Source organism: Yoonia sp., from assembly GCF_046292185.1.
In the GTDB taxonomy this organism is placed as follows: Bacteria; Pseudomonadota; Alphaproteobacteria; order Rhodobacterales; family Rhodobacteraceae; genus Yoonia.
This window is the reverse complement of record NZ_JBKBQY010000003.1, coordinates 1-56,236: the sequence shown is the minus strand read 5'-3', so window position 1 is coordinate 56,236 and position 56,236 is coordinate 1. Positions and strand designations below refer to the sequence as shown.

Sequence of the window (56,236 nt, the reverse complement as noted above, 5' to 3'; positions counted from 1 at the left end):
AAAGCAGACAGTGTCCGTGACAGTATAGTTCGACATCACGTCGGAACGCTCGCTTTGCCCAACGCAGGCTTACCATATGGAGCGTGGACGCCCAAGCAAGTGCTCTAGCTGAACCCCCTTGAAGAGCTGGCGTTCGCGTAGTCTGGTGATCGTAGCAATCCACAACCGGAAGCGAACTTTCGCCGCAGCACCAAAAAGGCTCTACAACTGGCTGAAAACTGCCTTGCGGCAGCGCACAGGTCAAGGCCCGGGTCAGACTGCCGCCTGTTGCACCCGGCCCAAACCGAACTCTCGCCCTCTGGTCCAATGCTGCATCGCAGCGTCGTTGAACAGCCATTGGTGCAGCGTGCAGATTTCATTGCTATGCCGGATCATAGTTTGTGCAGCCAATCGCACTTGTCGACATCCAGACCCTGGAGGCCTTGGCTTTGCAAAAGATGTCGTGGTCTTCATGAGCCCGCCGGTATTCCGAGCATGGCCACCACCAGACCTGTCCAGCTGCGTTACTCACCCGCGCCAGATCGCCTCATAATAGTCCATGATCTCAGTTAATCTCTCCAGGCCAAAAAACGGATCATGCCCACCGTGAACGAGCGTCAGATCAAGCCCGCGCAGTTTGGCGAAGGTGTCCAGATAATCCGGTACCGACATGCCCGGCCCGTCATAGATCAGCGGGCCATCATAGATCGCATCGCCTGCAAAAAGGACGCCCGTCGCGCGTTCATATAATCCGATGCCGCCCGGCGAATGGCCGGGCAGGTGGATGATCTCATACAGATGGTCGCCCAGATCGACGGTGTCACCTTCCGCGAGCAGCCCTGTCGCAGGCGCGCCGCGCAAGACGTAGGAACGCGGGTCATACCCCGCATAGGGCAGCGCATCGATCAGCACCTCGTCCAAAGGCGGGTAGCCTGCATCAAGGAACGTCTGGATCAGTCGCGCGGGCATGTCGTCGCGGTAAAGCGATTTGAGGCCGGAGGGGGCGGCCATTTCCTCTGCCTCGGTGGGATGGACCAGACGAAGGTCAAACTCATGCACCCCGCCGATATGGTCGATATGGGTGTGTGACGACACGCAGATGAGTTCCTTCCCCGGATCGGTGCGGAGCGTGTCAAGGAATGGGCGCAAAGGCACGATCCCCATGCCGGTATCAAGGATCATGTCGCGGTCGCGCCCTTGGACCAGAAACATATTGGCCTGTTCCAGCACATGGACATGCGGTTCGAGGATCAGGGTCACATCGGGGCCAACCTGTTTTGCGGTGAACCAGTTATCGGCAACGGGAAGCTGCATGTCAGCGGACTTTCATCAGGGGGCGGGATTCAGTGCCGCCGGTAAACAGGGGCGCGTGCCAGACGAAACTGTCGTTCGCACGGTCCAGAACGGGTTTGCCCATGGCAAAAGGGTCGGTGGCAAGTTCGGCAATGCCCTGCACACCATCCCACGTGCCAAGCGCATAAAAGCTGATGAAGGTATCCCGCACATGCCGGTCGATTGGCGCGAGTCCGATGCCCAGCAGGAAACGATCATCGCTTTCCACCAGCACGCCGGTCATATCGCCCCATGCGATGCGATGCCCGCGCAAGGGGGCGGTAGGAGGTTCGGCCAGCCAAGCCTCGCGATAGTCGGCATGCACGCCATCCTCGATCAGTACGTCACCATCGAACCACATCGCCCCCACATCGGGGCGGGCCACGGCACCTTGCCAGTTGATCGCACGGTGCCATGTGCATTGGCCCCGCGCGACGGTGATCTCGCCCGCGAAACCCTCAGCCCGCAGCAAGGATTGCAGCGTCGCTGCGTCCAGATCGGCAAGACAGCCCTCTTGCAGGGCAGGCAGATCCGCAGGCACCCGCAGATCGGCGAAGAGCGCACCCGCCTGCAACCAATGCACGCGGGTTGTCGTATCCTCGAAATCCGGCGCCCTGATCCAGTCGCGCCGCCAATGGCCTTGCAGATCGGCGGTGGTGATCACGCAGCGGCCACCTGCAACCGGCCCAGTTCAGCGGCGATCTGGTCGGCGGTCACGACAGCGCCAGTCTGCAGATATTCCATCGCGTTCAGCGACGCCTCATGCGCATCCGTCGACGACCCGCCGACGCAATCTCCGACCACGCGGCAATAGTAGTCGCCTTGGTGCCCGTCCGCGAAAGTGTAATGCACGCAGACATCCGTCAGCCCGCCGATCAGGATCAGCGTCTGCGCCTTCAGCCCTTTCAGCAGGATCTCCAGCTCGGTCCCGTAAAACGCGGAATACCGGCGTTTGTGGATGAAGTAGTCACCGGGCTGGCGGCCCATTTCTTCGAAGGCGACGGGCGTGCCGGGTTCGCCGTCCATGCAATGTACATCTTCGGTACCGTCCAGTTCGCGGCCATAATCCACCATATCGCGGCGGTGGATTTCCTGAATGAAAACGACCGGTATACCCGCATCATGGGCGGCATCCACGACGCGGCGCGCGCGGTCCATATTGGCGCGATAGCGGGGCATGACGGGGATGCCCGCCTTGTGGTCCATGAACGCGGATTTCTGGATATCGACGACGATCAGCACAGGCTGGCCGACAAGCATGGGTTGGCGTGGCATTGTGAAACCTCCTTTAATTGCGGGATTGATCCGCGCCCATCAGACGCGGCAGATCGCCCCAACGGGCGACGGCGGAAAAGACGGCGATGGATACGGTGATGAACAGCACGGCCGCCACCGCCATCGTGGGGGTGTAGCCATTGCGCAGCGAATTGAAGATCTGCAGCGTCACGGTTGCATAGGCCGAGGCCGAGACGAAGAACATCACGATGAATTCGTTGAAGCTGAGGACCAGCGCAAAAAAGAACCCCGAGATCGAATAGGGCAAGGTCTGCGGCAAGATCACGGTGCGGAATGTCATCGCCTCGGTCGCGCCCATGGTGGCGGCGGCGTCCAGATGCGCGCGGTCGATCGACTGCAGCCCGATCGAGATGGTCACCAAGGGCAGCGCCAGAAACAGCGTCGCATGGCTGATGATGCCCACCCAGATGGCCCCCAGACTGCCGACAAACGCCCACATGAACCCAAGCCCCACGCCTAATACGATGGGCGGTAGCGCGAAAGGCAGCGACCCGAGTCCCGCCAGCACCTTGGACGCCTTGCTGCCCTTGGCCCAGAGCAGATAGGCCAGCGGCCATGCCAGCAACACCGCCAGCGTCGCGGACCCGAAGGCCACGATCAGCGAATTGCGCAAGGCGCGGACCCAGATAGTTTCGGTTATGAAAAATTCGACGAAGCGCGCGAAATTGGGGTCCTCGGGCGGGAACAGCATGGTGCGCCCGCCGTTCAGCGACGCACCCGCCACCACGATGATCGGCAGGGCCAGCACCAGTCCCGACAGCGCCATGAAGATATGACCGAATGTGCGGCGCATCAGCGGGCCTCCGATTTTTTGGTAAGGAATTGTGCCAGCACCAGAAACAGCGCCGCCGTAACCAGCAGGACCACGGCCTGCGCCGCCCCGAATGGCGCGTCCAGCGTCGCGCCCCGCACGCTTTCATAAACGGCGACTGCGGTCGTCTGCTTGGCGGGTTCGGCGAAAACGACGACGGTGACGTAGCTGCCCAGCAGGAAGACGAACAGCAGTAGCGTCGATCCGATCAGCGGCAATTTCACCGTGGGCAGGATCACCGATGTAATCACTTTTGTCGGCCCTGCACCCATCGTGCGCGCGGCCTCTGTCAGGCTGGGGTCTAGGCGCGACAGCGCGGGATAGAGCAGGATCACCGCATAGGGCCAGACCAGATAGGACATGGTCAGGATCGTCGCGAATTCCGATGTCTTGAATTTCACGTTGCGCGGATTGGCGAGCCCCCATTCGCGCAGCACATCGAACCAGCCTGTGCGCTTGAGCCAGTCGGTCGCGCCCGACACCTCGAACAGCATGGGCAGGCCGGACCGGTTGGACAAAAGCACATCCCAGCCCATGACGATGAACACTTCGGACAAGGACAGGCTGGCAAGGATGAACACCAGCCAGCAGCTTTGCGCGCGCCGTGATTGGCGGGTCAGAAGATAGGTGAACGGAAACGCCGTGGCCACCGCCAGCACCGATGCGATGACGGCATAGTAAAGCGCGTAATGCAGCCGTTGCAGGTGCAGGAACGTCACCTCGTCGGGCCAAAGGGCGCCCACAAAAAACCGCTGGTAATTGGCAAGGGTGAAATCCCATTCCCAGCCCGCGCCTTCGATCTTTTGGCCAAAGGAAATGACGATCACCAGAATGAACGGCGTCACAGCCAGAAACAGGACCAGCGCGCCCAGCGCCCACGTCCCCCATGGCCTGCGCATCTGCGGCACCGGAGCGGTCATCTCCGCCTTGGTGCTGTCGACGGCAGTCATGCGGCGACCTGTTCCGCGATACGCGGAAAGACATGGATCGCTTCTGCAGGCAGGGCGACGGCCACGGCATCACCGATGCGCAAAGGCTGGCCGTTGTCGCTGTCGGTCACGATCATCGGACCGATGGGCGTGTCCAGATGGATGTCGCGCACCGGACCCACGTCACGCACGAACGTCACCTTGGCCGCCAGGCGGTTCGCCTCGCCCGCCAGTACCGCCTTTTCGGGGCGGATCGCGATGCGCACAGGTGATGCGTCGATGAAATTCGCGTGTGGGGTGATCTGCAGCAGATGCGCGCCCAGCCGGACATTGCCGCCTTCGGTCACGCCGTCAAAGAAATTCGCCTTGCCAATGAAATCAGCGACAAAGGCGTTTTCGGGCTGGTGATAGATCGCCTGCGGCGTCCCCACCTGTTCGACGCGGCCCTGCGACATGACGACGATCTGGTCGGCCATGGTCATCGCCTCGTGCTGGTCGTGGGTGACGACGATTGTGGTGATGCCCAAACGCTGCTGCAACTGGCGCAATTCCACCTGCATATCCTCGCGCAGTTTGGCATCCAGCGCGGACATCGGTTCGTCCAGCAAGAACACATCGGGTTCCTGCGCCAAAGCGCGCGCGATGGCGACACGCTGGCGCTGGCCGCCCGACAATTCTCCGATCCGGCGGTCGGCAAAGGCTGCCAATTGCACAAGGTCCAGCAATTCGCGCGCGCGTGCCGCTGCCTGCCCGCGCGGTGTTCCCGCAATGGTCAGTGCGTAGCTGACATTGTCGCTGACGTTCAGATGCGGGAAGAGCGCGAAGGACTGAAACACCATTCCGAATTTGCGTTTATGCGCAGGCAGGCGCGTGATGTCCTGCCCGCGCAAGGAAATCGACCCGGCCGATGGGTCCTCCAGCCCAGCGATCATCCTCAAGAGCGTGGTCTTGCCGCAGCCCGACGGCCCCAGAAGGGCCGTCAATGCGCCGTCGGTAAAATCAAGGCTGACGTTATCGACTGCCCTGACATCGCCATAGGCCTTGCGGATGTACTTGAGGCTGAGGCCGGCCATGTCCCTTAAGCCCCCGCAAGCATGCGGTCCCACGATTCCTTGATGAAGGTTTCCTTGTCGAGGTAAGCCTCATAGGCAGGCCGGATGACGGGGCTCCCAGACACGGAAGCAAACTCTTCCGCCGTCAGGTCCGTGATGGATGCGTCCACCAGCGGGGCCGTGCCGATCATCCGCGACATCAGTGCCTGCGTGGACGGCTGCGAGGTGAAGTTGATGAACTCTGCCGCTTCCGCGCCCTTGTCGGACAGCGACGATAGACACCACGATCCGTAATCTTGCGGGTTGCCTTCCTTGGGAAAGACCGACTGGATCGGGAAACCGTCAGCGGCCATCAGCTGGGCGACATCGTGATAATACTGCCCGCCGATCACATCGCCGTTCTTCATCGACTGTTCCATCTGGCTTTCCGCCGTCCACCACAGCGCGACATTGGGCTTCAGCTCGGCGGCCTTTTCGATCAATGCGACGATGCCGTCCTCGGTCGCGAAAGTGGCCTCGCCTTCAAAGAAGGTCGCGGCGATGATGTCGAGAAGCTGGGAATTGTAGTTTTTGGACAGGCCAAGGCTGGCCTCATAAAGCGAGCTGTCCCAGAAATCGGCCCAGCTTTCCGGCGCGCTGACTTCGTTTGGGTTGATGACCATCGCGCTGAACCACGACAACGCACCGACACCGATCGGGCCAGTGCCATCCTCGAAAATGAAATAGCCGTCCAGATTGGACGCATCCGGTATCGCCGCCATGTCGAGAGGCGAGATCAGCCCACCCAGACGGCTGGCCTTGATCATCGTGTCGCGCGCATAAAGCGAGAGGTCCGTCGGCACCGTGCCTGCAGCGGTCGCCTGTTGCATCGTGACCAGCCAGTCGGTGGAATTGGGCTGCGTGACGCTTTCGACTTCGATCCCAGTGGCGGCAGTAAAGGCGGGGAACACGTGTTCCTTGAAGCTGTTTTCAAAATAGCCGCCGTAAGATGCGACCTTGAGACTGCGGGTCTGCGCGACCAGCGGTGTACCGATGACGCTGCTGGCCAGCGCAAGGCCGCCCGCACTGGCACCGGATTTCAGCAAGCTACGACGGTTCATGGTGTGACGAGACATTGGCTTTCCCCTGATAATGTGACTGATCTAATGACGCCGGGCGCAACAAGCCGCCCCATGGCATCCAGCAGGCCAAAGTCGTGACGATCCTGTCAATGCCGCGCAGCAGCAAAGCCATGCCGCACCTTCATTGGCGCAAAATGCAGGCAGTCTTGACCAAAGGTTAACAAAAAACAGGCATGCCGCCTAAGGCTGGGTCGCAAAGGCGCAGCACTCTTGCCCGGTGCGGGCGGGATGCAGAACGGTAAGGACAACCGTTTTCAAAGGGAGTCGTTTCCATGTCCGATACCGACCAGCACGCCTTGACCATCGCCGAAGCCAACCTGCCCGTCATCGACCTTGGCGGTCTGACCTCGGGCGATCCCGCACAAAAAGCTGCGGTCGCCCGCGCGCTGGGGGATGCCGCGCGCACGTCGGGGTTCTTTTATATCCGCAATCACGGGATCGATCAGGCGCTGATCGACGCGGCCTTTGCCGCATCAAAACAGTTCCACGACCTGCCGCGCCGCAAAAAGATGAAATACTGGTCGGGCTTCACCACCCACCATCGCGGCTATGTCCCGCTGGAGGAAAACGGCGCGAGCTTTCCGAAGCAGATCAATTTCAACGAAGCATGGGACATGTCGTTCGAGGCCGCTGCCGACCATCCCGACTATCTGACGGGCTGGCGGATGACGGGGCCGAACATCTGGCCAGACCTGCCCGGCTGGAAAGAGACGGTCAGCACCTATTACAACGAGATCTTCGCGCTCGGTCTGCGCCTGCTGGATGCGCTGGCCTTGGAACTTGGCGTCGATCCGGCAGAGTTGTTGCAGCACATCACCTGCCCCACCTCGCAACTGCGGCTGCTGCGCTATGTCCCCAACGACATGCCTGCCAACAAGGATGTGGTCGGCATCGCGTCGCATTCGGATTTCGAATGTTTCACGATCCTGATGCAGGGTGGCCCCGGTCTGCAGGTGATGAACGCCGACGACGACTGGATCGAGGCGCCGCCGCTGCCCGGCTGTTTCGTCGTCAACATCGGCGATATCTTCGAGACATGGTCGGGTGGCCAATTCAAATCCACCCAGCACCGCGTCAACAATATAGGGCGCGAACGCTATTCGATGCCTTTGTTCTTCGGGCTGGATTACCACAGCATCGTCGAACCGCTGGCCCAGTTCCGCACACCAGAAACGGTTGCGAAATATCCGCCCATCAAGGCGGGCGAACATCTGATGCGGATGACCGTCAATGCCTTCCGCTATATGGCCGATGCGCGCGCCAAGGGTGAATTCAGCACCGATTACGAAGTCCCCGAGGAAAACCCCTTCAAACGCGAGGCGCGGGTGCTGGTCGCCGAATGACCCCGCATCCCGATTTTGCAGGGCTGGATGTGCCCGAGGTGCTGCCGCTTGGCCCCTATCTGCTGACCATGCTGACAGGGGCCGAGTTGGACGAGGATTTCGCAGCCGTCATGGGGTCTGTCACCGTGCTGCGCGGGTTCTTCGCACCCGGTTGGCCGGATGAGCTAACGTATGAGGATGACCTGACCGACCTGCACTGGCATCACCGCGAATTCACGACGCGGCGGTCCTTTGCATGGATCATCCGAGACGATTCGGGGGTCTATCTGGGCTGCGCCTATCTGTTCCCCGACATCGCGAACACAGGGCGCGGCGAGGTGGTGTTCTGGTTCACCGACACGCCGGACCGACCGTCCCATATCGCAGCCTTCGGCCCGCTGTACCACGCATGGTGGGCAGCGCGATTGCCACAGGGGTATGATCTGCGGCTGTCGCATAATGCCCGTCTGGGGCACTAAAACTTTTGGGCCTCCGGAGGGGATATTTGGACTCGAACGATGTCAGAGGCTTGCGGTATAGGCGCGCCAGCCGCCGAAATCGGTGATGTCCTTGGCGGTCTCGAGCGCCTGAGGTTCGCACAGGAAACCTGACACGGTACTGCCATCCGCCAGCGTCAGCTTGCCGATGCCCAAGGGGGCGGGGATGGCGGTGACGAAGCGGCCAAAGGCGGCATCCGGCAGCGCCCAGATTTCCACCTTGATCGCGGCGCCATCCGCCGCGCGGACCAGCCCCGGTTTGGGTGGCACGGTGCCGTCGAGCGCGTAGAGCCTGTAGGCTGGTTCTGTCGTCGTCTCGCGCAGGAACCGCCCGCCCGCATCGGTCAGCTGGTGATTGAGCGGCATCCCCGTCAGGTGCGCACCAACCACGGCGATCGGGATCATGCCTTTTGGGATGGCGGTTGTGTCGAGCGGAGGGACCTGCGCCTTGATATCGCGACCCATGCCGCAGGCGGCGGATTGGTGCAAGGCGGCGGCGAAAGGCGCAAGGCCGTCGTCGCTGAAGGCGGGGCCGATCAAGGTGACTCCACCGGGCAAACCAGCCGCCGCGATCCCCGCAGGCACGGCGATTGCGGCATAGCCCAGAAGGTTCGCGAAATTGGTATAACGCCCGAAGTGGCTGTTCTTGGTGACCGGATCGGCCAGCATGTCGGCGACGGTGTAGATCGTGGGCGATGTCGGCAGCAACAGAAGATCGACTGCATCCCAGACAGTGGCGACCTGCGCGCGCAGAGCCTCCAGCAGGTAGCGTCCGTTGAAAGCATCGACCGCACTATAGCGACCAGCGGCGCCAATGATCCCGCCCACGGTAGGGTCGAAATCGGCGGCATTGGTGGCGTAGAAGTCCTGCACCGCTGCCAGCCGTTCCGCGACCCAAGGGCCGTCGTAAAGCAGCGCCGCCGCTTCGCGGAATGGCGCGTAGTCGAAGGGCACAATGGTCGCGCCCAGCGCCTCGGCCAGTGCGATGGCGGCGTCGTAGAGCGCCTCAAACCCCGCATTACCATAGAATTCGCGCTCTGCCGCTGCCAGCACCCCGATGCGCGGTTTGGGCCGGATACCGACAGGCTGCGCGGCCCGCGTAAACCCGTCACCCGCATCGACGCCCTCCATCACGGCGCGCACGGCGATGCCATCGCCCACGCAACCGGCAAAGACCGTCACGACATCGACGCTGCGGCAGGCGGGCACGACGCCGGTGTTGGGTACAAGACCCGGTGTGGGTTTGATCCCCACAAGGTTGTTGAAGGCTGCAGGCACGCGGCCTGATCCGGCCGTATCGGTGCCCAGACCGAAGGTCGCGAGGCCCGATGCCACCGCCACAGCCGACCCCGAGGACGACCCGCCAGAGACGTAATCCGCGTTGAACACCGACCGCGGGGCACCGTGGGGCGAGCGTGTGCCGTTCAGCCCTGTAGCGAATTGGTCGAGGTTGGTCTTGCCCACCAGCAAGGCCCCTGCCGCGCGCAGCCGCGCGATCACGGTGGCATCAGCCTTGGGATCATAGGCATAGGCCGGGCAGCCCGCCGTGGTCGGCAAGCCCGCCACGTCGATATTGTCCTTGGCCACATAGGGGATACCCCACAGCGGCAGATCGCGCGGGCCTGCCATCAGATCGCGGGCTGCGGCGCACAAGGCGTCGTCCGTCACTGGCAGAATGAAGATTGCAGGGTCGCTGGCGGTATGACGGCGCCTGATGATCTCCTCTGCCAGATCAAGCGGGGTGGCGCCGTTGGCATAGGCGATGCGGACAGACTCTATCGTAAGGATTTCGGGGAACATCAGTCAGTCTCCAGTATTGCTATCACTTGGCCTGCGCGCAGGGTTTTGCCCGGGGCGGCGACGCATTCGCGCAAGATTCCCGCCGCAGGGGCCAGCACGCGGATTTCCATTTTCATCGATTCCACGATGGCCACCGTATCACCCGCCGCCACATGGTCACCGATGGCGGCGGCGTATTTCCACAGGTTGCCGGGGATGCTGCTTTCCACACCCACATGCCCTGCCGCGATGTCGGAGGCGACGGGTTCCGGCCCGCCATCCTCGCTGACGAAACTGTCAAGGCCAAGAGCCATCCAGCGGGCGCGTTCCGCTTCGAATGCAGCTTGCTGGCGGGTTTTGAAGGCGGTGATACTGCCCGCTGCGGCGGCCTGCCGCGCCTTGTGGTCGGCCCAGCGGAAGGTCGTCTCCTCAATCTTCACCTCATAACCGCCGTGGGGGAAGGCCGCGCGCGCCTCGGTCAGTTCCGTGTGCGAGACGGGGAAGAAGCGGATCTGGTCGAAGAAGCGGAGCAGCCACGGCTGGTCGGCAAAGGCCGCTGTGCGCCGCCAAGTGTTCCAAATCTGGATCGTGCGCCCGAAAAGCTGGTATCCGCCCGGCCCTTCCATCCCGTAGATGCACATATAGGCCCCGCCGATGCCCACGGCGTTTTCGGGCGTCCAAGTGCGGGCGGGGTTGTATTTGGTGGTCACCAGCCGGTGGCGCGGATCAATCGGCGTGGCGACAGGTGCGCCGAGGTAGACATCGCCCAGTCCCAGCACGAGGTAGCTCGCGTCATGGACGATTTTATGCACGGCATCCTCATCCGGCAGTCCGTTGATCCGGCGAATGAAGTCGATATTCGACGGACACCACGGCGCATCTGGGCGCACGAGGTCCTGATAGCGGGTCATCGCCAGTACGGCATCCGGATCGTTCCACGACAGCGGCAGATGCACGATGCGCGATGGCACTGAGACGTCATCTGCGGCGGGCAAGGCGCGTTCGATTTCGGCCAAGGCGTCCAGCAGTTTAGAGCGCTTCAGCTTGGTGCTGTCATAATGGATTTGCAGCGACCTGATACCCGGCGTCACGTCGATCAGCGGCAGGCCGGCGTCCTGTACCGCCTGCATCAGCAGATGCACACGCAGCCGCAGTTCAATGTCCAAGGTCATGTCGCCGTATTCGACCAGCAGGTTGTCGTCGCCCTGACGGCGATAAACCACGGGCACAGGTCCGTCAGGGTCACCCCCCAAAACCGGCGATCCGGCACCGATCACGGCAGGCCCCGCGACAGGATCAGCGGCGCGTGTGGCAGGGATGAACCGCACCCGATCGCCGGGGCGCAGCTGGCCCATTTTCCACAGATCGTCCTTAGCAATCACGGCAGGGCAGGCGAAACCGCCAAGGCTCGGCCCGTCGGGGCCAAGGATGATCGGCATATCTCCGGTGAAATCAATCGCGCCCACCGCATAGGCGTTGTCATGCAGGTTGGAGGGGTGCAACCCCGCCTCTCCCCCATCGGCGCGCGCCCATTTCGGGGCGGGGCCGGTCAGGCGGACACCTGTGCGGTCGGAATTGAAATGTACCTCATAGGCGGTGGCAAAGAGGGTGGCGATATCGCCATCCTGAAAGAAATCGGGCGCGCCATGCGGTCCATAGATCACCGCGATCTCCCAGTCCTGCGTCAGATCGGCAGGCTCGGGCAGTTGCGGCGCACCGACAGGCCCATGGGCCAGCCCCAGCACATCGCCGGTGCGCAGGGTGCCGGTGGCATGGCCGCCGAATTGCCCCAGCGCGAAACAGGCGCGCGACCCCAGAACCTCGGGCGCCGCAAACCCACCCGCGATAGCGAGATAGGCGCGCTGGCCTGCGCCGGTGACCGCGCCAATTGCCAGTACGCTGCCCGCAGGCACATCGACCACCGGACCGACAGGCACACCGTTCAGGTGCATCGCCATCTGCGCACCGGCCAGGGCCACGCGCGCGGCACTGGCAAAGCGCAGGGTCGGCCCGTTGACGGTGAATTCCAGAGCGGCGGTATCGGGATGATTGCCCAGCGCGCAGTTGGCATTGCGAAAGGACCGCGCATCCATCGGGCCGGAGGGCGGCACGCCGACATGCCAGAGGCCCAGACGGCCGGGCAGTTCCTGAAGGCTCGATTGTGCGCCGGGGGCCAACACCTCGATCACCTGCGGATCGAAGGTGAAGGTGTTGAGCGCGGTCGTGGTGACCAGCCCGGAAGCGAGCAAATCCGAGCCCGCAATCGCACGCAGATAGCGCAGGTTGGTTTCCACCCCGCCAATGCGCGTGGCGTCCAGGGCCTGTTGCAGCGCACTGATCGCGGCATCGCGGGTTTCGCCATGCACGATGATCTTGGCCAGCATCGGGTCATAGAACGGGGTGACATCGCTGCCCGTCTCGATCCAACTGTCGATACGGGCATTGGCGGGGAATGTGACCTCGGTCAGACGCCCTGCCGCAGGGCGGAAATTCGCATGGGGGATTTCGGCGTAAAGGCGGGCTTCTATCGCCGCCCCCTGTGGGGGTGGTGCCGTTTCCGGCAGTACCAGATCACCCGCCGCCTGCCGGACCATCCAGTCGACCAGATCGATGCCGCAGACAGCCTCGGTCACCGGATGTTCGACCTGCAGGCGCGTGTTCACCTCGAGGAAAAAGAAATCCTGCCGCATGGGGTCGTAGATGAATTCGACCGTTCCGGCAGAGGCGTAGGCCACAGAGGCACACAGATCGACCGCCGCCTTGTGGAGCGCGCTGCGCACGGCGTCGTTCAGACCGGGGGCTGGCGTTTCCTCGATGACTTTCTGGTTGCGGCGTTGCAGCGAGCAATCGCGTTCGCCCAAGGCCAGCACGCGGCCTTTGCCGTCGCCGAACACCTGCACCTCGACATGGCGGGCCTGTGCGATAAAACGTTCCAGAAAAACGCGCGCGTCTCCGAAACTGGCCGCGGCGGTGCGCTGCACGGCGGCAAAAGCATCGCGCAGGGCGTCCTCGTCCGCACAAAACTGCATCCCGATGCCGCCGCCGCCAGCAGTGCTTTTGAGCATGACCGGATAGCCGATATCGCCTGCCGCCAGCACGGCAGCATCCACATCCGGCAACAGATCGGTGCCAGGCAACAGCGGCACGCCTGCCTTGCGCGCCAGATCGCGGGCGGTATGTTTCGCGCCGAAATCGCGCAGATGCGCGGGGTCAGGCCCGATGAAGGTGATCCCTTCCGCCGCCAGCCGTTCGGCAAATCCTACGGTTTCGGACAAAAACCCATAGCCCGGATGCACCGCCTGCGCGCCGGTTTGCCGGCAAGCGGCGATCACCGCATCCACATCCAGATAGCTTTGCGCGGCAGCTGCAGGCCCGAGCCTGATCGCCTCATCCGCCAGACGCACATGACGCGCGAAACGGTCGGCATCGGACCAGACCGCAACACTCGCAATCCCGATCCGCCGCAGGGTCGCGATGACACGCACGGCAATTTCGCCGCGATTGGCGACCAGAACTTTGTCAAACATGGCTCAACCCCTGATGATGACGCGGCAGGGCGTCGGATCGAAACCGTTGCAGGGGTTGTTGATCTGCGGACAGTTGGAAATCACGCAAAGCACGTCCATTTCCGCGACCAGTTCCAGATGGTCGCCGGGCGCAGAGATGCCGTCATCCACCGTCATCGCCCCATTGGGGCTGATCGGCACGTTCATGAAAAAATTGAGGTTCGGGACGATGTCGCGCTTGGTCATGCCGTGGCGGGCCAGCTCGATGATGAAATTCTCGCGGCAGGCATGCTGGAACCGCGTGTTGTGACCGAACCGCACGGTGTTGCTTTCGCAGGAACAACAGCCGGCAGAGGTATCATGCCGTCCTGCGCTATCGGCGGTCACCCGCAGCATCACGCGGCCAAGGTTGGACATGATCGCCGTGCCGGTAGTGACATAGGCGGCCCCTTGGGCGCGCAACGTGTCTTGGCTGGAATAGCGCTCGGCATGGTCATGGGCGTTGTAGAACAGCGTGTCGATGGCCTGCTGGCCATAGGTATCCTCGATCCGCAGGGTCTGTCCCTTGCGGATGATGCCGGACCAAGGGGCGCGGGCGGGGATGTCGTGGACCGTTTCCATCACAGCGTTCCTTGCAGGCGGGCGTTGTTTTCAAAGCCGCGCCGCGCCTCGGCTGTAGCGGTGCGGCACAGGTCGTCGGCGGCGATGGGCTGCGCGGGCAGGCCAATCACTGACAAATCGGGCGGCACCTTTGCCGCTGCGGGGTCAAGCGGGTGGCGGCAATTCGACAAGGCGATGCACAGGTCCATTTCCGCGCGCAGATCGACCCAGTCGCCCGCCGCCAGCATCGCGGGCCGCCACGTGAACCGCCCTTCGGCATCGACACGGACGGGGGCGAAAAGGTTCAGCACGGCGGGAATATCGCGCCTATCCAGCCCTAGCTTGGCCGCCGCCAGCAGCATGTTGTCGCGCGTGTTGCGCGCGGCATCCCCTGTGTAATCCGCCACGCTTTCGGGGGTGGACCCGCCCGTCAGCACGTCATGCGCGCCACTGCTATCCTCAACCAAGGAGAGTATCACGCGGCCCATGTCCGAGAAAATGACGCGCCCCTTGGTCAGGTCGGTGGTCCATTGCAGTTTCACCGTATCAGGCAGGCAGAGCCGTTCGGTCGTATCGGGCAAGGCCCAAGCGGCGAGCGAAACAGTCGACGCTCCACCGGGGACAAGGCGCAGCACCTCGCCCGCTTTCAGATGCAGCGTGGTGTACCAGCCCCCCGGCACGGTTTCCATCAGGCGGGCGTTCGAAGCAACAGGCGCAGGGCGCGGGCTGGGCTGGGGCAGGGTTTTCGCCTCCATCCCCTCGCGCTGAAAATCAAGGTAGCGCTGGCGGTCAGCGGCGATCTGGTCGGTGGTGCGGCGGATATGCATCTAGTGCCTTTCAATGCTGTCGGGTCGTCCCGCGATCATCAGGTCCAGCGCGGGGTCGTCCCGCAGCGCCGGATTGTCGTAAATCGTGCCACCCCCCGCCACACGCGGCGGCCAGACGGCGATGTCCTTGCCGATCTGCGCACCATAGCGGGCGATCTCCTCGGGCCGTGTGCGGGTGCGTTCGAGTGCTACAATCCGCGTGCCGAGGGTGAACGCCTCGCGCAGATCGTGCGTGACCATCACTACCGTCATCGGCAGAGCGTGCCAAAGCCGCTGCATCAGCGCGTGGATATCGGCGCGGATACCCGGATCAAGCGCGCCGAAAGGTTCATCCAGCAACAGGACACGTGGGTGCATCATCAGCGCCTGCGCGAGGGCAAGGCGTTGCTGCATACCGCCAGACAGTTGGGCGGGATACTTGCCCTCTGCCCCTGCCAGCCCGACATCCGCGATCATCGCGCGGGCGCTGTCCTGCAGAGCGCGTTTGGGCGCGCCGGTCAGTCTGCCCCAGATACACGATCCGGCCATTTCCGGCCCCAGCATCACATTGCCCAGCACGGTCAGATGCGGGAACACCGAATAGCGTTGATAGACGACGCCCCTGTCCGGCCCCGGTTCACGCGGCAGAGGTTCACCGTCTAGCAGGATCGTGCCGCGTGTGGGTTGTTCCTGCCCTAGAAGCAGGCGCAAAAGCGTGGTCTTGCCACAGCCTGACGCGCCGACAAGGGCGACAAAAGACCGAGGCGCGATCTCGATGCTGATATTCTCCAGCACGATCTGGTCGCCGTATTCCTTCCACAGGTTGGTGATGGTCAGGGCGCTCATTTGCCGCCCTCCATGTCGGACCACGGGAACAGCCAGCGGCGCAGACGGTCCAGCCCGTAATCGGCTATTGCCGCCAGAAAGGTGATCCATGCGACATAGGGAAAGATGATGTCCATCGACAGATAGCGCCGCACCAGAAAGATGCGGTAGCCAAGGCCGCTGTCGGATGAAATCGCCTCTGCCGCGATCAGGAACAGGAAAGCCGCCCCCAGTTGCAAACGCAGGCTGACGATCAGGCGCGGCAGCACCTGCGGCAACACCACACGCCAGACGACCAGCCAGCTGTTGGCGGACAGGGTTTCGGCCTTGACGATCTGTTCGCGCGGCAAATCCAGCACGCGCTGCGCCATGTCGCGGATCATCAAGGGGGCGATCCCGATCACGATCAGCGCGATCTTGGAAACCTCGCCCAGACCCAGCACGATGAACAGCACGGGCAGCAAAGCCAAAGGCGGCACCATCGCAACGAACCCCACGAACGGCCCCAGTAGCGCGCGCATTGCGGGAAAGATGCCGATCGCCACACCGACGACCAGCGCCAGCGCCGTGGAAATCCCCAGCCCCGCACCCAGCCGCCGCAGGCTCGCCGCCGTATCGGCCCAGAGCAGGTATTCCCCCGTGCGCCGGTCAGGTGTGAAAGCCATCAGATCAATTGCCGTCGCCATGCTCGACAAGGCCGGCAGGAGCTTATCCGCCGGATTGTCGGCCAGCCGCGCCGCCGACCCCGCCAGATAGGCGACGATCAGTAGCGCGAAAGGTGCCAGCTTGAGCGCCAGAAGCGCCGGCGGCGACAGCCGTTGATTGATCAGACGCATCGTCGCAGCTCTTTACAGCGCGCCGTCGGCGGCCATCTGCATGTATTCCGTGGTAAAGCGGAACTTGATGTTGTCGGGATCACCCAGCAACACACCGCCCGGCAATTCGATGCCCACAGCATCATCGGATGTCGCGGTCGGCGTAAGCAGCCCTTTGTCGAACAGAAAGGCGCGGACAAGGTTCATCGTCTCGGCCAGATCGGCAGAGGCGGTGAACGCAACCGCCGCTGCCGGATCGGCGAACAATTCGGTCGCGGCCATCTGTGCCTCGAACCCCGCCTGATCGGTGCCGGATGCCGCCCCCATCGCCGCGCGCGCCTCGGCCCCTTCGGGGGTATCAGCGGTCATCAGGGTGACGGTTTCATACCAGATACCGGCCAGCGCCTTTCCGAAATCGGGGTTCGCTTCCAGCACATCGGTATTGGCGACCATCAGGTCGATAATCTCGCCGGGGATCATGGCGCTGTCGAAAACCTGCACAGCATCGGGCAGCATCGCGATTTCAGCGACCATCGGATTCCAAGTCACCATCGCGGTCACATCCGCGGTCTGGAACGCGCCGACCATGTCGGGATCGGCGGTGTTGATGACGCTCACATCCCTTTCGGACAGACCAACGGAATCGAGGGCGCGCGCCAGCAGGTAATGCGAGACCGAGAATTCCACTAGATTGACAGGCCGTCCCACGATATCCGTGATGCTCTCGCCATCCTTGAGGAACACGGCGTCATTGCCCGCCGAAAAATCGCCGACGATGACAGCAGTCGTATCGACGCCCCCCGCCGCAGGGATCGACAGCGCATCCATGTTCGTCACCGTTACGGCGTCATAAGCCCCTGCGGTGTACTGGTTAATCGATTCCACGTAATCGTTGAACTGGGTCACGTTGATCGTGATGCCATATTTGTCGGCCCAGTGGTCGACGATGCCGGTATCCTCGGCATAGCCCCAGGGCATCCAGCCGACATAGATCGACCATGCGACGTTGAATTCGGTCTTTTCCTGCGCGGTGACAGGCGCCGCGAAAAAGCTGGCTCCGATGATGGCCAGCAATGGCAGCATTCTGGTTTTCAATGATGACGTCATGACAATCCCTTTCGGTGTGAATGGATTGGTCGCGCGACATCGACGCCAATCCCTTGGCTGTTCGAGGTCTCCCGGGCTTTTATCCCGCCGTGTGCCTGAAGGATTTGTCTGCCCTTTAGGTGCCGCTCTTGGTCCAAGCGCATGTCGCCATGCCGGAACCCTAGCGGCCTTACTCTGTTTTAACCTTCAGGCAGCCAGACGGCGCAGAACAACTGTACCGCAAGCCGGCAAGGCGTACTTGCATCGCAATGCTAAAAGTTTGCGCAACCTGCGCTGCGATGCACGTGTTTTAATCTAAAGACGTCCGAGATCAGCGGGGGTTCGCTGCAAACTCTGAGGGGAAGGTTTCATGTCGAATATACCCAGTAAACGACGCAGTGGACGAGGGACGGCTTATGGCTCAGGCGGCTATATTGCGACGCAGCGGCTTGCACGCATTTTGCGCTATGTGAGTGTCAGCTTCCGTAGACGCCGTCTTGCGAGATCGCGACCGCAGCGAAATTCCGGTTTGCCGCCCTGTCTGCCGAAACAGGGCGAACGGCCCTTACCGGAAACGCGCCGCTTGAGTCGCGTATTCCTCAGTCCCACATCACTTTGCACTCGGTGGCGAAAGCCTGGAAAGACCGAGGTGGTCTGCCGGTCAGATCCAACACGCCGGTCGTCGTCCGATCTTCGGCACCGTCGCGGATGACCAGATCAAGCTGGACGAGGGCGTCGGCATATCCCGGCGGCATGCCAAGAGCGTTCAGGCGAGCCGACAAGGCCTCCGGTTCCAGTGCGACATGGCGTATCTTCCGGCCAGCCGATCCCGAGACGACCGCCGCAATGTCGTCGTAGCTCAGAGCTTCGGGTCCAGTGAGGATGGCGTCCGCATTCATCGCGATATCGGCCGTCAAGGCCGCCACGGCGGCTGCGGCAATATCGTCCGCGTCGATGAACCCGACCCGCCCGCTGCCCGTGGCGCTATAGATCGCGCCCTCCTTGCGGATGGTGTCGCCATGCGCCCCTTCGGTGAAATTCTGCATGAACCACGAAGGCCGCAGAACAGCCCATTCTTCAGCATGTCCGGCTAGCCAGGCGTGGACCTCGCCCATCAACGGGCCACCCGGCTCGAAGAGCGAGGAACTGAGGAGCACAAAGCGCCGCACGCCGCGCGCCATTGCCTGTTCCAGCATTGGCTGCATTACCGCCAGATGATCTGTGCGGTCAGTCGGTGCAACAAGCCATGCGGCGGTGCAGCCATCGAAGGCTTCGACACTGGACAAGTCATCCCAGCCAAAACGCCGGTGCTGCGGCTCATGCGGGGAACGCGTGCCAATGCGGGCGTCGATGCCCGCTGCCGCAAGGCGGGCGACGACACGGCGGCCGGTCTTGCCGGTACCGCCGGTGACGAGGACGGGGCCAATCATGATCCGGCCCCGCCGAAAGTAGCGTTTGCGGCATCGGCGCCGCCCAATGCCGCAAGCACGACCAGCGGATTCCAGTAATCGCGGTACCGCGCAATGCGACCGTCGCGCAGTGTGATGACCGAGACATAGATCTGGTCATAGGGTAAACCCGTTTGCACGCCTCGGCCCTTGCAGGAGAACTCGGCAATCACGGTGTCTCCGGATGGATAAACGGCGTGCAGCTCCATCTCGCCAAGCGAAAGTAACGGGCCGAGCTTCGCCAGATGGCCGGTGAGCGCGTCGCGCCCTTCAAACTTGGTGGGGAGTCCTTCGGGGGCAAACGGAAATTCAAAGACAATGTCGTCGGTGAACATGCCCGGCAGATCGTCCGCAGGGACAAGCCCTGGGCCAAGTGCCGCGCGCAGCAGGCCAGAGAAGGTGTCGAACTTGTCAGTCATGGCAAAACCTCTTACGGTTGGAACGCTATCGTATCGTCCATATGGGAGAGCTTTGGTTGAAACGCAACCGTTCCGACGAAAAAACACGCCGCAAGCCTAGCGGTGCTGCCGTGCCCCGCGCGGATCTGACCGAGGCGCTTTTCCGGGCATTCTTTCAGGATTGGGCCGAACACGGTTTCGCTGCCATCAGCCTTGAACGGGTTGCAGCGAGGGCTGGTGCCGGCAAGGCGGCGATCTACCGCCGCTTCGCCTCGCGCCAGGCCTTTGCTGCGGCGGTTGTTTCTACTTTCGGTCTGGAGATTGCGGTCGCCGCGGATCACGGTGATCTCGAAGCCGATGTTCTGGCGTTTCTCACCCGGCTGCGCGCAGTGCTGCGCCATCCCCTGATCCGCCGTATCCTGCCGGATCTTCACGCCGAGGCGGCACGCTCGCCCGACATGCGCCGGCTCAACACCCAAGTCGCCGAAGCCAGACGCGCGCAGGGAACCCCCATTCTCGACCGGGCCATTGCGCGGGGAGAACTGCGGGAGAGCATAGACAGAGAACTTGCGCTCGATCTCATTCCCGCTTCGCTGTATTGGCGCATGGTGGTGATCGGTCGCACGCCGACGCGGGCGCAGCTTGCACGCGAGGCCGCAATGATTGTCGCGGCTCTGCAGCATTTGGGGTCTGAAGCCGGAGGGAGCAGGCCCCCTTTACTGCGCTGACCTCGCAAACCACGGACGCCAACCTTGGGCGAGAACGTAGGCAAGCAACGTAAGTGCAACCAGAGTGCCGTCGATCATCACGACGGCTGTCGGATTATCCGACGGCATCGGCCCGGAAACGGTTCCGATAAACCCGATATTCATCAGCGTGACCCCGGCCTTGTGCAACAGGATCAGCTCCCACAAGCCCGGCATGCGCCGTGGCCAGATCGCGAGAAGCGCGAAGAGACCGGCAAACACCGCAAAGCCCAGCATTTGCCACGTGCCGACAATCAGCCGGTCGGGAGGGAGCGTTCCGAACTCTGCTGCCGCATTGGCAAAAGCACCCAGGGTTGCGACCGACAACGCGATCATCAGATAGCGTGCGGCTTTGTCCCGCGCCGCTGGAATGGGATCGGCTGCATATCGGGCAGCCATTTGGTTTTCAATCAACATGGTATCTCCTTGTTTGGTTTGCGCCTGTATATCCAAGTGAATGAATTTATAGGTAAAAGTGGCGGCGAGCCTGCGCAGACCTACGCTGCCAAATCAGATTGCCAGATCGTCGATCCAGCTGCCGTGGACGCCCGCCGGCACCCAGATCGGCAGTTCGATTGCGGCGACCGGGCCCGCCTCGATCCTCGTGGCGTCAAGTATCCACAGTTCGGCTGCATCGCTCCGAAGGTCGCTCACATAAGTCAGCAGCCAGCCATGGTCCTCTGCCGTCCCCGCCGGATCGGCGACAAAGCAGGGCTCGCCCGCCATGACGCCATCAGGCAGGGTTAGCAGCGCGCGCCCGCCGGTCCGGACATCATATTTCACAATGCCGCAGCCCCGCTGACCCGCACCGGGGAAAGAGCAGGCATAGACATGGCGACTTTCGCGGCCGGTATGCGCAAGGTTGATCGTCGGGAACTCCACTGTCAGATCGTCCAGCAAGGCCACCGTTGCAGTGCCCGCCTTCGGATCGATCCGCCATTGCCCCCGCACGCACCCATCCGCTGGTGGCGCACCATGCGACGCGACGCCGTTGATAAAGTCGAGCGCTTGGTCCCACGCCGACCGGTCGAAGTATGGCCCCTCGACGATGATCTTGCCATCGGCATCTTCCCAGGCATTGGCGAAGTGCAGCGCGTAGAAGGAGGGTACGTCGATCCAGCGCACGCCGCCCTTGCTGCGGTCGCGCGGCATGACACCGATACGCGCGGGGTAGCTCTCGTTCCATGTGTAAGGAAACGGCTGGTCGACACCAAGATCGAGCACAGCTGAAGGATCAAACCACACGACGAAATTCTCGGTAATCGCAAAGTCATGGATGATCGAGGCAACCGGCCCTTCGATCACCTCGCTGTGGATCAGCGCACCCTTGGCATCAGCGACGTGATAGGTCAGATGCGGGGCCAGTGGCGAGTTGCCGAAGAAGAGCATCTCACCCGTCCGGGGGCAGATCTTCGGATGCGCCGTCATCATCGTGGTCAGCGCACCGCCGAAATCATATGCCCCAAGTGTGTCCAGTTCAGGCGTGATCTCGAACGGCAGGTTCACTTCCTGCAAGGCAAGGATCCGACCCGCATGGGCAATCACGCTGGTCCCGGCGGCGCTGGCGGTCAGGTCGATGGTGCCCTGATCGTTGAAGAGCGGCTTGCCCTCCAGCAGGGCCGGGGTTTTGACCCAGCGGTTGCGGTACCATTCCGCCCGTCCGCCGGAGATGCGCAGACCATGGACCATGCCCGACCCATAGAACCACGCGCCCGGATTGATCCCTTCCTGCGGATTATGCCCGTTGCGGAAGTAACGCCCTGACAGCACCGGCGGGATCGCCCCGCGGATGGGTAGGTCGAATGCGGTCGTCTCGCTGTTCACCGGGCGGAAATGACCGGAGAGAAACGAGGGTACGGATTCCGATCCGCCTGGCCCTCCGGCGAGTGCTGCGAACGTGGACATTGACGTGGCGACGGCACTGGCGGCAAGGCCGCTGGCCATGCGCAGAATATCGCGGCGTGTGCGGGTCATGACAGGATCCTTTCGGGCAGGGGTTGGGCGCGGCGGCGTTCGACCTTGGCGAGCAGAAAAAGGCTGGCCGTCAAAAGCAGCGCACCGTTCATTGGGTGGAGGGACAAAGGCAACGGATTGCTCCCAGCGGCGAGCACGATCTGGGTCACGTAAAGCAGACAAATCAGTCCGGCCCACCAGTCGAAGCCGCGCAGCCGGTGGATCAGGACGGCACCTGCAAGCAGGGCAAGGACAGGAACCGACAGCGCCCCTCCGATTGCCCCGTGCAATCCCCATAGCGTCTGATCGCGGAACAAGGCGCTGCCAGCGCTCAGGAACTGCGCGAGCAGGCCAAGGGGGAGTACGCGGGCCGAAAGGGTGAACCAGACCGGAGTGCCCCGCGCGAGATCGGTGAAGGTGTCATGTGATTTTTCCATGCTCAGGCCGCCCGACGGTCGTACGCTGCGATCCAGCGGGTCAAGGTTGCGGAATAGTCAGCGCCAGCCGACTCAAACTGAGCATCCGAGAGTTTCATGGCACCATACAGCACGAATGGCTCGGCCCATATGAGCCCGCAGCGGTGCGCCATCGCCCGCAGCGGTATGAACAGATCATCCATCGAAAAGCCGTTGCTGCCTTCGGGGCGGTAGGCTTCGGGGACATTGCCAGCCGTGGCCGTGATCATCAGCGGCGTACCGGCGAGCCGACGCCCCTCATCCTCGAAATGCATGTAGAACATCCGCGTCAGTACGGCGTTCTGCCATGCCTTCAGCAGCGGCGGCGCGGAGTACCATTGCACCGGGAACTGCAGCACGATCCGGTCGGCGGCCAGCAGCCGTGCCGCCTCTGCCGCGCCGTCGCGGGCCATGTCGATCCCGTCCGGATAGGTCGCCTGCATGTCGATCACCTCGACACCGGGAAGCGTGTTGGCGGCTTTTGCCAGAGCGGCATTGGCCCGGGATTGGCTGAGGTTGGGATGGAAGATCAATATCAAGGTGCGGGTCATGGTCATCTCCTGCGTTGCGATACGAGGCAGGATGGGGGAACTAAACAAATCACTCCAATCGATTAATGATCTGATCTATTATCCATCTCATGAATTTACGTGGCCTTGATCTTAACCTTTTGGTGATTCTCGACGCGCTTCTGGACGAAGCGCATGTCAGCCGCGCCGCTGACCGGCTGAACCTGTCGCAACCCGCAGCATCCGCCGCCTTGCAGCGTTGCCGTCACCTGTTCCGGGATGAGCTTCTGGAACGGGGACGCGGAACGATGCGGCTGACGCCTAAGGCGGAAGCCCTGCGCGCGCCGCTGAAATCGCTGCTGGCGGGGATAGGCGACCTTGTCGATCCCGAGGAACCATCTCTCTCAGACCTGCGTCAGACGCTGCGCATCTCAATGGCCGATTATCCGGCGATACTGATAACCGGCCCGCTGCAACGCGCCCTGCAAAGCTCTGCGCCGGGGATCGACCTTATCATCCAGCCCTGGCACGGTGCCGAGGCCGCGGCATCCGCGCTGATCGCCGGAACTACCGACATTGCGATCTCGGTCTTTTCCGGCGCGGATGACGATATACACCAACAGGATTTGCTGACCGAGCATTATGTCCTTGCTCTACGCGCCGGCCATCCGGCAGTCGAGGGGTTCGATCTCGACCGCTGGCTTGCGTTTCCGCATATTCTGGTGTCGGGAAAGGGCGAGGCGCGCAGTCCGCTGGACACCGATCTCGCCCGGATTGGCCGCACCCGGCGGATCGGGCTGGTTCTGCCGAGTTTTGGCTTGGTGCCGCCCCTTTTGCACGGGTCAGACATGATCGCGATGCTGCCGTCGCGCATCGTCGCCGACCGGCAGGACCTGATCAGTCTGCCTGTCCCGATCGCCGCAGCGGGCTTCTCGCTGCAGCTTGGCTGGCACCGCCGCAGGACCAAAGACGCAGGCCTGCGGCATGTGGCGGATCTATTGGCGCAGCTCTTAAGATAGGTTTGCCCCTTGTCCGGCTTTCTTGGCGGTAGCGTCCCTGTGGCCGAAGTTGAAGCCACCATGCGCCATAGTGAATTGGACGGCCCTCACGAGACATCCGTTGGTCCGATGGATGCAGCAGCGCAACTTTCGCATTCCTGCTGTCCGTCCATTTCGCAGCATGTTCGATGAGCGTATGGCGGCAAAGCGGACAAATTCTGACCTCCGGCGGGTGTCTGCTGTGCAGATCAAGCGCCATTCACAAACGCTTTTTATTTCAAATGTCCCGGAGGCCGCGTCCGAGCGCGTCGAATACCGTGCGGCACACAGCTGTGGCACGCAGATCCTCATGCATCACGAGCCACATGCCGGAAGTCGCCGAGATTTCTGGCATCACACGGATCAGGCAGGGTGTGCGCCTTGCAAGCGGCACGTGACAGGGGCCGATGCCGTAGCCTTCCTTAATGGCAGCATATTGGGCAATATTGCTGTCCGTGCGAAGCGCAAAGGCCGCGCGGTTCAGAGCCGGATATCGTTGCGCGAGGGCAAGCGCCGTTGCAGTCTGAGTATCGAAACCGATGAGATCGCGTTCCAGCAGATCTGCCATAGTTTCCGGAGTTCCTTTCCGGGCAAGGTAGTCGCTGTGCGCGTAAAGACCGACCTCGACATCCCGCAGACGCCGGGTCACCAGTGACAGCTGCTTTGGTTCCGCCATGCGGATCGCAATGTCCGCTTGTCTTTGCAGCAAATCCTCGACGGAATGTGACAGGCTCAGATCGATTTCGATTGCCGGATGCGCGCGGCGGATGGATGCCAAGATCGGGGGCAGATACTCGGTCCCGACGATCTCGGTGGCGCTGAGCCGAACCGTACCCGCGACTTCGCTGGTCTGCGAAACAACCCGCCTGATGGCCGCAGAACCTGCCGCGAGGGTCTCGACATGGGGTCGTAAGCGTTCCGCCGTTTCGGTCGGGGACATGCCGCGATGCGTGCGCAGAAACAGCTTTGTCCCGAGGGCCGCTTCCAGCTGATCGATATGCCGGGACACGCTGGGTTGGGTCATTCCAAGCAGACGACCCGCTGCGGAAAGCGAGCCGTTTTCCAGCACGGCGGCAAAGGTCCGATACAAGGTCCAGTCAGGATCTGAGTTCATCTATTTGCGTATAGCGCTTATAAAAATTTCTACAATTTATCTGTAGGCGAAAGTCGCTCAGGTCTAATGACACCCAGAAGACGAGACTGGATCCCGACAATTGAACCGTGCCGGCTGCTGTGTAACTCGGTACCAATCCAAACAAGGAACACGAGATGAAGCTGTATCAAGTGGCCTGGGCCCTCTACCCGCGCCGTATCGCCGTCTATCTTGAGGAAAAGGGGATCGCCGGCATCGAAATGATCAATTTCGATGTCATGAAGGTCTGGCCGGACCCTGTGGTGAAAGAGCTCAGCCCGATAGGCACCCTGCCGATACTCGACATCGGGACGGGCCAGTTGATCCGGACCTCGACCGCAATTCTCGGCTACTTGGAAGACCGGTTCCCGACCCCGGACATGATCGGAGCAACGCCGGAAATCCGAGCGAAAACACGCGAGCTGATGGAGGTTGCAGACGAGGTGAATACGCAGCTCGTTCTCTGGGCAAAAAATGCAAGCCCGCTCTTTGCGCGGAACGGCGGTCAGGATATGAACGCGGCAACGCTTGCCGCCAATGCATATCATGACCGGCTGGCGTTGATGGAACGGTTGCTTGGTGAAGCAGAAGGTCCTTTCGTATCAGGCTCCCGGATTAGCGTTGTGGACTGTGTCCTGATGGCAAGCCTTCAATTCGCCCAAGAGGTCTATTCGGTGCCGATCCCAGATTTCTGTCCAAAGCTGCTCGAATGGCACGACAACTTTTCAAAGCGACCGAGTGCAAAACCTCCCACTTATCCTGAGCCCGTACTCGAACTGTCGCGAAGGCTGCCATCTTTCTGTCCTTCATCCGTTGTGCCACCCTCATAAACGCGATGTGACACGGATGGCGATCTGTTTGTGCGCCTGACAATGCACCCTGCCAGAACTCTGCGGTCCGATGCTGGACTCTACCTTTTCAATAATTCAGTGGTGTCATCTAGGTTGGCCCCACGAAATTTTTCCTACGTAGCCATCCGCTGCTCTGTTTATCTCTAATCTTCGGTGGGCGGGACAAGACGATGATGTAGGATATCCTCCTGAACGAAAAACTGCGGTGCTGAAGCAGATGCATCCGCCGACCGACATGGCCATTCGGCAGTTATCGCAAGAGGAAGTGATTTCCGAGTCGACGCGGCACAAGTTGCGCGCGAAAGCGCGCGGCAAGGGGTTCTGCGTGACTTTCCGGCATGGCAAAGCGATGCACGGGTCTGACGTCACTTGAATGTCGGCTCCCACCTGAACGGCATGTCTGGCCCGCACACGCGGCGAAAGTCCGGAATCCGCCCCCAGGACGGTGCCCGTCTGGCCGTCCGTCTCGGCCGAAAGGAGGCATTCTTCCCACTAGCAATGAATGTCCGGTTACCCAGAAAATGCGCTGCTGCCCTGCCGCGCCAACCACAGGTTAACGACCAGCAGAGTGCCAGAGGTGATGGTGATCGCAATAACGCTCATCGCCATGCCTGTCTGGACTGAACCCTGCTCGAATTGTGAAAACACAAATGTGCCGACGGTGCGCAGGCCGGCAGGCGCAAGCATGATCGAAGCGACCAGTTCGCGCGAAGCGATGGCAAAAACCAACATCATCGCGGCAATCAGTGACGGCGCCATCAGCGGCAGGATGATATGGCGCAGGGCCTGCATCTGATCTGCACCGGCCACGCGCGCGGCATCATCCAGCGAGCCGGATATCTGGCGCAGGCGCGCCACGGCATAGCGGATCGGGTAGGGCAGCAGGATGCCGATATAGGCGATCAGCAAAATCCCCGCAGTGCCATAAAGCGTTACCGGCAGATAAGGCGAATTCCACACCAGAATGATCCCTACCGCCAGCACGATGGCCGGAATGGCATTGGGCAGCACCGAAAGCCCGTCCATCACCACACGCCCCCGACCGGTCCCGCGCACGACGATATAGGCAACCAGCCCGCCAATGACGGCCGTGGCAAATGCGGTTACGACCGCCAGCCAACCGCTGGTCAGCAGGGCCTGACCTGCGTTGCTGCCCGCGCGAAAGATCGGTTCGTAATGGCGGGTGTCGAAGTTTGACCAGCGCAGGCCGCCCGATATCGTGCCCATTATGGATGTCACACCGATGGCCGCGAGCGGAATCACGACGCCGATCAGGGCGACCAGCGTGAACAGGCCCAGCACGGGCCAGCGCCACCGCCCCAGATCGGCCTTGTCGAGATCCGACGGTTTTCCGGTTTGGCTGATATAGGACCGGCGCGTGGCGATCCAGTTTTGCAAAGTGTAGGCTGCCAGCACCATTGCCATCAGGATCACCGACCCAAGTGCCGCACCGGACAGATCAATCGGCCAGTCTGACAGGCGTGTGTAGATGCCCGTCACCAACACCTCGAACCCTGTGCGCGATGCAAGGGCGGCGGGGGTGCCGAATTCCTCGATCGACATGGCGAAAACGATCAGCAGGCTGGCGGCAATCGCGGGGATCGACAAGGGCAGGGTGATCAGGAAAAACGCCTGCAACGGTCGCGCCCCATGCACCCGCGCGGCAGAGGCAAAGCGGCCCCCCACCATTTCCAACGCACGTGACACGGCGAAATAGACCAGCGGAAACAGGTTGAGCGTCATCACAAAGGCGACGCCGGTAAAGCTGAACAGGAAACTGCCCAGATCGAACCCCATGAGCTGGAACAGATAGCCACGCGGCTGCAAGGTCATCATCCACGCAATCGCGGCAATGAACGGCGGGATCAGAAATGGGATTAGAAACAAGACATCCCAGATACGTGCGCCGGGAATTCTGAACAAGCCGCGCAGCACCCCGATAGGCAGGCCAAAGATCAGACAGCCCAGCATGACCGAGAACGCCAGCGCAAGCGTGTTGCGTGCCTGCGTCAGCAGGCGGTCGTTGTCGGTCAGAATCGTAAGGCTGGCGAAAGCATTGGAAAATGACCCGCGCGCGAATTGCGGAAAAACGGCTTGCAGCAAGATGAACAGCACCGGCAGGCCGACAAGGACCAGCAGGGCCACCGCCGCCAAAGTGGTCAGGACAGATTGCGCGCGCAGCATGAAAGGGGGGTCCTTACTGAATGCAAACGGCCCCGAACGCAGGCAGCTCGACCCAGTTCAGCTCAATTTCGTTGAACAGCCAATGCGGGGACCAGAACATCGCCACCGCAGGGCTTTTCTTCAGTGTCGCGGCCTTCAGTTCTGACACCAACGCTCCTTCGCTTCCGGCTGAGATAGGTCGGAAATCCAGTTCTAGCCCGTTGATGATGCGGATGCTGTGCTGGCCCCAATCTGAAGGGTAGTCAAGGATGCGCCCATCCGGCAGCGTGTCCGCCGAGGCCAAGGCTTGAATGCACTCTGCTTCGAGTAATCCCCGCCAGTCAGGTAGGCCCGGACAAAACTCAGTCATATGCGCAGGGTAGACCCAACCCTCTTTCGCCTCTAGCCCGAGTGACCCGATTTCAACGACATTGCCGGTTTCACGCGCCTTTGGCCAGGTCTCGCCGATGTTGCTGAGCCAGATTTCAAGCGCAACATCAAGCGAGCCATCGCTGAGGGCCGTAAACTGAGGCACGTAGCCAGCAGTGACATATTCGACATTGTAACCCATTCTTTGAAGGATGTTTCCGGCTACTTTTGTGGTAATGTGCTGGCCGGTCCATTCGTTTATGGAAAGCTTGATGCGGTCTGAGCTTTCCGGCAGGTCGTCGGCGCTTGCTGCAAATGCAACGCAGCTCAGCGAAACTGAGAGTGCGATCCTGGTCGCGGCGATCCAATTATCTGTGTTTATCATTTTCTTTCCCCGTTTTGTTTTTTTGAAATTATTCGCTTCTTGCTCTGGCGATTAAAATTATTAATGTACAAACCGTGGGGAGGGGGTCAAACTATCATTTATTGTCCTCATGTATAAGCTCTGGTTATGCATCTTCGTTTTCATGAAGCATTGTTGATCTGGGTTCAGGTCGTGCTGTTGCGCCAAAAGAAACGTCGCGACCGGCCTTGTCCCTTGGTCGTAGAACGCGCTCAAAAACCGGGAAACAGCCAGCCACACTTGCCAGTGATGCGTTGCTGCGAGGCCAAAAAGCTCGGAGCATGGAGCGACGCCGCAAATGTCGCTAGATCCACGACTGGAACGCCAGACCGAAGGCATCTCAAGTGAAAGTGACATCGCGCAAAGCTGGCAAGTCTATCGACGATGTGGGGCAATGATCTATGAATATTCGCAATTATCCGCGGGGCGCGGGGTTGAAGGCGAAGCAGCCAGCATCAGGCCCGCAACAATGACGAGCACGGTGCCCAGCAACATCAGAACCCCATAGGGTTCGCCCGCAAACAATGCTGCCGAAACTGCGCCAGCGACTACCTCTATCATCATAAATACCCCGAGCCGTGTCGGGTCCAGATAACGCGCTGCCCACAGGAACCCGGTGAGAGCGACGGCCCACCACCCGACCCCGATAATGATGATGGCTGGAATACCGGTGGAAAAGTCGATTGCGTTCCCGGTCTCTAGGCTCGGGCCCGGCAGAAGGCAGGCCAACAGCACTGCGGTCAAAAGTGCGCCGCCGCTGAAGATGAAATTGCTGCTGTAGGAGTCGAGACGCGAGTAGTTGTAGATGCCCGTGCTCGCGATCGACCACAGAATACCACCCCCCAAGCCGAGCCAATCTCCAATCTGACTCGGCAACGGAATCCCAGTGTTGTCGCCCTTGAGAACCAGGAATACCCCTAACATCCCTAATGACACCACCGCATAGCGTGTCAGCGACGTCGCCTGCTTGAACCATAGACGCGCGATCAGAACGCTCCATACCGGAGTCAGGTAGTACAGGACCACCACCACCATGACATTCCCATACAGCAGACCCGCCGCATATAGGGCAAAGGACGCCCCGCCGAGTCCGTTGGATATGAGCGCGTAACGGTTGGATGAATAAAGGGACGCCCGGTAGCGCCAAGCGGCGGGCGCCAGAACCACGCAGGCGACCATCACGACATACACGGTTCCCCAGACGCCGGCGCCAGTCGATGCTTCAACATAGCGGGCCGGTATCCAATACAAACCCCACATAACAGGGACGAGGAGCGCGACAGAGTGCGCCGTAATCAAATGGCGTGGGGACAACTCGTTCATTCGCAGCGCTCTCTAGGCGCTATTGCTGCCAAACCGTATCTATTGGTCTCGCAAACGAATGTGCGGCTCTCCTGGCAATGTCGTCCCGAGGTGAAAATCACGGCTGCCCCGATCATCGCAATTCATTCCTTACTGCTATAGAGCGCGATGTCGTGTGATCAGCGCTCTCATGACTGACGCAGGGTGAATGGTTCGTGACCAACACCGGCGCTGCAGCCGGTGTTGGTCACTATCGGACCAGTTATCAGGTTCCGATTTTAAGTCCCAGAGCATCGACCACCAGTTTCTGGAAATGATGGACCGGTGCCTCGGTCACCTGGACACGATCACCCCCTACGACGAAACGCCCTTGGTTGTATCCAATGGACTTCAGCCCCTTCTGAACGTTCTCGCAGATGGGGATATCTTCCGCAAACTGGAGGGTGTCGCGCTGGAACCTGATGGTTCCTTCCAGTTCTTCGCTGACGGTGCCGTCCTTGGTGAACCAGTCGTGGCGCTCGTAGGACGTCGTGGGCGTGAGCGGGTCGACGCGCATTACAGAGAGTTGCTCCTCGCCCGGATATACCCAGATCGTCAGATTGGGCCACAGGAACCAGCCACCGTAGCCGTCAATGTCATTCCCGCTCACCTTGTAGGCCTCACTGTCGCGGGTGGTCCGGGTGGAACAATGGCTGGTGAAAATTCCGTTGGAATAAGGGTTGTAGGCTTCGTCGCCAAAATCGACCAGCACGGAAAAGTCTTTGTGTGCCACGGCGCAGTGATAGCACTCCTGAAAGTTCTCGACCAGAATCTTCCAGTTCGCTTGTGGCTCGTATTCCTGACTGGCGGCATACACGAGATCATCCGCATTCGGTACGTAGCCGCGGATCTCCTTCTCCAGTTCAGGAACCTGCTCACGCAGCGATACGGCTTTGCCGTCCAGGTTGACAAAGAGCATGCCGCAGAATTCTTCCAGCGCGACTTCCTTCAACGAAAACTCGCTCTTGTCAAAGTCCTCGATTGACCCTGTTTCGCGCGCGGCGCGCAGGGTGCCATCAAGGTCATAGGTCCATGCGTGGTAAGGGCAGACAATCATCTGCGCTTTGCCGCAACCTTTCAGCAACTCGTGCCCGCGATGTTGACATACATTGTGAAAAGCCCGAACGCGCTCATCCCGCCCCCTGATGATGATCACATTTTGATCATGAACCAATTCAGTTACGTAGTCTCCTGGCTTCCGCACCCGACTCTTGTGACAGACATAGACCCAACTTTTGTAGAAAATTGCTGCCTTCTCCTGTTCAAAAACGTCTTGGTCGTAAAAATACCGTGCCGGAAGCGTATGTGACTTGCTTGGATCTTCAAGGAACGGCTTGTCCTGGTCTTTCTTATCGATAAGTATTGCAGACATGATCTCACCTCTCAATTGTTTCCGTCTGTGACAGTTCGCGTGGGCTCTACGGGCGTTGATACCGAGAAGGTTTGCCGCACGTGACGTAGCGGCAGTTAATTTCTCTGGTGGACTGCCGCGTTGTACAAAGACCAATCTGCCCGTGTGGCACTCTGGCGACAAGCAATGTTATCCGAGCCTTATGGATAAGCTGTCGTTATGCCAGAAACTCTCCGCTTCCACTCTGAAGGTTGGCAATGACGCGCCGTCGATGGCCCGGCTGATTTCGGTGGCGTCGGCGAAAAGCACCAGTGGAGCAGGCAGATCATCGGCCGCCTGCTGAGCTAACGCCTTCGCGGCGGCGGGGATGGCCACCGCGGCTTTCTCGAACCAGAATTGCAAGCGCGCGATTGGCGGTGAGACCGTCGCCAGCTTCGTAAAGCAGGCCGAGATGACAGAAGCCGGTTCAGAGCGACGGCAATGCCGGAAGAATTCGGCAAGGGGATCATGTCGGCGATTGATTTCAACATGGGAATCAGGTCGCGACCCCGGCCCTAAGATCGCGCGTGTCAGGTTTGAAATGGCGGACAAGTTCCTCGCCTACGCCAATCGGTACTCACCGTACGGTGTGGCCGGCCTTCGGTGCAGCCAGACCTGCCACAGGTGCGAGCATCAGCATTCTGGCCTGATCAGCGTGAATGCGGCCCTTTCCGCAGTGTCGAGCTGTGAAACAAGACCGGTTTCCCATGCAAGATAACGACGGCAGGCGTCAAGGTTGCCGTCATGCCGGTCATGAACAAAGAACAAATGGTCGATTGCATCCTTGTCAGGCGGCCGTGGATGAAATTGCTTTTTTCTCGCACCGGCTTCAACAAGCGCCTTGTGTCCGCCTTCGATCCAATCAACGCGACGTGCGCCGAGGGTGGCAAGCTCCACAGCTGCGATGTTTGCGATATCCCTGTCATCGGCAATGATGATGACGCTACGGTCGTTCAGGGGGCCCAGGATGGCGAGCCGGGGACGGATCGACCAGATTGCAGCTTCAACATGTTCTCGCCTATAGGTCATGGACCCGCGCAAATCGATCAGCAGCGCCCCTGCCTTTATCGCCCGAAGCGCCGTACGCGCATCGACAACGCCCGTTCTTTCCGGCACCGGCCTTGGCATCCGTACGGGGATCGCCCGCAGTGCAGCATCGATCATCACCACGGCGGTTTCATAACCTAGCTGCTTGAGCCAGAATGCTGCCAGCGCGGAACGCAGCCCGCCATCGCAGGCAAGAATAATCCGTGACCGGCGCACCCCTACCCAATGATCGGTCGCTTGGACAAGCTGTCCACCCACCACATTCTGTGCGGCGGGCACTGGATCTTTTTGGCATTCGTCCGCACTTCGCAGATCAAAAAGATAGGTGGTCCGCGCTTTGTCCGCCAGCAATTCTGTGGCGTTCTTTCCGTCGATACGATCAATTTCGTAGAGATCCAGCAGACGTGATGCGCGTTGCTTGCTCAGGGATGTTGCGGCTTCGTCAACGACCGGCAAGGGATCGACGGCGTTACCGCGTTCAAGCGATTTGCCTGCAAGCGCCCACCCCTGTGTCCCGTTCTCAAGTGCGAAGATCGGTCCCTCATGCCCGGACAGGTGCAGACCGATTGCGCCGGTGATGCCCCGGGTCCGTCCGGCGCAAGTCACGACGATAGGCTCATCGTCGTTCAGGGTGCCGAGCCGATGGGCCAGTTCACCATTTGGAACGCAGCGCGCACCCGGCACACGCATTTTTGCGTATTCGTCACCGGGCCGCGTATCAAAAAATGCAAAGCGGTGGTTCCTTGTCTGCCAATTGGAAAGCTCTTCCGCCTGCAACATCTTCGGGTGCCAGATCTGCTCGGCAAGTTCACCCAGCACCTTGGACGGGACGTTGACACCTTTATAGAGCGTGAAACCTGCCGATGCCCAAGCCGCGACACCACCGATAATCACCGAAATATTGACATATCCCAGTCCCATAAGCCGCACAGCGGCGCGTTGCGCGACACCGTCGCCGCCATCCAGCAAAATGATTGGCGTCTCATTTCGCGGCACCAGACTGCCGATACGAAGCTCAAGCCTGCTATAGGGCAGTGGAACAGCGAAAAGAGGATGACCCTCTCCGAATTCACCGGCTTCACGCACGTCCAGGAAGGCGCTTTCACCCTTTCCATGCACTACGTCCCGCGCGTCTGTCGCTGCGATAAGTTTCATTCTGACGGTGCTTTCGGTTCCCGACCTGCGAAAAATTCTTCAAAGGCGGCACTGATGAGGTCGGGACGTTGCTCGGCTGGATAATGGCCCGTCGGCACAGAAAAGCCGCGCAGGTCATCAGCCCAGTCAGCCCAAGCCTCCACCGGCGTGAAGTGCCGTCCGCAATGACTGTTTGATCCCCAGATCACAAGCACGGGGCAGGTGATCCTGCGGTTGCCATAGTCGGCGGTATCCATCGCAAGATCTATGGACACTGTCGCGCGGTAATCTTCGCAAATCGCGTGAATCTGCTCGGGCGTTGTGCAGCGGACATATTCCGCCATCGCCTCTGGCGCGAAGATGGACAGGCCGACGCCTTTCTTGTTCAGTTTATACTGGATGTAATAATCGAGATCTGCACAAAGCAGCGTTTCCGGAAATGGTGCCTTTTGCGCCATGAAGAACCAGTGATAGCTTTCCAGTCCCCATCCCATCGTGACATTGGTCAGGACATGATGTGTCGGTACGATATCAAGTGCAGCGAAACGCACGATCCGGCCTGGCTGGTCAAGCGCCATACGAAAACCGACGCGCGCGCCGCGATCATGCCCGGCAAGTGAGAATTTTTCGAATCCAAGTTGTGTCATCAGGGAGAAATTATCCTCGCCCATCGCCCGGAAACTGTAGGCACCATGGTCGTTGCCGCCATCAGGTTTTGCGCTGTCACCGTAACCGCGCAGGTCGGGGGCGATGATGGTCCATTCCTTTGCAAGCTCTGGCGCGATCTTGTGCCAGCTGACATGGGTCAAAGGATTGCCGTGCAATAGCAAAAGCGGTGGACCTTTACCGCCGATTGCCACATTTATTTCGGCACCCTCCGTCTGAATACGCTGGTAACGGAACCCTGACATGAGATCATGATTTGGTATGTGACGGTCAGTCATAGTGATTCCTATTTGTAGACAAAGTCTGTGATTTTTGCGTTATTGGTAGCATTTTTTTTATATTTGTTTTAATATTAATCCAAATTGTTGACAATCGTCAATGCTTGGGTCAACTCTGGTGACATGATAACCCTCTCCTCGCGCCCTCTGTTTCCATGTGCCGACAATCCAAATCAGGAGTAATGCCAATGCGCATCGCCATCCTTGACGACTGGGCTGACAGCGCCCTTGCGATGGCTGACTGGGACAGCCTGCCGGGAGACATCACCGTTTTCCACGATACTTTGCACGACGAAGACGCGCTCGTTGCGCGTCTGGCCCCGTTCGAGGTCATCTGCCTGATGCGTGAACGAAGCAGGATGCCCGCCTCGCTGATTGCGCGGTTACCGCAACTGCGCCTGATCGTCACGACCGGGATGCGCAATCTCGCCCTTGATGTTGAGGCAGCGAAATCGCAGGGGATCGTGGTTTGTGGCACCGATACCCGCAAGACGACCGCATCTGAACTTGCCATGACGCTCCTACTGGCGATGGCCCGCAATCTGATCCCGCAGACCCAATCGATCGCATCGGGCGGGTGGCAGCGCGGGTTGGGGCGCGATCTTGACGGCATGACGCTCGGGCTGATCGGCGCAGGTGCCATTGGGGCGCAGATGGTCGAACGTGCGCGCCCCTTCGGGATGCAGATCCTTGCCTGGTCGCAAAACCTGACCGACGAACGCTGTGCCGAGTTGCAGATCCAGCGCGCGGAAAGTCTGGCGGATCTGATGGCCCGGTCAGATGCGATTTCGATTCATGTCGTGCTGTCTGACCGGACCAGGCATCTTGTCGACAAAACCGCCCTTGCCGCGATGAAACCGGATGCGATGCTGGTGAATACCTCGCGCGGGTCCATTGTCGATACGCAGGCTTTGCTTGATGCGTTGCGCGCGTCCTCTGGCCGGCGTGCTGCGCTGGATGTTTTTGACGTCGAACCGCTGCCCGAAACCGACCCTATACGCGATTCCGCGTTGATCGAGACCGGGCAATTGCTGTTGACGCCGCATATCGGTTACGTGACCGAAGCGACCTGGCGGCTGTTTTATGAACAGACCGTGGCGGCAATCCATGCTTTCTACCACGCAAGGCCCGTGCGACAGCTTTAGATTTGATCAGCAGGTAGGGTCTGACACAGACAAACATTCCAATCTGAAGGCGCAAGACATGATTACCTACAAGATCGCAGCAATCCCGGCGGATGGTATCGGCCCCGAAGTTATTGCTGCGGGGCTACAGGCACTGGAGGTGCTGGCGGCGCGGGACGGCAGCTTTCAGATGAATGTCACCACTTTCAACTGGGGGTCTGACTATTATCGTCGCACGGGGCAGATGATGCCTCCGGACGGGACCGCTCAGCTTAAAGACTTCGATGCGATATTTTTCTGCGCGGTGGGCGCGCCGGATGTCCCCGACCATATCACGCTTTGGGGGTTGCGCCTGCCGATCTGTCAGGGCTTTGATCAATACGCCAATGTGCGCCCCACGCGCATCCTGCCGGGCATCCAGACCCCGCTAAAGGATGTCGGGCCAGGTGATCTTGACTGGGTGATCGTGCGTGAAAATTCCGAAGGCGAATATTCCGGTCACGGCGGTCGTGCACACAAGGGCCTACCGGAGGAAGTCGGCACCGAGGTGGCAATTTTCACGCGCGTAGGTGTGACGCGCATCATGCGTTACGCATTCAGGCAGGCGCAATCCCGCCCGCGCAAATTTCTGACCGTGGTCACGAAATCAAATGCGCAGCGGTTCGGGATGGTGATGTGGGATGAAATTGCAGCCGAGGTCGCGTTAGAATTTCTCGATGTTTCGTGGGACAAGATGTTGGTCGACGCCATGACCGTGCGCATGGTGAAAGACCCCAAAAGTCTGGACACCATCGTCGCCACGAACCTGCATGCGGATATCCTTTCGGATCTGGCGGGTGCTTTGGCGGGCAGCCTGGGTGTCGCACCGACCGCCAATATCGACCCCGAACGACGCTTTCCGTCGATGTTTGAGCCGATCCACGGTTCTGCCTTCGACATTACGGGCAAGGGTATCGCAAATCCGGTCGCGACCTTCTGGACAGCAGCGCAGATGCTTGAACACCTTGGCGAAGACGCGGCGGCAAAGCGTCTTATGCGCGCAGTAGAAGCGGTCTGCGCAAGCGGCGTGATGACACCCGATGTCGGCGGAACCGCAAACACACAGCAGGTCACCGATGCCGTTTGCGAAGCAATCAGGACCACCAATATCTAGACGGCTGGAAAAGCTTACAGTTCGCGAAAACCAAGCGTTTGCATGTCGACGCTTGCAGGGGTGCGGCGCGCTTCACGCGCCCGGGCTACTCCGATGGCGGCTTCAAGGCGATCAACTGCGGCCATGATGTCCGCAAGCCAGGATTTCGCCCGACCGGCAGCCGGCAAAGAGGTAAAGGTTAGTCTGTTGGTAAGATAATCCATAGTATCACCCGTTGTTTACAATGACGGGTAATACACGGTTAAAATTGTGCCGCAATGCAGCATGTGACAGGCCTGATATGCGGCCTTGTCATGGCTCACCTATTTTTCGTCGTCGATTGTAGACATATAACGTATCTTGGCACGCTCTACATGGCGAATGAACGCTTCCTGCGCGCGCAGCTTGTCACCACTCGCAACCGCATCCACCATTTCGGAATGTTCGCGGTTGGAAACTGAAAGGCCCCCAGCCTGAACCAGTGTTCGTGCACGGCAGAGGTGCAGCTTTTTGACGAAACTGCGATATTCATTTGCAAGCACCTTATTTCCGGATGAGGATATAAGATAATCGTGAAATGCCAGATTCTGACGATAATATTCGTCAAATGACTGTTCTTTTGCGAATTTTTCCATCTCGGCCACGAAGTTATACATTGTTTCCAGCATAAGATCATTCAGACGGTCGGTCAGTAAACGGCCAGCCAGCCCGAACAACGCTGCACGGACATCGTATACTTCCAGCGCTTCACGGGTAGAGATTGACCTGACAATGACCCCCCGGTTGCGGACGGACTCCACCATGCCGCGCGCTGCCAGCGTTTGCATTGCTTCGCGTAATGGCCCCCGGCTGGTCCCGAAACGTTGGGCCAGTTCGATTTCGATCAACCGCTCGCCGGGGCGAAGCTCTCCAGCAAGGATCATGCGCTCCAGCGCCTGTTCAATCTGCGCCGTGCGGGATACCGACCGGTCGTCAATTTCGTCGGTGCCGATAACATGTTCTCCTGAAGAGTTCATCTGGACTCCATCGCTCACTGCCATAACACCATAAAACATTAGTGTTTTGTGCTCCATGCCTCGTTTTGTTGCCCCGGTCCAGTCTAAATGGCGTTCAGAATGGCGCGCTCCATCGCGGCAGGGTCGCCGGTGCCCCGGATGTCGGGGGTGCGTGTGTCACTTTGAGACAAGGCCGTCTGCATGGCTTTCAGCAGAATTTCCGACATCCGCAGAGCACCGGCAAGGCCATGGGCATGGCCCAGCCAATCAAACAGCATCCGCGTCGATTCCATCATGGCATAGGGGTTTGCAATGCCTTTGCCCGCGATATCCGGTGCCGAACCATGCGTCGCCTGCGCCATGGCGACAGAGCCACGGCCAATACATAAACCCGGGGCCATTCCCAGACCGCCAACCAGCCCTGCCGCCACATCCGTCAGGATGTCGCCAAACATGTTGGTCGTAACGATCACATCGAAGTTGTGGGGGTCACGCACCAGACGCATGCCCATCGTGTCGACCATCATTTCATCGACGATCACATCGGGGAATTCCTTTGCCACCTCGTAGCAGCCGTCGACAAACATGCCACAACCAAGCTTGAACACGGTGTTCTTATGCACCAGCGTTAACCGCTTTTTGCGTGTCTGCGCGATCTGGAACGCTGCCCGCGCGACCTTTCTTGATCCTTCCAACGATATGACGCGCACTGAAATCGTCATATCGTGGCTGGGGCGAAATTCACCCGCGCCCATGACGACATTGCGATCAGGCTGAAAGCCTTCGTTGTTTTCACGCACGATAACCAGATCGACATTGTCGTGCAGACAGCCAATGTCGGGGAATGACCGGGTGGGGCGCACATTGGCAAAAAGGTCGAAATGCTTACGCAGGATCGGGTGCGGGTTCACCGCTTCCGGCACTCTGGGGTAATCGCGATGGCCGATCGGCCCGAGGATCCAACCGTCAAGCCGTGCCAGCGTTTCCAGCGTGCCAGGCGGCATCGTATGGCCATGCGTATCCAGCGCGCGCCGACCGATCGGCAAGTCGGTCCACGCGATCGGTTGCCCTGCACGCTCTGCTGCGGCGCGGGCGATCCTTACCGAGGCGGGGACGATCTCGTGCCCAATATCATCCCCTTCAAGCACGCCGATCTGCAAGGCACGGTCAGCGGTCATGCCGCCACCGCCCGTTCGCTGGCACAACGCGCAACATCCGCGATATCGCCCAGCTCTGCGCTGCGCCATGCAAGGCGCAGCAGCTTTTCGGTCGCGGCTTCACCAATGACCAACGCGGACTGCACTTTGAACTTCTGATCAATTTGCTCATCGGTCAGCGGCATTTCGCTGCTGCCGATTGTGCGTTCGATATGTTTGTCCATCGTGCTACCGTCTTTGAAGGTGACACGGATCGTAACCGATGCTTCGTGGCAGGTCGCATCCGCGGTCGCATCGATCCGGTCGCGCAGATCAACGACACTGGCATCGTTGACCAGGTCATCGGTAAAGGCGGTCGGGGCGCCGTCCCCGTGCAGCAACGCTGCCGCCGCCGCATGAAAGACGCTGAATTTGCCTTCAAGGCCTGTGCGTGGACTGCGTTTGCCCGTCAGTTCAAGCACCAGTGGATGCGTGGTCAGATGAACGGACGCGATATCCGACACGCGCTCACCGATCTCTTCACGGATCTGCTGGCAGCCGTCTATGGCAGGATGGATCACGATTCCGCAGGCGAAGGGCTTGTAGCTGTTCAGCGCAGATTCCCAGCGTGTCCCAAGTTCGCCAAGGATTTCATTCCAGTCCTGCTTGTCGGACATCACCGTGGCGAAACCGCGCGGTGCTTCTATCGCACGTTCGGAGCTGTCGAAACCGGCCTCTGCCAGTAGGGCCGACATCATCCCGTTCTGTGCGGCGCGACCGGGATGAAAACTCTTGGTCATGGTGCCGAACATTTCGCGCAGACCGGACGACTGGCTTGCCGCCAGGCCAAAAGCCCACTGCATTTTCTGCCGGTCCAGCCCGATGACCTTGCCGATGGCGGCAGCGGCACCGAACACGCCGGCGGTGCCGGTGATGTGCCAGCCCCGATCATAATGATGCGGATAGACGGAATTGCCAATCCGGCATTCGACTTCGACGCCGACGATCAGGGCCGTCAGAAAATCCTCGCCCGACATGGGACGGATTTCCGACAAAGCCAACAAGGCAGATGCGACAGGCCCGGCGGGGTGAATGATGGTTTTCAGATGGGTGTCATCATAGTCCAGAACATGCGATGTGATACCGTTCAGCAAAGCCGCATGGGCGGCGTCCAGCCGCTCGGGGCGGCCCAGAACGGTGGCATCCGCCTTGCCGCTGAACGGGGCTACGGCGCGCAGTGCGGCGTCCACCGTTTCGTGGCGGGCGCCACCAACAGCACAGCCCACCCAGTTCACGAAAGTACGCAAGCCTTCGCGCCGGACCTCTGCTGGAATATCGGCACCTTTCAGTTCTACCACCCACTCGGCCAGCAGGCGGGTGACTTCAGGTGTGCCCGCAGGCGTTTCTTGATGTCCACTCATGATCAGCATTTCCTTTATAGTTAGAGTTCACAACAAACCGCGGGCGATGCCGCCGTCGACATTTAGCGCCTGTCCGGTCACGTAGCTGGCGCAGGGGCTGGCAAGCCACAGCACATTGCGCGCGATTTCGTCGGATGTCCCAAAGCGCTGCATCGGGATCTCGACTGCAAATTCGGCAAGGACGTCATCGCGGCTGCGGTTCTGCTCTGCCGCCATCTTGTCAGCGCGGTTCAGCCATAACGGGGTCAGCGTGCGCCCCGGCGCGATCAGGTTCACGCGGATACCGTCCTCGGCAAGTTCAAGCGCCAGGGTCTTGTTCAGCCCCAACAGGCCGGCCTTGTGGACGTTGGACATGATCTGATGCGCATAGGGCATCTTTGACGCGGCGGCGCCCAGCATCACGATTGCGGGGCGATCCCCCGTGCGCAGCAGCGGGAGCAGCGCCCGGATCGTGCGGACGGTCGACATGATGTTGAACTGGTAATTCCGCAGCCAGTCGTCATCGGACAGATCTGCGAACGCGCTTCTGACAGAGCCGCCGACCGCGCAAACCAGCGCGTCAAGGCCCGACCAATGGTCTGCGACCTGGTCTGCCAGGGCTTCGCCAGCACCATCCTTGGTGACATCGCAGACCAGTTGCAGCGGTGCGCGGCCCGGCTCCGCCGCGATCTTTGCAGCGGCTTTGGCAAGATTTTCGGGACTGCGCGACGCGACAGCCACATGCGCGCCGTCCTGCGCCGCAAGCCGTGCGGTGGCTAGCCCGATACCGTAGTTGGCGCCAACGACAAGAAACCGGCGATGGGCGAGTTCAAGATCCATCTCTGGCACCTCTCAGTGAATTATAAAGGCGGAAAATCAACAGGATCGTTGAAGACACGATCAGAATCCGCATGACATGAAAGGCCGCGACCGTTTCGGCATCAAGGTTCATCACCTTGGCGGTCAGAACCATTTCGGTCACCGCTGCCGGTGCCAAAGCAAGAAAGGCGGTGGTAAAGGGCAGCGCTGACAGGCCGGACATCACCCAGGCGCCAAAGACAGCCGCCAGAACCAGCACGCCGGCCGTGACAAGTGCTGCCGCGGTGACCCGTGGCAAGGCCGTCAAAAGGTTGCGCCGGAACTGACAACCCAGCCAGACACCAAGAAGGATTTGCGCAACCGTGATCATCCAGCCCGGAACGACAAAGGCGCCAAGGCCCGAAACTCCCAGGATCATTCCGGCAATGATCGGCCCGACAAGCCAAGGGTTGGGAATGGGTGTCGACCGTAACAAGACAGCCACCAATGTTGCAAACCCGAGCGCACCAAAGACAGGCAAAAGCGGGCTGATGCCGGTTTCTGTCTGTCCCGCGCCGAACCCGCCTGAAGAAACGAGAACCACAAAAGGCGTGACGGCGACAACCATCGACACGCGCATCGCATGCACCACCGCGATCGAGGACGACACGCCACCGAACTTTTTGGCGATGATTGCCATATCTGCGACGCCCCCTGCAGCGGTGGCAAAGAAGGCGGTGACGGGATCGACCCCCGCCAATCGCCGAAACAAGAATGCGGCAAGCGTCGTCACGCAGATCAGATAAAGCGTCGCGGCAACCATCTGGGGTAAAAGGGCGCTCAGCGCGACGACGCTCGCCGCGGTGAAACGCAGACCGATCGCGAGACCGACCGTGATCTGCGCCATTTCACGCCCGTAGGGCAGGAGGGCAAAGCTCAGCCCCGATGCGGACAGGATCGCAAAGACAAAGAACGGTCCCAGCATCCATGGAAGGGGTATGCCAATGCGCGCCGCGACAGCTCCGGCGACGCCACCTGCGGCATAAACCGGCAGCCGCAAAGCTACGGCACTTGTAAGACTACGTATACCCCCCGGTGCCATCCCCCGGTCCTTACAGCCGGAGCAAGGCCATCAGGCCATGGATATCGGGCAGCTTTTCAAGTTCGGCGACCATAGCCACCACCTCATTGGCCTTGCCGCTGTCCCACTGCGCGAATTGTGCGCATTCCAGAAACTTGTCCGCGACCTCCGCATAACTCATCGGATTTGCGGGGCTGCCTTTGCCGAAATCAGCCATACCACTGATGGTGCGGCCATCGGTCAGTTCGATGTCGATATAGGTTGTCATCAGATGATAACCCGCTGCCTCGGCACGGTCATCGACGACGAAATCCACCTTGGCGATCATATCCCTGACGTCTGGACGCAGCACGGCCTCGTCGGTGAACTCGGTCAGACCTGCCCGACCCTCCAGCAGCAGGATTGCCATGCAGAACTCCATCGAGAATTTCGCCTGCAATTCATTCTGCGGCTGGTGATGGATCAATGCGTTGGGCATGTTGGAATTGGTGCCGATCCGCACACGACGCACGTCTTTTGCCGTGATGTTGTTTTCAGTGATCAGCTGTCTCATCTTGGTCATGCCGGGATGCGTCAGCGACCCCGACGGATGCGGCTTGATCGACACCCCAGGTTCGACGAACGTCCAGGGCGCACCAAGTTTTCCGTCGATCGCAGTTGCATCATAGCCGCCGCCTGCCGCCTTGAAGAACCCGCGAGGCGCTTCAAGGATGTCGCCTGCTGCGGACCAGCCGTAGCTGGCGAATTGCGCGGCAACCACGCCGCTTTCCGATGACCGTCCCGCGTGAAACGGCTTGGTCATCGTGCCAAAGTTTTCACGCAACCCCGCAGATTGGCTGCCTGCAATGGACAAGGCACGCTTCATCGTGGGCAGGTCCAGCCCCATCAGGCGGCCAGCGGCAGACGCGGCAGCGAACGTCCCGCATGTCGCGGTGGCATGGAACCCTTCCTGATAATGGCGGGGATTGATCGCTTCGGCGATCTTGCATTCCACCTCTACACCCAGGTGGTAGGCAAGCATGATGTCTGCCCCTGACGCATTCAGGGTTTCGCCCATAGCAAGCGCGGCTGGCAATGCCGGCGCTGTCGGATGCGTCAGCAAGCCGTAAACGCGGTCTTTCGCGACAGCCAGCTGCGTATCGTCATAATCGTCAGCATGAATACCGACGCCGTTGCAAAACGCAGCAAAGCGCGCCGGGACCTTGAGGTCCGATCCGATGACCGTCGCGGCACCTGTCGGGGTGGAGATATCCGCCACATGGCGCCTGACCAGTTCCCCTGATTTCGCCACCGACCCCGACAAGGCCAGCCCGAGTCCGTCAAGAATTGATTTCTTGCCGTTTGCGACAGCAAGGTCCGGCAGGTCAGCCGACTGAGTCGCAAGGACGAACTGCGCCACTTCCTGGGACAGACCGGCCACTTCGCTGGCACCTGCTGCACCTTTGTTTTCAATCGTCATCCAAATCTCCTTTGTCTTCTTATATTCTCTGCCCACAGCGACTGCCCGGCCTGATTTTCATCTTCGTACTACAATAAAGACGTTATATACACATACTGTCAACATACGTCGATCGGTTGTTTGAGTCCTTTAACGCGAAGAAGCGCCATTATGTCAGCCATATTCGCCATAATAAACTGAATATAGTAGAAATTTAAGCTGTTTGCAAAAATAGCATCGGTATTTCTGACGCCATGCTTCTTGCGTTGCGGCATACACTTTAGGATAGGATCTATGATAAATACGTAAATATTGTTGACAAAAGCCTGCGAGTGCGGGACCGTATGGATGCGATGATCCGCAGACCATCTGTCGTGCAGATGCGGTGCGGCACTTCCGGCAAACCAGTTTGAGGAGGAAACTGACATGAAGTACAATTTTTCACGGCGGCGCATGTTGCAGGTCGCATCGGGTGGCGTTGCGGCGGCAGCTCTTTCGACACCCGCGATCCTGCGGGCCCAAGGCGCGTTTCCGAACCGTCCGATCAATGTCGTGGTGCCGTTTGACACCGGCGGCTACAATGATCGCCTGGCGCGCGCATTCGCACCCTTCCTGCAGGCCGAGCTTGGTCAGCCGCTGACGATCATCAACCGGGGCGGGGCTGGAGCGCTGCTGGGCCATTTGTTCTTCATGCAGCAACCGGTCGATGGCTATACCATACTCTGCACCTCGGCTGCTCCCTATCTGCCGCTAAACATCCTGACGCAGGATGCCAACTTTGCCGTCGAAGACTTTCACATGGTGAACCTGCCATCGCAGGATTATACGCTGCTGGCCACAAGCGCCGGATCCGAGTTTGAAGACATCAATGCTGTGATTGCGCGTTTGCAGGAAGATCCCGGCGGGTTGTCTATCGGTATTCAGGCTGCATCGGCGGATCTGGTGAACCTGAGCATCCTGTGCGACACGAATGACATCGCCTTCGATGATCTGCGTCTGGTGACCTATGATGGTGGCGGGCCCGCGCGCAACGCGGTTGCCGGGGGCGTTGTGGATATCGGGCTGGTCGGTGGCGAAGGCTTTCTGCCCTTGCGTGAACAGGTCCGCCCCCTGCTGACGTTCGACACCCGACAGCGCGATGACTGGGACGGCGCGATCGTCACCGATGTGATGGGGGATGATCCTGCATTCGTGGTTGGATCGCAGCGCGGTTGGGGGATGCATGCTGCATTGCAAGAGGCCGATCCAGAAGCCTTCCAGATTCTGACGGATGCGATCGAAGCAGCCTCTAAAAATCCCGACGCGATCGAGGCTTTGACCACCCAGCAGCTTGCCACAGACTGGTACGGGCCCGAAGAATCCAACCGGATGCTGGCAGCCACGTCCGACGTGATGGAACAATATCTTCATCTGCTGCAAGGTCAGTAACTGCGCTTCACGCTCGCCCGCTCTATGGGCGGGCCACGCTGCCGGGGAAAGGACGTCATGTCGATTTTACCAAACCGCAAAGTGGTCTGGGGTCATCTTGCGCTCGTCGCCGTCATCACGGGGGTCACGGTTGCCTATATCTTCGATGCGCGCGGCGTCTCGACCCGTCCGACAAATCTTTTGCTAATCCAGCCGCTGGCGATCATCATTGTTGTTCTGGCAGCCTTTGTCCTGCCGGGCATTTTCCCGCGCGCGGACAGCGACGAAGCAAAGCTGCATGATGGCGAAACCTGCATGGATCTGACCCGCTCACTGGCCGTCATTGCTGCTCTGGGGTTTCTTGCATTCACGCTTGAACGCATCGGTTTCGACATCGCCACTTTCGCATTCATGGTCGTCACGTTGGCTATCTGCGGCGAAAGACGCTGGTGGGTCAATCTGAGCTTCAGCGCGATTTTCACGGTGGCGCTTATCTATGGCTACGGCGCGATCACTCCCTTTCCCTTTCCTCTTACCATATTGTGAGGCCAGATGATCGAGTTTGACGCCGTTGCAGCGGCTTTCGCACTTTTGACATCGGACGGAAGCGCTTGGCTCTTTCTGATACCCGGTTTGCTGGTGGGGCTGGTGTTCGGTGCTATGCCCGGCATCTCGATCACCATGGCGATGGCTTTTGCGCTTCCTGCAACCTTGTATATGGATTTTCTGCCTGCCATCATCTTTCTGACCGCAATCTACACCGGGGCGGGGTTCGGCGGATCGGTGCCCGCCGTTTTAATGAACATTCCGGGCACGTCATCAGCGTTGGCGACAACCTTTGACGGTTATCCAATGGCGCGGGCAGGGCGCCATAATGAAGCGCTGGGCGTGGCGCTTGCCTCCTCTGTCCTGGGCTGTCTTGGGTCGTATCTCGTCCTTTTTCTGGTAATCGGCCCTGTGGCGGGTCTGGTGCTGAAACTTGGCCCATTGGAAATGTTCGCTGTCGCTGTCTGGGGGATGCTGCTGCTTGGGTCGCTTGCCGGGACATATATCGCGCGGGGCCTGCTCGCCGGAGCCTTTGGTGTCCTGCTGGGCACGATCGGCTTCAACTCCGCCGGGTTTGTCCGTGGCACGATGGGAGTGCCTTGGTTGCTGGATGGTGTGCCGCAGATCCCGGCCATGATGGGGCTGCTAGCGGCCAGCCAGCTGATCGCCTTGGTTAATACCACCTATCTGATCTCTGACGAAAGCGCGCGTACGATCAGCTTTCGCAAGACACTGTCAGGCTTCAGACTCGCGTTGCAATACCCCAGGATTATCTTGCGCGGGTCGGTGATAGGTGTGGTGATCGGCTCGATTCCGGGCGTCGGCTCGTCGATATCGAACCTGTTGTCCTATTCTGAAACCCGGCGCAATTCGGATGACCCGGACTCCTTCGGCCAAGGCAACCCGCAAGGCGTGATCGCTGCCGAAGCTGCGAATTCTTCCTCTGAAGGGGGGGCGATGGGCACGATGCTCGCACTGGGAATTCCTGGCGGCGGCGCGACGGCCATCCTGCTGGCAGCTTTTGCTATGCACAATATCGTGGGTGGCCCAAGCTTTATCGCCAACAACAAGGACATCGTTTATGCACTGATCTTTTCAAACTTTGCTCAGGCTGTCCTGCTTTTGTTCGTCGGCCTCGGCTTTGTCTATTTCGCCAGCTACATTGTCAGGGTGCCGTTACGGTTCCTGATCCCCAGCGTGCTGGTCGTGTCGAATTTCGGAGCATATGCCATCGAAGGCAGCGCGGCGGGCCCGATCACGCTCTGGGTGTTTGCGATTCTGGGCTGGGCGATGATGCGCTATGGGTATCCCGTCGCGGCGGCGGTGGTGGGCCTGTTGCTGGGCGGACTGCTGGAAAGCAACCTGTTGCGCACGTATCAGATCAGTGGTGGCGATTACATGTCCTATGCTGCCGAGCGCCCTGCCGCGCTGGTCGTGTTCGGGTTGATGATCTTGTCACTTGGCCTGCAAGCCATTTCAAAGCGTCGCCGTGCCCGAAAGCTGGCTTCAATCAAGCCGAAATAGTCGATGCGCGCGCAACTTACATCCGGCGACGGATCAGTGCGCGGCGCGCCAAAAAAGGAAAAAGCTCATGCTGTCATCAATCGACGAACGCCCTGTCATCGCTGTGATCCCCGGCGATCCGACCGGCATCGGTCCGGAACAGACAGCGCGTATTCTGTCCCGTGCGGAAACCCACAAGATCGCGCGCGTTCTCTTGGTCGGTGATCTGCGGGTGCTGGAACTGGGCATGCGCCAGGCAGGTGTAACGCTGCCGATCAAGGTCATTCAGGATGCGCGTGACGCGGATTACGGTGCTGACGCGATCCCCATGCTTAACTTGGGCAATATTGACCCTTCCGAACTGCTGCTTGGTGCTCCGGACGCCGACATCGGACGCTGCGTCGGGCAGACCCTCTCGGCAGCGGTGGGTCTGGCACGACAGGGGCATGTGCAGGGGGTCTGCTTTGCGCCTTTGCACAAAAAAGCGATGTATGACGGCGGGTGGAGGTTCGCGGACGAACATCAGCTTTTCGCGCATCTGATGGAGCACAAGGGGCCGTTCCGCGAAATGAACGTCCTTGAGGGACAATGGATGAGCAGGGTCACATCACATGTGTCGCTGCGTGGCGCGCTGGATGAAATCACCTATGACAACATCTGTGCATCGCTGCAATTGACCGATCGTGTTCTGCGCAACGCTGGTATGGAAAACCCCCGCATTGCGGTGGCGGCGCTGAACCCGCACGGGGGTGAAGGCGGGTTGTTCGGTGATGAAGAAATCAAGATCATCGCGCCTGCGGTGCGCGATATGGCCGCGACAGGCATTAATTGCAAAGGGCCGTTTCCGTCCGACACTGTCTATCTCAAGGCTTTTGCCGGCGAATATGACAGCGTGCTGGCAATGTATCACGATCAGGGTCAGATCGCGACCAAACTGCGCGGTTTCAACAAAGGCGTCACGGTCACAACCGGCCTTGCTGCGGTTTTCACCACACCGGCGCATGGCACCGCCTATGACATCGTCGGTCAGGGGATCGCAGATACCGGTGCATTCGAAAACGCGCTGGCGCTTGCCGCAAGGCTGGCCAAAACGCAGACCAAGCGGAAAACAAAAGGATCAGTGGCATGACCAATTCCTATCGCATCGCAGTGATCGCCGGTGACGGCATCGGCACCGAAGTTATGCCTGAGGGTATTCGCGTGCTCGACGCGGCGGCAAAACGCTACAAGCTGGATCTGCATTTTGATCACTTCGATTTTTCGTCCTGTGATTATTACGCCAGACACGGCCAAATGCTGCCTGACAACTGGAAGACACAGATCGGTGGGCATGATGCCATCTTTTTCGGTGCCGTCGGTATGCCTGAGCAAGTGCCTGACCACATCTCGCTTTGGGGGTCGCTGCTGCAATTCCGGCGCGAGTTCGACCAATACGTCAGCTTGCGACCGGCAAGGCTGATGCCGGGGGTGAAATCCCCGCTGGCAGGGCGTGGGCCGGGCGACATCGACATGATGATTGTGCGCGAAAATACCGAAGGTGAATATTCCTCGATCGGCGGCAAGATGTTTCCGGGCACCGACCGCGAAATCGTCATGCAGGAAACTGTAATGACGCGGATCGGTGTGGACCGCATTCTACGCTATGCGTTCGAGCTTGCACAAAAGCGCAGTGGCAAGCTTACTTCTGCCACCAAATCAAATGGCATTTCCATCACCATGCCATATTGGGATGAACGCGTTGTCGAAGTCGCGAAAGATTATGCCGACGTCAGTGTCGATAAATATCACATTGATATTCTGACGGCCTTGTTCGTGCTGCGGCCCCATGTTTTCGACGTTGTTGTCGCGTCGAACCTGTTCGGTGACATCTTATCCGACCTTGGGCCGGCCTGCACCGGTACCATCGGCATCGCGCCGTCAGGGAATATCAATCCTGAACGGAGGTTCCCGTCGCTGTTCGAACCGGTCCATGGTTCAGCCCCTGACATCGCGGGTCAGGGGATCGCGAACCCCATTGGTCAGATCTGGGCCGCTTCGATGATGCTTGACCATCTGGGACAGCCAGAAGCCGCCGCAGGCATTGTTTCAGCTATCGAAAAGGTGCTTGCGGAACCGGGTCTTCGTACCCGTGATCTTGAAGGTACGGCGGACACGAAAACATGCGGTATGGCTGTGGCAGATGCTCTTGCGTAACAACGGATGATGAATGACCAGCCGTCGTCGCCTTCTGATAGATCAGCCGCCACGACGCATAGGTTGGCGCTGTTGCGTACTAACGGCAGCGGTCGCATCAACGTTCGGTGCGCTGGCATGGATTGGCGGCTTGCCGGTGCCTTGGTTGCTGGGCGCCCTTTTCGGTACGGCGGCTTTTACGCTCGGCGGCGTCAGACTTGGCGTCCCTGTGCCGATGAAGGCCGCCTCTCATGGCTGCATCGGACTGATACTCGGCGCGTCGATCGAACCTGAAACCTTTGCCAGAGCAGCGCAATGGCCACTCACGCTGCTTGTACTTTCGGTCGGAATGATCTTCATCACGACGATCTGTGCTGTCTATTACATCCGTGTGGCAGGTTTCGACCGGCTGACGGCCACCGCCGCATCGCTGACGGGCGGATTGACCAATATCGTCGCGATTGCCATCCAGATGGGAGCCAACCCACCCGGCACGGTCATCGGACAATTGTTCCGGCTGACATCGGTGGTCGTCCTATTGCCGTTGATTTACACCCGCTGGCTCGGCGCGTCCGCAGAGGTCGCAACGATGGATGCCATGCAGACACTGTCCAGCAGCAATCTGTGGATGCTGCCGCTGGCGTGGCCTGCCTATTTTTTGGCCCGGAGATGTCATTTGCCGGTGCCTGACATGATGGGTCCGTTTCTGCTTTCAGCAGGATTTGCTGTCGCAGGTTATGGCATCGTGCTGCCGGACTGGCTTTTTGCGGCGGTCTTCCTCTTCGTCGGCGCATCCATCGGCACGAGATTTTACGGGTTGAAGTCGCAGAGCTTGGTCAGGATCGGCGGGCACGGGGCGGTTGCCACCTTTATTCTGCTCGTTAGCTCGGCGGTCGTGGCTTATCCCTTCAGTCTTGTGGCGGGGGTGCCGTTTCATGTCGCGCTGCTGGCGGTCGCGCCGGGCGGCGTTGCTGAAATCGCCATCCTGGCGACGGTCTTGGGCGTCGACCCGGTCTTTGTTACTTTTCACCAGGTCTTCCGAAACATTGTCCTGAATAGCGCCGCGCCTTTTGTACTGGCCCGGCTCAGGTGATGGTCATCCATTGATGGGCGGCTTTCGGTCGTTTGTCTGTCCTCGTTCATGCGACTCTAGGCTTGGCGTGCACAAGTGCCGGAACGGAACGCTGATCTGAGCGTTGCAATGACAATTCCGTTTCAATCGCTTCATGATGGCCATGTGAAGGACCTTTCCAATGCAGATCGCTTTTCTTTACATTGTGACAGCAGCAATATTTCTGATCATCGACGCGATCATGCTAAGCTTGGTTATGAAGCCGCTCTTCAAACGCCATGTCGGCCCGTTGATGGCTGAGCCTGTCCGCCTCACGCCTGCGGCGATCTTTTATCTGTTCTACGTGGGCGGCGTGGTGGCGCTTGTTTCTGTGCCGGCGTTGCGCGATGGCGGTGGCGTATTGGGGCCGGCGCTTCTGATCGGCCTGATGGCATATGGCACTTATGAGTTCACCAGCTATGCCGTGATGCGGGACTGGCACTGGACGATGGTGGTAACAGATACGCTGTGGGGCGGTGCTTTGACGGCGGGATCGGCTTGGGCTGGGGTTGCTATCACGAGTGCAATCATAGGCTGAGCCTTGGCAAGCGATCAGCGCGGTGCGAGGCTGTCGTAGGAGCCCGACCGAAATCAACTTCAAAGCCACATTTTCAGTGTCGTCATAAGTTTTCGGGGCCGCCATCAATCTACGTAGGCTAACTTCAGGGGAGCGGCCACATTGTTAAAAAATACTTGCTGTGATGTATATAATAGTATTTATTTGAGGTGGGTCCGGAGGGGGCCGGTGAGATCTGGGGAGGATTTCCTATGCTTAAAAGAACTTTGCTGGGCAGCGTTGCTGTCTTTACTCTTGGTGCTGCTGCCGTAAACGCGCAGACCATCGGCTTTTCGCAGATTGGCTCGGAATCCGGCTGGCGCGCTGCGGAAACCACTGTGACAATGCAAGAGGCCGAAGCCCGGGGCATTGATCTGCGATTCTCGGACGCCCAGCAGCGTCAGGAAAACCAGATTGCAGCGCTACGATCCTTTATTGCGCAGGGCGTTGATGCAATCCTGCTGGCACCCGTCGTGGCCACCGGCTGGGACTCCGTGCTTGAAGAGGCTGCAGAAGCAGAGATTCCTGTCGTCCTGCTGGACCGGATGGTCGACAGTGACCCGGACCTTTATCTGACTGCTGTCGGTTCTGATCTGGTCCATGAAGGCCGCGTCGCCGGCGAATGGCTGGTCGAGGCCGTGGACGGTGCCGCATGCCGTGTCGTCGAATTGCAGGGTACAACTGGATCTTCGCCCGCGATTGACCGCAAAAATGGCTTTGAACAGGGTATTGAAGGCGCCGACAACATTGAGATCGTGCGCAGTCAGACCGGTGACTTCACCCGCACCCGGGGCAAGGAAGTCATGGAAAGCTTCCTTCAGGCAGAAAATGGCGGCGCGGATATCTGTGCGCTTTATGCCCATAACGACGATATGGCTGTCGGCGCTATTCAGGCCATCAAAGAGGCTGGCCTGACCCCTGGCACCGACATTCTTGTCGTCTCCATTGATGCTGTGCCGGATATCTTTCTTGCACTGGCCGCAGGCGAGGCGAATGCCACCGTGGAACTGACACCCAATATGGCAGGCCCTGCCTTTGATGCGCTGGAGGCTTATTTCGCCGATAGCACGATGCCTGAAAAGTTTATCCAGACGGAATCGCGGCTTTATACGCAAGCTGATGATCCAGCCGGTGAATATGAGGCCCGCAAAGATCTGGGTTACTGATATTTTAACGGTAGAGGCTTGGGGCGCGGCGAAAGCTGCGTCCCGGCTGTATCCTGTCCCCTGACATTGCAAGACCCGGGAGGCATCTGATGCTACTCGCGACACGCGACCTGACCAAGGCCTTTCCCGGTACAAAGGCGTTGGATGCCGTCAGTTTCGGCCTTAAAGCAGGTGAGGTTCATGCCTTGCTGGGCGAAAATGGTGCTGGAAAATCGACCCTCATCAAATGCCTGACCGGCGCGTATAAGCGCGATTCCGGTGATATTTTGTTCGAAGGCCAGACGATAAACCCGCAAAGCACGCTTGAAGCCCAAGCCATCGGCATTGGTACTGTGTATCAAGAAGTGAATTTGCTGCCCAATCTGACGGTTGCAGAAAACCTGACCTTAGGCCATCAGCCGCGCCGCCTTGGGATGATCCGTTCGCGTGCGATGATCGCACAGGCGGATGAAATGCTGGTGGGATACGGGCTTGATATCGATGTGCGCCGCACGCTGGACCAGTATTCCGTCGCAGTGCAGCAGATCGTGGCGATTGCCCGTGCCGTACACCTGTCGGGGCGAGTTCTTATCTTGGATGAACCCACCGCCAGCCTTGATGCGCGTGAAGTGCAGATGCTGTTTGATGTCGTGCGCGACCTGCGCGCGCGGGGTCTGGGGATCATCTTTATTTCGCATTTTCTAGATCAGGTGTTTGAAATTTCAGATCGCCTGACGATCCTGCGCAATGGGAAGCATATCGCGACCCATGACGCGGCAGAGGTTGACCGCATGCAGCTGATCACCCTGATGCTGGGCCATGAATTGCAGCAGGAAACTGCCACACGTGCACGCCCGGCTGTGGACAGCACGGATGCTATCCGCTTTTCCGGCGTTGGGCGGCGGGGCCGGATCGCCCCCTTTGATCTGACCGTTCACAAGGGCGAGGTAATTGGCATGGCGGGCCTGCTTGGGTCAGGCCGCACCGAAAGCGCCGAGGTCATGTTCGGCGCAGTCCCCAGCGACAGCGGCACGGCCGAAGACAGCAAAGGCGTGCTCGACCTGCGCAATGCGCGCGCTGCCATTGCTGCCGGTTTTGCCTTTGCGCCCGAGGATCGCAAGACCGACGGGATCATCGCGGACCTCAGCGTACGCGAAAACATCATTCTTGCCCTTCAGGCGCGGCGCGGCTGGTCGCGCCCGATCCCGCAGGCCGAACAGATCCGCATGGCGAATAACTATATCGCCCGGCTCGATATCCGCACGCCGGACGCGGAAAAACCTGTCGGCCTGTTGTCGGGTGGCAACCAGCAAAAAGTGATTCTGGCACGTTGGCTGGCGACCAATCCGCGTTTCCTTATTCTTGATGAACCGACCCGCGGGATCGACGTGGGCGCCCATGCCGAAATTCTGCGCCTGATTGAAGAGGTCGTCGCAGAAGGCATGTCGATCCTTGTCATCTCATCGGAGCTGGATGAATTGGTCGCCGTGTCGCACCGGGTGATCGTCGTGCGCGATCGGCAGCATGTTTCAGAATTGACAGGGGAAGATGTGACCAGCGATACAATTGTCCGCGCGATTGCCGCACCAGAGGTGGTGACATGAAGATTGTCCTGCGTCGCATTGCGCCCCAATTGCTGACACTGGCTGCCGTGATCGTGCTGGTCAGCATCTATTTCCCCAGTTTCTGGCAGATCGTTTATGTCAACGACCGGCTGGTCGGCATTCCGATTGACGTGATCAAACGTGGCGCTCCCGTCGCTCTGCTCGCTATCGGGATGACACTGGTGATTGCCACAAGAGGAATCGATCTTTCGGTCGGTGCAGTGATGGCGATCTGCGGCGCAAGTGCCGCTTGGTCGATTGATCAGGGTTTCGGCATGTCGGCGGCGCTTGGCATCGCGCTGGTGGCAGGGTTGGTCTGCGGGTTGTGGAACGGGCTTTTGGTGGCTGTGTTCAACATTCAGCCGATTGTCGCGACGCTGATCCTGATGGTGGCAGGGCGGGGCATCGCGCAACTGATCACTGGTGGCACGATCCTGACATTTGACAATGATATGTTTTCCTACCTTGGGTCGGGAACGTTGCTTGGTGTCCCGGTACCTGCGGTGATCTGGGCGCTGACGGGGATCGGCTTTGGCCTTTTGGTGCGAAGGACAGCGCTGGGCCTGTTGGTGGAATCCATCGGGGTCAACCTGCGCGCCAGCACGCTGACAGGGATCAACAGCCGTGTCCTGCTGATTGCGGTATATATGGGGTCGGGGTTTTGCGCGGCCCTCGCCGGCATCATCGCCACGGCGGATATCCGGGGTGCCGATGCCAACAACGCGGGTCTTTGGCTGGAGCTTGACGCGATCCTTGCAGTCGTGATCGGCGGCAATTCCTTGCTGGGTGGACGGTTTTCGATCCTTGCGTCGATCCTTGGGGCGATGATCATCCAGACGATCAACACCGGCATTCTGTTGGCAGGCTTTCCGTCTGAGTTCAATCTGGTGATCAAGGCAGTGCTGGTGATCATCATCCTTGTACTGCAATCGCCCAAAGTGCTGCCACAACTGGCCTATCTGTGGCCCAAACGGTCTGGATCGGGGACCAGGACATGAATATGCGCGCGCTGCCACTTTATGCCACCATCGCCATCTTTCTGCTGGCCTATTTGATCTGCTACATCCAGTTTCCGGCGATGCTGTCCACGCGGGTCATCGGCAACCTACTGACCGACAACGCCTATCTGGGGATTGTCGCGGTCGGCATGACAATCGTGATCATTTCAGGCGGCATCGATCTGTCCGTCGGATCGGTTATCGCCTTTGCGGGCGTCTTTATTGCAGTGGTGTTGCGCGATACAGGGCTGCACCCACTGGTCGTATTTGCCATGCTGCTGGCGATCACCACCGCCTTTGGGGCGGCAATGGGCGGAATGATCTATCTGCTGGCGATGCCGCCTTTCATCGTCACGCTGGCAGGCATGTTTCTGGCGCGCGGGGCGAGCTATATGCTGTCGATCGATTCCGTACCGATTGCCGATCCGTTCTATAAGCTGATGCAAAGCGCCTATTATGTAATGCCCGGCCGCGGGCGGCTGACATTGCTTGGGCTGATCATGATCGCCGCTGTCGCTCTCGGGATGATCGTGCTGCACCGCACCCGGTTCGGCACGAATGTTTATGCTCTTGGCGGGGGCGAGGCTACGGCACGGCTGATGGGTGTCGCTGTTGGCCGGACCACCGTGGCTGTCTATGCGTTTTCCGGCTTTATGGCCGGGTTGTCGGGCATTGTCTTTTCCGTCTACACATCCGCGGGCTATCCGCTGGCCACCGTCGGGGTGGAACTGAGCGCAATTGCCGCGGTGGTCATTGGTGGTACGCTTTTGACTGGCGGCAGCGGCTATATGTTTGGTACGCTGATCGGTGTCCTGACGATGGGCCTAATCCAGACCTATATCGTCTTTGACGGCAGCCTGTCGAGCTGGTGGACGAAAATCATGATCGGCGGCCTGCTGCTGATGTTTATCCTGCTGCAAAAAGCACTGCTGCGCCTACGTATTTACAAATAATCAAGGATAAGCCATGTCCGATCTGCTGCGCGACGCCCTGAACGAAACACTCGTGCGCAAT

Annotated in this window: 56 protein-coding genes and 1 riboswitch (1 of these 57 cut by a window edge); of the genes, 20 read left to right on the top strand and 36 right to left on the bottom strand. The window is 59.9% G+C overall.

All coding sequences use genetic code 11. The features are described 5' to 3' along the window. Positions 1-28, top strand: partial view of a transglutaminase-like domain-containing protein gene (locus ACK4TM_RS01390; protein WP_409695576.1) — the final stretch only. Its footprint begins 746 nt before the window's first position; 28 of the gene's 774 nt are visible here — the last part of the coding sequence; its start codon lies beyond the left edge, outside the window; the stop codon is at positions 26-28. A 224-nt stretch (positions 29-252) separates the two neighbouring features. Here ACK4TM_RS01390 and ACK4TM_RS01385 read toward each other — a convergent pair whose 3' ends face one another. The 8 genes from ACK4TM_RS01385 to ACK4TM_RS01350 form a co-directional block, all read right to left on the bottom strand. Next, entirely contained in the window at positions 253-375 is a 123-nt protein-coding gene (locus ACK4TM_RS01385) for a hypothetical protein (protein ID WP_409695573.1), read from the bottom strand. A gap of 132 nt (positions 376-507) precedes the next feature. Further along, positions 508-1,293, bottom strand: a complete 786-nt coding sequence (locus tag ACK4TM_RS01380; protein ID WP_409695571.1) for an MBL fold metallo-hydrolase — start codon at positions 1,291-1,293, stop codon at positions 508-510. Position 1,294: 1 nt separating this feature from the next. Next, positions 1,295-1,975 (bottom strand): hypothetical protein, encoded by a 681-nt coding sequence (locus ACK4TM_RS01375; RefSeq protein ID WP_409695568.1) that lies wholly within the window; start codon positions 1,973-1,975, stop codon positions 1,295-1,297. Further along, positions 1,972-2,586 carry a cysteine hydrolase family protein gene (locus ACK4TM_RS01370; RefSeq protein ID WP_409695565.1) on the bottom strand — a complete coding sequence of 205 codons (615 nt, stop codon included), beginning with the start codon at positions 2,584-2,586 and terminating at the stop codon, positions 1,972-1,974. Before ACK4TM_RS01370 ends, ACK4TM_RS01375 begins: the two co-directional genes overlap by 4 nt. Positions 2,587-2,599: 13 nt before the next feature. Then, the gene (locus ACK4TM_RS01365; protein WP_409695562.1) at positions 2,600-3,400 is read right to left on the bottom strand and encodes an ABC transporter permease; all 801 of its coding nucleotides are present in this window, start codon (positions 3,398-3,400) and stop codon (positions 2,600-2,602) included. After that, positions 3,400-4,368: an ABC transporter permease gene (locus ACK4TM_RS01360; protein WP_409695559.1), complete on the bottom strand. Its 969-nt coding sequence runs from the start codon at positions 4,366-4,368 to the stop codon at positions 3,400-3,402. Before ACK4TM_RS01360 ends, ACK4TM_RS01365 begins: the two co-directional genes overlap by 1 nt. After that, positions 4,365-5,420, bottom strand: a complete 1,056-nt coding sequence (locus ACK4TM_RS01355; RefSeq protein ID WP_409695556.1) for an ABC transporter ATP-binding protein — start codon at positions 5,418-5,420, stop codon at positions 4,365-4,367. Before ACK4TM_RS01355 ends, ACK4TM_RS01360 begins: the two co-directional genes overlap by 4 nt. A gap of 5 nt (positions 5,421-5,425) precedes the next feature. Next, on the bottom strand, positions 5,426-6,514 hold the full coding sequence (locus tag ACK4TM_RS01350; RefSeq protein WP_409695553.1) for a PotD/PotF family extracellular solute-binding protein: 1,089 nt from the start codon (positions 6,512-6,514) through the stop codon (positions 5,426-5,428). Positions 6,515-6,792: 278 nt separating this feature from the next. Between ACK4TM_RS01350 and ACK4TM_RS01345 the strand changes: the two genes are divergently transcribed. Together ACK4TM_RS01345 and ACK4TM_RS01340 are read left to right on the top strand one after the other, a co-directional pair. Then, entirely contained in the window at positions 6,793-7,863 is a 1,071-nt protein-coding gene (locus ACK4TM_RS01345) for an isopenicillin N synthase family dioxygenase (protein ID WP_409695550.1), read from the top strand. Beyond that, on the top strand, positions 7,860-8,321 hold the full coding sequence (locus ACK4TM_RS01340) for a hypothetical protein (protein ID WP_409695546.1): 462 nt from the start codon (positions 7,860-7,862) through the stop codon (positions 8,319-8,321). The genes ACK4TM_RS01345 and ACK4TM_RS01340 overlap by 4 nt, the downstream gene beginning before the upstream one ends. 42 nt (positions 8,322-8,363) lie before the next feature. Here the strand turns inward: ACK4TM_RS01340 and atzF are convergent, their stop codons facing one another. From atzF to ACK4TM_RS01295, 9 genes are all read right to left on the bottom strand, one after another. Then, on the bottom strand, positions 8,364-10,139 hold the full coding sequence (atzF, locus tag ACK4TM_RS01335; RefSeq protein ID WP_409695543.1) for an allophanate hydrolase: 1,776 nt from the start codon (positions 10,137-10,139) through the stop codon (positions 8,364-8,366). Next, positions 10,139-13,645, bottom strand: a complete 3,507-nt coding sequence (locus ACK4TM_RS01330) for a 5-oxoprolinase/urea amidolyase family protein (protein ID WP_409695540.1) — start codon at positions 13,643-13,645, stop codon at positions 10,139-10,141. The genes atzF and ACK4TM_RS01330 overlap by 1 nt, the downstream gene beginning before the upstream one ends. Positions 13,646-13,648: 3 nt before the next feature. Then, entirely contained in the window at positions 13,649-14,245 is a 597-nt protein-coding gene (locus tag ACK4TM_RS01325) for an urea amidolyase associated protein UAAP2 (protein ID WP_409695538.1), read from the bottom strand. Next, a complete protein-coding gene (locus tag ACK4TM_RS01320) occupies positions 14,245-15,051 on the bottom strand; it encodes an urea amidolyase associated protein UAAP1 (RefSeq protein WP_409695535.1) in 807 nt (268 codons plus the stop codon). Before ACK4TM_RS01320 ends, ACK4TM_RS01325 begins: the two co-directional genes overlap by 1 nt. Next, entirely contained in the window at positions 15,052-15,876 is an 825-nt protein-coding gene (locus ACK4TM_RS01315) for an ABC transporter ATP-binding protein (protein ID WP_409695532.1), read from the bottom strand. Continuing rightward, complete coding sequence (locus ACK4TM_RS01310) at positions 15,873-16,691, bottom strand: ABC transporter permease (protein WP_409695528.1); 819 nt, start codon at positions 16,689-16,691, stop codon at positions 15,873-15,875. The genes ACK4TM_RS01315 and ACK4TM_RS01310 overlap by 4 nt, the downstream gene beginning before the upstream one ends. A 12-nt stretch (positions 16,692-16,703) precedes the next feature. Then, a complete protein-coding gene (locus ACK4TM_RS01305; protein WP_409695525.1) occupies positions 16,704-17,777 on the bottom strand; it encodes a putative urea ABC transporter substrate-binding protein in 1,074 nt (357 codons plus the stop codon). Positions 17,778-17,843: 66 nt separating this feature from the next. Next, a riboswitch (guanidine-I (ykkC/yxkD leader) is annotated at positions 17,844-17,952 on the bottom strand. Between the two features lie 403 nt (positions 17,953-18,355). Beyond that, positions 18,356-19,186: an NAD(P)H-binding protein gene (locus ACK4TM_RS01300; RefSeq protein ID WP_409695522.1), complete on the bottom strand. Its 831-nt coding sequence runs from the start codon at positions 19,184-19,186 to the stop codon at positions 18,356-18,358. Then, positions 19,183-19,623, bottom strand: a complete 441-nt coding sequence (locus ACK4TM_RS01295; RefSeq protein WP_409695520.1) for a nuclear transport factor 2 family protein — start codon at positions 19,621-19,623, stop codon at positions 19,183-19,185. Before ACK4TM_RS01295 ends, ACK4TM_RS01300 begins: the two co-directional genes overlap by 4 nt. A 17-nt stretch (positions 19,624-19,640) precedes the next feature. Between ACK4TM_RS01295 and ACK4TM_RS01290 the strand changes: the two genes are divergently transcribed. After that, a complete protein-coding gene (locus ACK4TM_RS01290) occupies positions 19,641-20,330 on the top strand; it encodes a TetR-like C-terminal domain-containing protein (protein ID WP_409695517.1) in 690 nt (229 codons plus the stop codon). Here the strand turns inward: ACK4TM_RS01290 and ACK4TM_RS01285 are convergent. The 4 genes from ACK4TM_RS01285 to ACK4TM_RS01270 are packed head-to-tail and all read right to left on the bottom strand — an operon-like array spanning position 20,319 to position 23,307. After that, positions 20,319-20,801, bottom strand: a complete 483-nt coding sequence (locus ACK4TM_RS01285; RefSeq protein WP_409695514.1) for a hypothetical protein — start codon at positions 20,799-20,801, stop codon at positions 20,319-20,321. The two genes, ACK4TM_RS01290 and ACK4TM_RS01285, sit on opposite strands and share 12 nt — an antisense overlap. Positions 20,802-20,858: 57 nt before the next feature. Further along, entirely contained in the window at positions 20,859-22,322 is a 1,464-nt protein-coding gene (locus tag ACK4TM_RS01280) for a carotenoid oxygenase family protein (protein ID WP_409695511.1), read from the bottom strand. After that, positions 22,319-22,738: a DUF6220 domain-containing protein gene (locus tag ACK4TM_RS01275; RefSeq protein ID WP_409695508.1), complete on the bottom strand. Its 420-nt coding sequence runs from the start codon at positions 22,736-22,738 to the stop codon at positions 22,319-22,321. The genes ACK4TM_RS01280 and ACK4TM_RS01275 overlap by 4 nt, the downstream gene beginning before the upstream one ends. Positions 22,739-22,740: 2 nt before the next feature. Further along, positions 22,741-23,307, bottom strand: coding sequence for an NAD(P)H-dependent oxidoreductase (locus ACK4TM_RS01270; protein WP_409695505.1), 567 nt, complete (start codon positions 23,305-23,307; stop codon positions 22,741-22,743). A gap of 89 nt (positions 23,308-23,396) precedes the next feature. Here ACK4TM_RS01270 and ACK4TM_RS01265 point away from each other — a divergent pair, with 89 nt between their 5' ends. Then, a complete protein-coding gene (locus ACK4TM_RS01265) occupies positions 23,397-24,284 on the top strand; it encodes a LysR family transcriptional regulator (protein WP_409695502.1) in 888 nt (295 codons plus the stop codon). Between the two features lie 256 nt (positions 24,285-24,540). Here ACK4TM_RS01265 and ACK4TM_RS01260 read toward each other — a convergent pair whose 3' ends face one another. Beyond that, positions 24,541-25,416: a LysR family transcriptional regulator gene (locus ACK4TM_RS01260; protein ID WP_409695499.1), complete on the bottom strand. Its 876-nt coding sequence runs from the start codon at positions 25,414-25,416 to the stop codon at positions 24,541-24,543. Between the two features lie 155 nt (positions 25,417-25,571). On the opposite strand from ACK4TM_RS01260, the gene ACK4TM_RS01255 reads away from it, so the two are divergent. Continuing rightward, entirely contained in the window at positions 25,572-26,264 is a 693-nt protein-coding gene (locus ACK4TM_RS01255) for a glutathione S-transferase family protein (RefSeq protein ID WP_409695496.1), read from the top strand. Positions 26,265-26,795: 531 nt separating this feature from the next. Here the strand turns inward: ACK4TM_RS01255 and ACK4TM_RS01250 are convergent. The 4 genes from ACK4TM_RS01250 to ACK4TM_RS01235 form a co-directional block, all read right to left on the bottom strand. Next, the gene (locus tag ACK4TM_RS01250; protein ID WP_409695494.1) at positions 26,796-28,469 is read right to left on the bottom strand and encodes an ABC transporter permease; all 1,674 of its coding nucleotides are present in this window, start codon (positions 28,467-28,469) and stop codon (positions 26,796-26,798) included. 13 nt (positions 28,470-28,482) lie between these two features. Continuing rightward, entirely contained in the window at positions 28,483-29,202 is a 720-nt protein-coding gene (locus tag ACK4TM_RS01245) for a glycine betaine ABC transporter substrate-binding protein (RefSeq protein ID WP_409695491.1), read from the bottom strand. A gap of 417 nt (positions 29,203-29,619) precedes the next feature. Continuing rightward, complete coding sequence (locus tag ACK4TM_RS01240) at positions 29,620-30,543, bottom strand: DMT family transporter (RefSeq protein WP_409695488.1); 924 nt, start codon at positions 30,541-30,543, stop codon at positions 29,620-29,622. A 244-nt stretch (positions 30,544-30,787) separates the two neighbouring features. After that, the gene (locus ACK4TM_RS01235) at positions 30,788-31,933 is read right to left on the bottom strand and encodes an aromatic ring-hydroxylating oxygenase subunit alpha (protein WP_409695485.1); all 1,146 of its coding nucleotides are present in this window, start codon (positions 31,931-31,933) and stop codon (positions 30,788-30,790) included. 459 nt (positions 31,934-32,392) lie between these two features. On the opposite strand from ACK4TM_RS01235, the gene ACK4TM_RS01230 reads away from it, so the two are divergent. Beyond that, positions 32,393-32,470, top strand: a complete 78-nt coding sequence (locus ACK4TM_RS01230) for a hypothetical protein (protein ID WP_409695616.1) — start codon at positions 32,393-32,395, stop codon at positions 32,468-32,470. 114 nt (positions 32,471-32,584) lie between these two features. Here the strand turns inward: ACK4TM_RS01230 and ACK4TM_RS01225 are convergent, their stop codons facing one another. Both ACK4TM_RS01225 and ACK4TM_RS01220 read right to left on the bottom strand, forming a co-directional pair. Continuing rightward, positions 32,585-34,153, bottom strand: coding sequence for a rhodanese-like domain-containing protein (locus ACK4TM_RS01225; RefSeq protein ID WP_409695482.1), 1,569 nt, complete (start codon positions 34,151-34,153; stop codon positions 32,585-32,587). Then, positions 34,150-35,076 (bottom strand): alpha/beta fold hydrolase, encoded by a 927-nt coding sequence (locus tag ACK4TM_RS01220; RefSeq protein ID WP_409695479.1) that lies wholly within the window; start codon positions 35,074-35,076, stop codon positions 34,150-34,152. Before ACK4TM_RS01220 ends, ACK4TM_RS01225 begins: the two co-directional genes overlap by 4 nt. A gap of 188 nt (positions 35,077-35,264) precedes the next feature. On the opposite strand from ACK4TM_RS01220, the gene ACK4TM_RS01215 reads away from it, so the two are divergent. Next, positions 35,265-36,221: a D-2-hydroxyacid dehydrogenase family protein gene (locus ACK4TM_RS01215; protein WP_409695476.1), complete on the top strand. Its 957-nt coding sequence runs from the start codon at positions 35,265-35,267 to the stop codon at positions 36,219-36,221. A 58-nt stretch (positions 36,222-36,279) separates the two neighbouring features. After that, positions 36,280-37,353 (top strand): tartrate dehydrogenase, encoded by a 1,074-nt coding sequence (locus ACK4TM_RS01210; protein ID WP_409695473.1) that lies wholly within the window; start codon positions 36,280-36,282, stop codon positions 37,351-37,353. A gap of 14 nt (positions 37,354-37,367) precedes the next feature. On the opposite strand, the gene ACK4TM_RS01205 is transcribed toward ACK4TM_RS01210, so the two are convergent. From ACK4TM_RS01205 to ACK4TM_RS01170, 8 genes are all read right to left on the bottom strand, one after another. Then, a complete protein-coding gene (locus ACK4TM_RS01205) occupies positions 37,368-37,556 on the bottom strand; it encodes a hypothetical protein (protein ID WP_409695470.1) in 189 nt (62 codons plus the stop codon). A gap of 99 nt (positions 37,557-37,655) precedes the next feature. Then, positions 37,656-38,405, bottom strand: a complete 750-nt coding sequence (locus tag ACK4TM_RS01200; protein ID WP_409695467.1) for an FCD domain-containing protein — start codon at positions 38,403-38,405, stop codon at positions 37,656-37,658. A gap of 26 nt (positions 38,406-38,431) precedes the next feature. Beyond that, on the bottom strand, positions 38,432-39,505 hold the full coding sequence (locus tag ACK4TM_RS01195) for an isocitrate/isopropylmalate dehydrogenase family protein (RefSeq protein ID WP_409695464.1): 1,074 nt from the start codon (positions 39,503-39,505) through the stop codon (positions 38,432-38,434). Further along, entirely contained in the window at positions 39,502-40,884 is a 1,383-nt protein-coding gene (locus ACK4TM_RS01190; protein ID WP_409695461.1) for an MmgE/PrpD family protein, read from the bottom strand. The genes ACK4TM_RS01195 and ACK4TM_RS01190 overlap by 4 nt, the downstream gene beginning before the upstream one ends. A gap of 27 nt (positions 40,885-40,911) precedes the next feature. After that, positions 40,912-41,703, bottom strand: a complete 792-nt coding sequence (locus ACK4TM_RS01185) for an SDR family NAD(P)-dependent oxidoreductase (protein ID WP_409695458.1) — start codon at positions 41,701-41,703, stop codon at positions 40,912-40,914. Then, the gene (locus ACK4TM_RS01180) at positions 41,693-42,763 is read right to left on the bottom strand and encodes an AbrB family transcriptional regulator (protein ID WP_409695455.1); all 1,071 of its coding nucleotides are present in this window, start codon (positions 42,761-42,763) and stop codon (positions 41,693-41,695) included. The genes ACK4TM_RS01185 and ACK4TM_RS01180 overlap by 11 nt, the downstream gene beginning before the upstream one ends. 10 nt (positions 42,764-42,773) lie before the next feature. Beyond that, positions 42,774-44,201, bottom strand: a complete 1,428-nt coding sequence (locus ACK4TM_RS01175) for an MmgE/PrpD family protein (protein ID WP_409695452.1) — start codon at positions 44,199-44,201, stop codon at positions 42,774-42,776. Between the two features lie 98 nt (positions 44,202-44,299). After that, the gene (locus ACK4TM_RS01170) at positions 44,300-44,635 is read right to left on the bottom strand and encodes a hypothetical protein (protein ID WP_409695449.1); all 336 of its coding nucleotides are present in this window, start codon (positions 44,633-44,635) and stop codon (positions 44,300-44,302) included. Here ACK4TM_RS01170 and ACK4TM_RS01165 point away from each other — a divergent pair. The 11 genes from ACK4TM_RS01165 (at position 44,607) to yjfF (ending at position 56,175) form a co-directional block, all read left to right on the top strand. After that, positions 44,607-45,608 carry a tripartite tricarboxylate transporter substrate-binding protein gene (locus ACK4TM_RS01165; RefSeq protein ID WP_409695446.1) on the top strand — a complete coding sequence of 334 codons (1,002 nt, stop codon included), beginning with the start codon at positions 44,607-44,609 and terminating at the stop codon, positions 45,606-45,608. The genes ACK4TM_RS01170 and ACK4TM_RS01165 overlap by 29 nt on opposite strands. Positions 45,609-45,665: 57 nt before the next feature. Beyond that, complete coding sequence (locus ACK4TM_RS01160; RefSeq protein WP_409695444.1) at positions 45,666-46,133, top strand: tripartite tricarboxylate transporter TctB family protein; 468 nt, start codon at positions 45,666-45,668, stop codon at positions 46,131-46,133. A gap of 6 nt (positions 46,134-46,139) precedes the next feature. Beyond that, positions 46,140-47,657 (top strand): tripartite tricarboxylate transporter permease, encoded by a 1,518-nt coding sequence (locus ACK4TM_RS01155; protein WP_409695441.1) that lies wholly within the window; start codon positions 46,140-46,142, stop codon positions 47,655-47,657. 67 nt (positions 47,658-47,724) lie between these two features. Further along, complete coding sequence (locus ACK4TM_RS01150) at positions 47,725-48,765, top strand: PdxA family protein (protein ID WP_409695438.1); 1,041 nt, start codon at positions 47,725-47,727, stop codon at positions 48,763-48,765. Next, entirely contained in the window at positions 48,762-49,829 is a 1,068-nt protein-coding gene (locus ACK4TM_RS01145; RefSeq protein ID WP_409695435.1) for a tartrate dehydrogenase, read from the top strand. The genes ACK4TM_RS01150 and ACK4TM_RS01145 overlap by 4 nt, the downstream gene beginning before the upstream one ends. A gap of 145 nt (positions 49,830-49,974) precedes the next feature. Then, on the top strand, positions 49,975-50,901 hold the full coding sequence (locus tag ACK4TM_RS01140; RefSeq protein ID WP_409695433.1) for an AbrB family transcriptional regulator: 927 nt from the start codon (positions 49,975-49,977) through the stop codon (positions 50,899-50,901). Between the two features lie 160 nt (positions 50,902-51,061). Then, the gene (locus tag ACK4TM_RS01135) at positions 51,062-51,457 is read left to right on the top strand and encodes a DUF2177 family protein (protein ID WP_409695430.1); all 396 of its coding nucleotides are present in this window, start codon (positions 51,062-51,064) and stop codon (positions 51,455-51,457) included. A 230-nt stretch (positions 51,458-51,687) separates the two neighbouring features. After that, a complete protein-coding gene (ytfQ, locus tag ACK4TM_RS01130) occupies positions 51,688-52,641 on the top strand; it encodes a galactofuranose ABC transporter, galactofuranose-binding protein YtfQ (RefSeq protein WP_409695427.1) in 954 nt (317 codons plus the stop codon). A gap of 89 nt (positions 52,642-52,730) precedes the next feature. Next, positions 52,731-54,224, top strand: a complete 1,494-nt coding sequence (locus ACK4TM_RS01125) for a sugar ABC transporter ATP-binding protein (protein ID WP_409695424.1) — start codon at positions 52,731-52,733, stop codon at positions 54,222-54,224. Next, entirely contained in the window at positions 54,221-55,222 is a 1,002-nt protein-coding gene (locus ACK4TM_RS01120) for an ABC transporter permease (protein ID WP_409695421.1), read from the top strand. Before ACK4TM_RS01125 ends, ACK4TM_RS01120 begins: the two co-directional genes overlap by 4 nt. Then, positions 55,219-56,175 (top strand): galactofuranose ABC transporter, permease protein YjfF, encoded by a 957-nt coding sequence (yjfF, locus tag ACK4TM_RS01115; protein ID WP_409695418.1) that lies wholly within the window; start codon positions 55,219-55,221, stop codon positions 56,173-56,175. Before ACK4TM_RS01120 ends, yjfF begins: the two co-directional genes overlap by 4 nt. The last annotated feature ends 61 nt before the right edge of the window (positions 56,176-56,236 follow it).

Coding starts and splice junctions, on each gene's coding strand:
- ACK4TM_RS01385 (WP_409695573.1), bottom strand. CDS start 375: ATGATCCGGCATAGCAATGAAATCTGCACGCTGCACCAATGGCTGTTC.
- ACK4TM_RS01380 (WP_409695571.1), bottom strand. CDS start 1,293: ATGCAGCTTCCCGTTGCCGATAACTGGTTCACCGCAAAACAGGTTGGC.
- ACK4TM_RS01370 (WP_409695565.1), bottom strand. CDS start 2,586: ATGCCACGCCAACCCATGCTTGTCGGCCAGCCTGTGCTGATCGTCGTC.
- ACK4TM_RS01365 (WP_409695562.1), bottom strand. CDS start 3,400: ATGCGCCGCACATTCGGTCATATCTTCATGGCGCTGTCGGGACTGGTG.
- ACK4TM_RS01360 (WP_409695559.1), bottom strand. CDS start 4,368: ATGACTGCCGTCGACAGCACCAAGGCGGAGATGACCGCTCCGGTGCCG.
- ACK4TM_RS01355 (WP_409695556.1), bottom strand. CDS start 5,420: ATGGCCGGCCTCAGCCTCAAGTACATCCGCAAGGCCTATGGCGATGTC.
- ACK4TM_RS01350 (WP_409695553.1), bottom strand. CDS start 6,514: ATGTCTCGTCACACCATGAACCGTCGTAGCTTGCTGAAATCCGGTGCC.
- ACK4TM_RS01345 (WP_409695550.1), top strand. CDS start 6,793: ATGTCCGATACCGACCAGCACGCCTTGACCATCGCCGAAGCCAACCTG.
- ACK4TM_RS01340 (WP_409695546.1), top strand. CDS start 7,860: ATGACCCCGCATCCCGATTTTGCAGGGCTGGATGTGCCCGAGGTGCTG.
- atzF (WP_409695543.1), bottom strand. CDS start 10,139: ATGTTCCCCGAAATCCTTACGATAGAGTCTGTCCGCATCGCCTATGCC.
- ACK4TM_RS01330 (WP_409695540.1), bottom strand. CDS start 13,645: ATGTTTGACAAAGTTCTGGTCGCCAATCGCGGCGAAATTGCCGTGCGT.
- ACK4TM_RS01325 (WP_409695538.1), bottom strand. CDS start 14,245: ATGGAAACGGTCCACGACATCCCCGCCCGCGCCCCTTGGTCCGGCATC.
- ACK4TM_RS01320 (WP_409695535.1), bottom strand. CDS start 15,051: ATGCATATCCGCCGCACCACCGACCAGATCGCCGCTGACCGCCAGCGC.
- ACK4TM_RS01315 (WP_409695532.1), bottom strand. CDS start 15,876: ATGAGCGCCCTGACCATCACCAACCTGTGGAAGGAATACGGCGACCAG.
- ACK4TM_RS01310 (WP_409695528.1), bottom strand. CDS start 16,691: ATGCGTCTGATCAATCAACGGCTGTCGCCGCCGGCGCTTCTGGCGCTC.
- ACK4TM_RS01305 (WP_409695525.1), bottom strand. CDS start 17,777: ATGACGTCATCATTGAAAACCAGAATGCTGCCATTGCTGGCCATCATC.
- ACK4TM_RS01300 (WP_409695522.1), bottom strand. CDS start 19,186: ATGATTGGCCCCGTCCTCGTCACCGGCGGTACCGGCAAGACCGGCCGC.
- ACK4TM_RS01295 (WP_409695520.1), bottom strand. CDS start 19,623: ATGACTGACAAGTTCGACACCTTCTCTGGCCTGCTGCGCGCGGCACTT.
- ACK4TM_RS01280 (WP_409695511.1), bottom strand. CDS start 22,322: ATGACCCGCACACGCCGCGATATTCTGCGCATGGCCAGCGGCCTTGCC.
- ACK4TM_RS01275 (WP_409695508.1), bottom strand. CDS start 22,738: ATGGAAAAATCACATGACACCTTCACCGATCTCGCGCGGGGCACTCCG.
- ACK4TM_RS01270 (WP_409695505.1), bottom strand. CDS start 23,307: ATGACCCGCACCTTGATATTGATCTTCCATCCCAACCTCAGCCAATCC.
- ACK4TM_RS01265 (WP_409695502.1), top strand. CDS start 23,397: ATGAATTTACGTGGCCTTGATCTTAACCTTTTGGTGATTCTCGACGCG.
- ACK4TM_RS01260 (WP_409695499.1), bottom strand. CDS start 25,416: ATGAACTCAGATCCTGACTGGACCTTGTATCGGACCTTTGCCGCCGTG.
- ACK4TM_RS01255 (WP_409695496.1), top strand. CDS start 25,572: ATGAAGCTGTATCAAGTGGCCTGGGCCCTCTACCCGCGCCGTATCGCC.
- ACK4TM_RS01250 (WP_409695494.1), bottom strand. CDS start 28,469: ATGCTGCGCGCGCAATCTGTCCTGACCACTTTGGCGGCGGTGGCCCTG.
- ACK4TM_RS01245 (WP_409695491.1), bottom strand. CDS start 29,202: ATGATAAACACAGATAATTGGATCGCCGCGACCAGGATCGCACTCTCA.
- ACK4TM_RS01240 (WP_409695488.1), bottom strand. CDS start 30,543: ATGAACGAGTTGTCCCCACGCCATTTGATTACGGCGCACTCTGTCGCG.
- ACK4TM_RS01235 (WP_409695485.1), bottom strand. CDS start 31,933: ATGTCTGCAATACTTATCGATAAGAAAGACCAGGACAAGCCGTTCCTT.
- ACK4TM_RS01230 (WP_409695616.1), top strand. CDS start 32,393: ATGCCGGAAGAATTCGGCAAGGGGATCATGTCGGCGATTGATTTCAAC.
- ACK4TM_RS01225 (WP_409695482.1), bottom strand. CDS start 34,153: ATGAAACTTATCGCAGCGACAGACGCGCGGGACGTAGTGCATGGAAAG.
- ACK4TM_RS01220 (WP_409695479.1), bottom strand. CDS start 35,076: ATGACTGACCGTCACATACCAAATCATGATCTCATGTCAGGGTTCCGT.
- ACK4TM_RS01215 (WP_409695476.1), top strand. CDS start 35,265: ATGCGCATCGCCATCCTTGACGACTGGGCTGACAGCGCCCTTGCGATG.
- ACK4TM_RS01210 (WP_409695473.1), top strand. CDS start 36,280: ATGATTACCTACAAGATCGCAGCAATCCCGGCGGATGGTATCGGCCCC.
- ACK4TM_RS01205 (WP_409695470.1), bottom strand. CDS start 37,556: ATGGATTATCTTACCAACAGACTAACCTTTACCTCTTTGCCGGCTGCC.
- ACK4TM_RS01200 (WP_409695467.1), bottom strand. CDS start 38,405: ATGGAGCACAAAACACTAATGTTTTATGGTGTTATGGCAGTGAGCGAT.
- ACK4TM_RS01195 (WP_409695464.1), bottom strand. CDS start 39,505: ATGACCGCTGACCGTGCCTTGCAGATCGGCGTGCTTGAAGGGGATGAT.
- ACK4TM_RS01190 (WP_409695461.1), bottom strand. CDS start 40,884: ATGAGTGGACATCAAGAAACGCCTGCGGGCACACCTGAAGTCACCCGC.
- ACK4TM_RS01185 (WP_409695458.1), bottom strand. CDS start 41,703: ATGGATCTTGAACTCGCCCATCGCCGGTTTCTTGTCGTTGGCGCCAAC.
- ACK4TM_RS01180 (WP_409695455.1), bottom strand. CDS start 42,763: ATGGCACCGGGGGGTATACGTAGTCTTACAAGTGCCGTAGCTTTGCGG.
- ACK4TM_RS01175 (WP_409695452.1), bottom strand. CDS start 44,201: ATGACGATTGAAAACAAAGGTGCAGCAGGTGCCAGCGAAGTGGCCGGT.
- ACK4TM_RS01165 (WP_409695446.1), top strand. CDS start 44,607: ATGAAGTACAATTTTTCACGGCGGCGCATGTTGCAGGTCGCATCGGGT.
- ACK4TM_RS01170 (WP_409695449.1), bottom strand. CDS start 44,635: ATGCGCCGCCGTGAAAAATTGTACTTCATGTCAGTTTCCTCCTCAAAC.
- ACK4TM_RS01160 (WP_409695444.1), top strand. CDS start 45,666: ATGTCGATTTTACCAAACCGCAAAGTGGTCTGGGGTCATCTTGCGCTC.
- ACK4TM_RS01155 (WP_409695441.1), top strand. CDS start 46,140: ATGATCGAGTTTGACGCCGTTGCAGCGGCTTTCGCACTTTTGACATCG.
- ACK4TM_RS01150 (WP_409695438.1), top strand. CDS start 47,725: ATGCTGTCATCAATCGACGAACGCCCTGTCATCGCTGTGATCCCCGGC.
- ACK4TM_RS01145 (WP_409695435.1), top strand. CDS start 48,762: ATGACCAATTCCTATCGCATCGCAGTGATCGCCGGTGACGGCATCGGC.
- ACK4TM_RS01135 (WP_409695430.1), top strand. CDS start 51,062: ATGCAGATCGCTTTTCTTTACATTGTGACAGCAGCAATATTTCTGATC.
- ytfQ (WP_409695427.1), top strand. CDS start 51,688: ATGCTTAAAAGAACTTTGCTGGGCAGCGTTGCTGTCTTTACTCTTGGT.
- ACK4TM_RS01125 (WP_409695424.1), top strand. CDS start 52,731: ATGCTACTCGCGACACGCGACCTGACCAAGGCCTTTCCCGGTACAAAG.
- ACK4TM_RS01120 (WP_409695421.1), top strand. CDS start 54,221: ATGAAGATTGTCCTGCGTCGCATTGCGCCCCAATTGCTGACACTGGCT.
- yjfF (WP_409695418.1), top strand. CDS start 55,219: ATGAATATGCGCGCGCTGCCACTTTATGCCACCATCGCCATCTTTCTG.